Source organism: Leucobacter ruminantium, assembly GCF_017565705.1.
Classification (GTDB): domain Bacteria; phylum Actinomycetota; class Actinomycetes; order Actinomycetales; family Microbacteriaceae; genus Leucobacter; species Leucobacter ruminantium.
In genome coordinates this window covers 57,672-99,315 of sequence record NZ_JAGDYL010000015.1, presented here as the reverse complement: position 1 = coordinate 99,315, position 41,644 = coordinate 57,672, and the positions used below count along the sequence as shown (strand labels likewise).

The following is a 41,644-nucleotide window of genomic DNA, read 5'->3' as shown; positions in this document are numbered from 1 at the left end:
GCGCGAGATACCCATCGCGGCAGCGATATGGGATTGTTTCCAGCCCTGCTGATGACGTTGAATGATCAATCGCCTACCAGCAGGAGTCAGACGGGCGTTACGGTGGGTCACGAGAACCTCCGGGAATGGGTGAAGACGTTAGACATCTCCACTAAGCCCGGAGGTTCTCCTGTTTCACAAGCCCGTCGCTGCTACCAACCTCCTGACCGGGTACACCTAGCCGCTCGGTCGGCGACCCCGCTCAGGCCGTCTGGCCGGTGTGCTTCCCTTCGGCGATCTCCTCGACGAGCTTGGCGTTGAACGCGGGCAGATCGTCGGGCGTTCGGCTCGTGACCAGGCCCTGGTCGACGACGACCTCCTCGTCGACCCACGTCGCTCCCGCGTTGCGCAGGTCGGTGCGGAGGCTCGGGTAGGAGGTGACGGTGCGCCCGCGCAGCACGTCGGCGTCGGCGAGGATCCAGCCGCCGTGGCAGATGGCGCCGACGGGCTTGTGCTGCTCGAAGAAACCCCGCACGAAGGCCACCGCGTGCTCGTCCATGCGGATCCGGTCGCCGTTGCCGACGCCGCCGGGCAGCACGAGGGCGTCGTAGTCGCTCGCCCGCGCGTCCGACGTCGCGCGGGCGACCACCGCCTCGTGGCCGTTCTCGCCGCGGATCGTGCCGGTGTTCGTCGAGACTACCTCCGCCTCGGCGCCGTGCTCGCGCACCGCCGAGAGCGGCTCGCTCAACTCCGAATCCTCGAAGCCGTTCGTCGCGAGGATCGCTACGCGCTTGCCGTTGAGATGAGTCATGGGGGCCTCCTCGGGCTCGTCGTTCAGTGGACGATTCCAGTGAAGCGCGTCGCTCGGGCGAGCGGCACCCCGTTGCGCCGGGCGCGATCGGCCGTTATGGTCGCGCGCCCGCGTCGGTGCAGAGAAAAGGGGGCGAGGGATCCCTGTCGATCCCTCGCCTCCCTCGTCCAGCGGCCGTCGCTACAGCTTGACCACCAGCTCCTTGAGCAGCGCCGCGAGCCTGGGCTCCGCGTCGCGGCCGGCCTCGAGCACCTCCGCGTGGCTCAGCGGAGTCTCCTGGATGCCGGCGGCCAGGTTCGTGATCAGGGAGAACCCGAGGATCTCCATGCCCGCCTCGCGCGCGGCGATCGCCTCGAGCGAGGTCGACATGCCCACGATGTCGCCGCCGATGATGCCCGCGTAGCGCACCTCAGCCGGGGTCTCGTAGTGGGGGCCGGTGAACTGGGTGTAGACGCCCTCGTTCAGCGAGGGATCGACCTCGCGTGCGATCGCGCGCAGCCGCGGCGAGTAGAGGTCGGTGAGGTCGACGAACGTGGCGCCCTCGAGCGGCGAGGCTGCCGTGAGGTTGATGTGATCGCTGATGAGCACGGGGTAGCCCGGCTTGAACGCCGGGTTCACGCCGCCCGCACCGTTCGTGAGCACCATGATCTTCGCGCCCGTCGCGGCCGCCGTGCGCACGCCGTGCACCACGGCCCGCACGCCGCGGCCCTCGTAGAAGTGGGTGCGCGCCCCGATGACGAGGGCGTGGCGGCCGTCGGCGAGACGGATCGAGCGCAGCGTGCCCGAGTGGCCGGGCACGCCCGAGGCGTGGAAGCCGGGCACCTGCTCGGCGGGCACGGTGGCGACGGTCTCGCCGATCACGTCTGCCGCCTTGCCCCAGCCGCTGCCGAGCGTGAGCGCGATGTCGTGGCGCTCCACCCCCGTGAGTTCTGCGATGGCCGCTGCCGCCTCGGCTGCGAGGGCCTTGGGATCCTGCTCAGTCTCTGCTGTCATGCGTAACAGCATAAAGGGATCGCGTGGTGGGGTGAGGAGTCGGAGTGCCCGGTCCGATCCCTCACCTCTCCGTGTCGCGCTTGAGGATGCGGTAGCCGCGGCGGGGGTCGTAACCGTGGATCTCGCGGGTGTCGAGCACCGCCATGAAATCGAGCACCTCAGCCGTGATGACCTGACCGGGCACGAGCACCGGGAATCCCGGCGGGTAGGGGGTCACGAAGCCGCCGGAGACCGGCTCCTCGCCCCGCGCCACGAGCTCGCGCAGCTCCTCGAGCCGCACGTGCTCGACGGCGCCGCGCTTCTGCCCCAGGAAGAAGGGCGTGCGCATATCGCCGTCGGGGAGGCCCGCATCGGATGCGTACTCGGGCGCGAAGCGGCTGAAGTCGGGCATCGGGGGCATCGGCTGCTCGGCATCGGCCGCGGTGAGATCGGGGTCGAGCTGCGCCTGCTCGTCCTCGAAGCGCTCGGCGAGCTTCACGAGCACCTCGATGAGGTAGGCGATCGCGCTGCGCGTGGTGCCGATGTTGGTCATGAACAGCACGGTGTTGCGGCTCGTCTTGTTGACCTGGATGCCGTACCGGTTCATGAGGTGCTCGTGCTTGAAGGTGTCGCCGTCGACGCCCGTGCGGGTGATCTCGATCGTGATGCGGCTCGGGTCGATCACGAACTCGTCGTTCGCCCACGCCTTCCACATGCTCGAGAGCCCGTCGCGCAGCGGCATGGGGCGCCCGACGCCCCGGTACTGCTCGGGGATCAGTTCGGTCGCGGTGAGCACCCGGTAGGTGCGGCGCAGCAGCGGGTGCCGCGACACCGACTGCGCGAGGCTCGTCGCGAGATCGAGCTGGCGCTGCACGAGCTCGAAGCCCTCGAGCTCGACCTGGCGGCGGCCGAGGTCGAGCGAGGCGAGGATCTGGTAGTTCGGCGACGTCGAGGTGTGCGTCATGAACGCCTCGTGGAACGGCTCCTCGGCCTCGCGCACCCAGTCCTGGTCGTAGACGTGGATCATCGATCCCTGCCGGAGCGCCGTCAGGGTCTTGTGGGTCGAGTGCGTCGCATAGACCCTGATGCGGGCGTCGGGGCTCGGGATCAGCTGCTCGCCGAGCCACGCCTCGTCGGCCTTCGGGGTGCCGTCGGCGTTCCAGAGGCGCTGCTGCTGCTCTCGATGGGCGGCCGCGTGCGCCGAGGTCTTGAGACGGGCCTCGAGGTTCTTCGCGGAGGTCATCGCGGTGCGCTGCCTCGTCACGGGGTGGAACGCCGCGAACGCGAACCAGGCCTCATCCCACAGGAACACGAGATCTGGCTTGATCGCGAGGCACTCGGCCATGACCCGCTCCGGGTCGTAGACGATGCCGTCGAAGGTGCAGTTGGTGAGCGTGACCATGCGCACCTCGTCGAGGCGGCCCGCAGCGCGGTAGTCGAGCAGCATCTGCTTGATGCGGTCGAGCGGCACCGCCCCGTAGAAGGCGAAGTCGTTGAGGGGGTAGGCCTCGAGGTAGGCGGGGCGTCCGCCGGTGAGCATCATCGAGTGATGGTGCGACTTGTGGCAGTTGCGGTCCACGAGCACGACGTCGCCCGGGCCGACGAGCGCCTGGTGCACGATCTTGTTCGCGGTCGAAGTGCCATTCGTGACGAAGAAGGTGTGCTTGGCGCCGAAGGCGCGCGCTGCCAGATCCTGCGCCTTCTTGATCGCGCCGGTCGGGGCGAGCAGCGAGTCGAGCCCGCCCGAGGTCGCGCTCGTCTCCGCGAGCAGCAGATTCAGCCCGTAGAAGTCGGCGAGATCCTTGATCCAGCGGGAGTTCACGACCGAACCGCCGCGGGCCACGGGGAGCGCGTGGAACACCCCGACCGGGCGGCGGGCGTGGTACTGGATAGCCGAGAAGAACGGCGTGTCGTAGAGGTGGCCGACCCGTCGCAGCAGGGTGAGGTGCAGCTCGAGCTGGTCCTCCCGGCGGAAGACGCGGCGGAAGCGGCGGGTGAGCACGCCCGCGAGATCCTCGATGTGCGCTCCGGCGACGAGGTAGAGGTCGAGTTCGGGTCGCAGGCTCGCGAGCGTGTCGGCGAGGCCGAGCACGCGCTGCACCGACGCGAGCGAGCTGCGCGATGAGGCGGGGTGGTTGCGCGCGGAGTGACGCGCGAGTTCGATGGTCTCCTGGAGCTCGCGGCTGAGCGGTTGACGCGTGCGATCGCTGAAGCCCGGGCGCACGACGCAGGCGAGGATCTTCGTGTTGGTGAGCACGGCCGCGATCGCGTCCTCGGCCGAGGGGACGACGATGAAGTCATAGATGAAGGCGTCGTCGGCCGAGCGGAGACGCAGGGCCTCGGCGTGCAGGGCGTCTCGGTCGGCCTCGGTCGTCTCGTCGACGACGAGGACCTCGAAGCGCGGGCGGGGATCGGTGTCGTCCTGCCACTCGAGCCGCTCGGCCTCGTCGAGCGTCTCCTCGCGCTGATCGTCGAACACCGAGCTGCCGCGCAACCGCGTCACGACCCGGCCGATGCGGTCGAGCGCGGTGTGGTAGTCGCCCTCCTGCAGCAGTTCGCGGATGCCGCGGACGTAGCGCTGCCCGAAGCCCGCCCAGTACATCTCGATCGTCTCGAGCGCGCGCAGCGATCGGAACGCCTCGCCATCGCTCGAGAGCACCTCGTCGGAGTCGTTGCCGAGGGCGACGCGCTTCACGGCGAAGCGCAGGTACTCCCAGGCGTCGCTGCGCAGACGCCAGGTGCTCGCCGCCATGCCGGGGTCGCGCTCGAGCGAGTCGGCTCCGCGGCCGCGGTTGCGGTTCGGGTTTCCCAGTGCGCGCCCGGGCTGGGGGTTGCGAGCGGATTCGGTCCTCGTCATCGATGGCGTCCTTTCGCGGGCGTACTTGACCAACGATCCTATGCCGTCGCGGATGCCGCATGCGGCAATCGGCGCAGAGGGGTGTCGGAAATCATTTTCAGATTTTTCAGCCGATGAAGGTAAGGATGCCCTAATATGGGAGCGTGCAGAACTTCGATCCCGTCGCCCCCGATCCCGTGGGTGAGCTGACGCTCGCCGCGGGCACGCGCGACGACCTGCCCGCGCTGAGGGCGTGGCTCGCATCCCTCCCCGCGGGCGCCTACGGCCAGGTGCTGATCGAGAGCGACGAGCCCGTCGGATCCCTGCCGACCCCTGAACTCGTGTCGGTGAACCGCGTGCCGCTCGGCCTCGAGCCGGGAGAAGGCCTCTCCCGCGCGGTGCGCGCCTGGTGCGACGAGTGGCTGTGGGTCGATTCCGACGTCGACCGCTCCGTGCAGCTCTGGATGGGGGCGGAGGAGCAGCCGGTCATGCGGGAGTGCTGGGGGCGCATCGACCGCCGCATCTCGCGGCGGCACTATGCTGCAGGCGCCACGCAGGCGATGTCGCAGCACGCGTAGGGATCCCTCGCGAACCGGCCCGCCGCCGATCCGAACCGCGCCCGCCTCGACCTCACTAGACTGAGTGCATGGCGAAAGCATATGAGCGGAAGCATCGGATCGCCGTCATCGGCGGCGGACCCGGCGGTTACGAAGCGGCGCTCGCCGGAGCGCAGCTCGGCGCCGACGTCACCCTGATCGAGCGGACAGGGGTCGGCGGGGCGGCCGTGCTCACCGACGTCGTCCCGTCGAAGAGCCTCATCGCGACCGCCGGAGGAGCGCAGGCTGTGCGCGACTCCGGCCGGCTCGGCGTGCAAGCCTTCGTGCCCGGCGGCGACGGCAAGGCCGTGCGCCCCGAGATCGCCGTCAACCTCGCCGCGGTCAACAAGCGCCTGCTGGCGATGGCCGGGGCGCAGTCGGTCGACATGCACCGCTCGCTCGAAGAGGCCGGCGTGCGCATCGTGCAGGGGGAGGGGCGCCTCGACGGCGACGGCGCAGTGCTCGTCGCGACCGCGGCGGGCGGCACCGACTTCGACCGCATCGAGGCCGACACGATCGTCGTCGCCGTCGGGGCGAGCCCGCGCGAGCTCGAGACGGCGAAGCCCGACGGCAAGCGCATCCTCACCTGGAAGCAGCTCTACAACTTGCCCGCCATCCCCGAGCACCTCGTGGTCGTCGGCTCGGGCGTCACGGGCGCCGAGTTCGCCAACGCCTACCGCACCCTGGGAGCCGAGGTCACCCTCGTCTCCAGCCGCGAGCAGGTGCTGCCGGGTGAGGATCCCGACGCCGCGGCGGTCATCGAGCGCGAGTTCAACCGCCTCGGCATGCGGGTCATGTCGAAGTCGCGTGCCGAATCGGTCGTGCGCACCGACGACGGCGTGCTCGTCACCCTCGCGGACGGACGCACGATCGAGGGATCGCACTGCCTCATGGCCGTGGGCTCGGTGCCGAACACGGCAGGGCTCGGACTCGAGGAGGCGGGCGTCTCGCTCACCGAGAGCGGCCACATCCGCGTGAACAAGGTCGCACGCACCGCCATCCCGTCGATCTACGCCGCGGGCGACTGCACCGACTTCTACCCGCTCGCATCCGTCGCTGCGATGCAGGGCCGCACGGCGATCATGCACGCGCTCGGCGACTTCGTGCGCCCGATCGACCTGCGCAACGTCGCGGCGAACGTCTTCACCTACCCCGAGATCGCGACGGTCGGCTGGACCGAGCGCACCCTCGAGGAGGCCACCGAGCTCGCGCAGCACGTCACCCACACGGTGCCGCTCAGCGTGAACCCGCGCGCCAAGATGATCGGCTTCACCGACGGCTTCGTGAAGCTCTTCGCCTGGAAGGCTTCGGGTACCGTGATCGGCGGCGTGATCGTGTCGCACCGCGCGAGCGAGCTGATCTTCTCGCTCGCGCTCGCCGTCGAGCACCGCCTCACCGTCGACCAGGTGGCCTCGGCCTTCGCGGTCTATCCCTCCATGACGGGCGCCATCACCGACGCGGCCCGAGCGCTTCACCAGCACTGAAAGGTGTTCCACGTGCAACATCGCTCCTCTCGCCGCGCCCTCCTCGGCGGGGCCCTGCTCGCGATCGGCGCCGTGCTCGCCCTCGGCGGCTGCGCGCAGGGCAAGCCCGACGTGGTGCCCTCGGACGAAGACGTCAAGGCCGTCGTGACGGTGCGGGTCACCGACAACGTCTACGAACCGGCCGAGGTGCAGATCACACCCGATCAGGCGGTGCGCTGGGAGTTCCTCGGCCCGGCCGAGCACGACGTCGTGGCCGCTGACGGCAGCTTTGTGAGCGAGCTCGTCACCGAGGGCACCTATACGCACCGCTTCACCGAGGAGGGCGACTACGAGTACGACTGCTCGATCCACCCCGAGATGCGGGGAGTGGTGCACGTCGTCGCGCCGTAGCGCCCCGCCCTCCGGCGCTTAGCGCCCCGAGCCTACTGGGCGAGCACAGGCACGTCCCGCTGGTTGAGCGAGCGAAGCGAGTCGAAACCCGAGGGCAGTTCCTCGATTTCGACTCGCTGGCGCTCGCTAGGCCCGCTGGAAGACGGCCAGCGACTCGAAGTGGTGCGTGTGCGGGAAGATGTCGAACGCCCGCAGCTCCGTGAGCTCGTAGCCGGCCTCGCGCAGCGTCTTCGTGTCGCGGGCGAGCGCAACGGGGTCGCACGCCACGTAGACCACGTTGGCGGGGGAGAGCTCGATCAGCTGACCCATGACGCCGCCGCCCGCGCCCGAGCGCGGCGGGTCGAGCACCACGGTGCCGCGGCGCAGCCGATCCCTCACGGGAGCAGCCGACTTCAGCAGCTCTGCGAGGTGCCGATCGACCTTCGAGGTGAGAGCGAGCGCGCCCACGAGCTCGGACAGGTTCTCTGCGGCGTCGTCGGTGGCCCCGGGCTCCGCCTCGACCGTCGTCACCTTCAGGCCGGGGCCCACGGCCTCGGCCATCGCGGCCGCGAGCAGGCCGGCGCCGCCGTAGAGGTCGAGGTTGCCCGCCGCGGGGTCGAATCGGCCGTCGGCTACGAGGTCGGAGACGGCGTCGCGCACCGCGGTGAAGAGCACGGCGGGCGCCTCGCGGTGCACCTGCCAGAAGCCGCCGGCGCGCACGAGGAAGCCGCGGTCCTCGACGAGCTCGTGCACCGCGTCGCCCGCTCCGGCGCGCTCCTTCTCGCCTGCGAGCGTGAGCAGCATGCGCGGGTCGTCAGCGGCGGGGTCGATGAGGTCGACCGTGGTCACGCCCGGCATCGGCTCGTGGAGGGGAGCGACCTGGTTGATCCCCTCGGTCGCGAGCGGCAGCGAGGCGACGGAGATCACCCGGCGGCTGCGGGCCGCGTAGGGACCCACCGCGCCCGTCTCGGGGTCGACGTGCAGGCGCACGCGGGTGCGGTAGCCGAGCCCGTTGCGCTCCTCGTCGCCCTCGGTGGGTTCGACGAGTTCGGTCAGCAGCTCGCGCATGCTCTCGGGGTCGTCGTCCTCGGGCGCGAGCTCGACGCCGCCGAAGCGCTGCATCGCATCGACGAGCACCTCGCCCTTGAGCGCACGCTGGTGTGCGAGGTCGATGTGCCCGAACTCCGCGCCGCCGGCCCGGTCGTCGAGATCGCGATCGACGGACGCCTCGGCCCAGACGTGCTCGCGGCGGTGGGGCGAGGCGTCGAGCACCTCGACGACCGCCGCGCGCGCGAACGACTTCTTCTTCGCGTCGGTGACGCGGGCGCGCACTCGCTCGCCGGGGATCGCGTCGGCGACGAAGACGACGCGCCCCTCGTGGCGGGCGACGCTCACACCGCCGTGGGCGATGCCGGTGACGTCGAGTTCGACGGTGTCGCCGATGGAGAGGGGGGCGTTCGCGGCTGCAGACATGTGCTCCATTCTCTCACCCCGCGGTCCCGCCCGCGGCTGCGGTTGCGGGGTGGTGCGGCGGATCGGGCGATCCCTCATTCGGATCAGGTACGTCGTTCGGATCGATCCGGGCCTTTCGATCCGAATGAGCTGCCTGATCCGAACGGGCTGCCGGCTCCGAACGGGCCGCCCCACCCGAACGAGCCGCCGACGCCGGGTAGGGTGAGGGCGTGGGACGAAGGCATGAACGGAGCGGGCGAGGGATCCCGGCCCTGCTGCGCTTCGCCGCACTGCTCGTGCCCGTCGCGCCCGTCATTGTCGCCGTCGTGCTGCTCGACCGCGTCGTGGCCGCCATCAGATTCGAGCTCAACCAGGGCGGTCTGGTCTCGTGCAGCGTCGGCATGGGCGGGATCACGGTGTCGTGCGAGACGAGCGCCGCGATCCGCTACGCCGTCGGAGGCGTCATCGCGGCGGCGATCACCGCGTGCGCGGCCCGAGTGCTCGACGCGTCGCGCCCGGCCGCTGTCGGGCGCCTGCGCGACGAGCTGCTCATCGCCGCGCTCGGGCCGTTCGCAGTGCTGCACGCCGGCGCGGGATTCGTGCTCTGCTACTTCGGTCTCTTCTGGGGCGGGGTGCGGTCGTGGACGCCCGACTTCCTGATCGGTCTGCTCACCCCGTACGCGGCCGGCGCGGTGCTCGGCACGTTGGGGTTCTGGGCCGTGCTCAGGCTGCTGCGCGCGCGGCCCGCGGCGGGGAAGGACGAGGGATCGCCGGATCCCTCGCGGAATGCGACCGCGACTGCCCCCGCGACTGCCCCCGCCCCTGCTCCTGCGGCATCGGACGGTCCGACGCCATGACGAAGCCGAGGGGACGCGGGCGGCCGAAGGGCGGCACCGATTCGCGGTCGAGGATTCTCGCCGCCGCCATCGAGGAGTTCGGCGAGCGGGGCTACGAGGGGGCGACCATCCGCTCGATCGCGGCTCGTGCGGGGGTCGACTCCGCCCTCGTGCACCACTACTTCGGCACGAAGGCCGACCTCTTCGCCGACGCGGCCGATGTGCCGCTACGACCCGATGTCGTGGTGCCGATCATCCTCAGCGGGCCGCGCGACGAGGTGGGCGAGCGCATCGTGCGCTACGTGCTCGAGTCGTTCGAGCGCGACGACGTGCGCCGCCGGGGCGTCATGCTGCTGCGCACCGCGGTGGGCGGCAAGGTCGGTTCGCCGCTGATCATCGGGTTCCTCACGCGGGAGCTGCTGCCGCGCGTCGCGCGCCGACTCGACGTGCCCGATGCGGAACTGCGCGCGGAGCTCGTCGCCTCGCAGATCGCGGGCATGCTCATGATCCGCTACGTGCTGGGTGTGAAGCCGATCGCCGACGCACCGATCGACGAGCTGGTGGCCCGGGTCGGGCCGACCATCCAGCGCTACCTCTTCGACTGAGGGCTCGGCCCCGCGCGGGAATTCGGGGACGCATACGGTCGGTATGGCGGCGCGAGACGACCTTTTGCGTCCCCGATTTCGGGATCCAGGCCGATCCCTCGCCCGTGGCGGTCGGCGACGCTGCTCATCGGCCGATCGAATCAGCGCGGTGATTGACATCTCCGGCGCCGCGACTTAAATTCATTGCATGATGAATAAATTGGCGGTCGAGGTCTCGGGCCTCACCGTGCGGAGGGGAAGGCGAACCGTCTTCGACGGGCTCGACCTCGCGATCCGCGCGGGCGAGGTGACCGGGGTGCTCGGCCCCTCGGGCTGCGGCAAGACCACGCTCCTGCGCTCGATCGTCGGTGCGCAGGCCGCGCGCGGCGGACGTGGCGAGGTGCGCGTGCTCGGTCTCCCAGCCGGCAGCCGCGAGCTTCGCACCCGCGTCGCCTACGCCACGCAGGCGGCATCGGTCTACGACGACCTGACGGTGATGCAGAACCTGCGCTTCTTCGCCCGCGCTCTCGGGGCACCCCGCGGCGATGCCGAGCGCGTCGCCGAACTCGTCGGCCTCCGCGACCGCGCCGGGCAGCGGGTCGAGTCGCTGAGCGGAGGGCAGCGAGGCCGCGTCTCGCTCGCCGCGGCGCTGCTCGGCGCCCCCGAGGTGATCGTGCTCGACGAGCCGACGGTGGGTCTCGACCCCGTCCTGCGCGCCGAGCTGTGGGATCTGTTCGAGCGGCTCGCGGGCGAGGGGGCCGCTCTCATCGTGAGCAGCCACGTCATGGACGAGGCGCTGCGCTGCGACCGACTCCTGCTGCTGCGCGACGGCGCGGTCGTCGCCGACACGACTCCTGACGAACTGCTCGAGACCACCGGCGCGCGAGATCCCGAGACCGCCTTCCTCGCGGTGATCGAGTCTGGGAACCGGGCCGGGGAGGCGACTCGCCATCGAGGCCGTCATGAGGGTGAGGGATCGGCGCGATCCCTCGCGGAGGGAGGCGTCTCATGAGCCCGATCCGCACGCTCGCCGTCGCGGGGCGCGTGCTGCGACAGCTCGCCCACGACCCGCGTTCGGTCGTGCTGCTGCTCGTCGCCCCCCGCTCTGCTCGTCGGCCTGTTCTCGTGGCTCTTCAGCGAGCAGGACGGCGTGTTCGACCAACTGGGCGGGCCGATCCTCGCGCTCTTCCCGTTCATCCTCATGTTCGTCGTGACGTCGGTGACGACGCTGCGCGAGCGCCGATCGGGCACCCTCGAGCGCCTCATGACCACCCCGCTCGGCAAGGCCGACTTCATCGTCGGGTACGCGCTCGCCTTCGGGCTCGTCGCCGTCGCGCAGGCAGCGATCACCGTGAGCTACGCGGTGCTCGTGTGCGGGCTCTCGGTCGACGGCGCCGTGTGGCGGCTCGGCCTCGTCGCCGTCTGCGACGCCCTGCTCGGCACGGCGCTGGGTCTGCTCGCGAGCGCGTTCGCGCGCACCGAGTTCCAGGCGGTGCAGTTCATGCCGCTCGTGGTGATCCCTCAGATCCTGGTGGGCGGGCTGCTGATGCCGAGGGATCGAATGCCCGAAGCGCTGCAGGTCGTCTCCGACTGGCTGCCGCTGAGCTATGCGGTCGACGCGGTGAACGCGGTCACCGTCGGCGAGGAGGGGTGGGATCTCTGGCGGCCGCTCGTCGTGATCGTCGGGGTCTCGCTCGTCGCGCTCGCGCTCGCCGCAGCGACGCTCAGGCGCCGCACTCCCTGAGCGGCTCGGGTGCGCTCGGGCACCTCATGTGCGTCGGCTTGCCCGGGCCGCCGCGATCGAAGCGGTGGAGCTGCAGCGACTGCGCGCAGACCGGGCACTTCGGATCGGCGGGCGCCACGTAGGCCGGCTCGTCGCGGTCGCCGAGCTGCGCCGGGCCCTCGAACTGATAGAGGAACCGCTGGATCGCGGCGTAGACGCCGGGGACCCCGTCGTAGGGGGTCTTGTGCCACAGGTGACGCTTCGCTCGTTTTTGTTTGCCCACGAACGAAAGCGTAACACGTTTCGTTAATGCACGAACGAGGTAGGGTGGGAGAGTGGAAGAGACACCGGACGATCTGCTCGAGCTCGACAGGCAGGTGTGCTTCGCACTCGCTGTGGCCAGCCGCAGCGTGATCGGGATCTACCGCTCGATCCTCGAACCCCTCGGCCTCACGCACCCCCAGTACCTCGTGATGCTCGCGCTCTGGGGAGACGCGCCGCTGCGCTTCCGGCAGCTGTCCGAGATGCTCCGCATGGACCCCGCGACGCTCTCTCCGATCGTGAAGCGCATGGAGCAGTACGGCCTCATCGAGCGCGCCGCCGTGGAAGGCGACGAACGCACCTTCACGCTCGCGCCGACAGCGGCGGGAACGGCGCTCCGCGAGGAAGCCCTCGCGGTGCCTCCGGCCGTGATCGAGCGCCTGGGATTGCCGGTCGAACGGCTGATGGCGCTCCGCGACGAGCTCACCGCCGTGATCGAGGCCGTCGACCACGGCCCGGCCGTTCCCGATGCGATCCCTCATTCGGATCGGGCAGCTCGTTCGGATCGATTCGGGCGCTCCGATCCGAACGAGCTCCCACGCCCGAACGACGGCGCAGCGGCCGAATAGGCTGGGAGCATGCGCCTGTACCTCGCCTCCACCTCCCCCGCCCGCCTCTCCGTGCTGCGCGGTGCGGGCATCGAGCCGATCTGCTTCTCGCCCGAGGTCGACGAGGAGGCCGAGGTCGCGGCGCGGGAGGCGGAGCTCGGGCGATCCCTCACCGCCCCCGAGCTCACCGAGTACCTCGGCCGTCTCAAAGCCGAGGATGTGGTGCGCCGCCACGGCCCGGATGGCACGGGCGAGATCGACGGGCTCGTGCTGGGCGGAGACTCGATGTTCCTGCTCGGCGGCGAGATCCTGGGCAAACCGCACCTGCCGGAGGTGGCGCTCGAGCGCTCGAAGCGGCACCGCGGCGAGACGGGGGTGCTGCACTCGGGGCACTGGCTCGTCGACTGCACGGGCGGTGAGGTGCGCGGCGCGGCCGGCGCGGTCGACACCGCGCGCGTGACCCTCGCCGCCGACATCCCCGACGACGAGCTCGCCGCCTACGTCGCGACGGGCGAGCCGCTGGAGCTCGCGGGCGGCTTTGCGATCGACGGGCTCGCCGGCGCCTTCATCGAGCGCATCGAGGGCGCCCCCAGCTGCGTGATCGGGCTGTCGCTGCCCGCGCTGCGCCGGCTCGTGATCGAGCTGGGGCACCCTTACCAGAGCCTCTGGGAGTAGAACCCTCGCCGAGCCGCTGCCGCCTAGGCCCGTTGAGTCTCAGTCCGTCGGCCGGCGGGCGAGGAGCGCGACCGCGAGTGTGGCGATGACGTCGCCGTCGGTGAGATCGACCCCCAGCAGCTCCTCGATGAGCGCGAGGCGCTGATAGAACACCGAGCGCGACAGCCGTGCGCGCTGCGCTGCGAGGGATCGGTTCGTCGGGTGCGCGAGATAGGTGCTGAGCACCCGCAGCAGGTCGCCGCTGTGCCCGGGCCCTGCGCCCTCGTCGTGCTCGACCAGCGGGGCGAGCGTCGCGCTCACGAACTCCTGCATCTCGGGCGTCGCCGACAGCCCGCGCACGAGGTAGGCGAGCGCCTGCCGCTCCGCCTGCTGCACGGTGACCCGGCCGACGCCCGCGACCGGTCGGAGCGTGCCGGCCGCGCGCACCCGCTCGAGCGATGTGATGAGGGATCGCAGGCCGTGCCCGGCCGCGCCGAGGGAGAGGTGGGCCCGCCAGCCCGGTGGCGTGGTCGACGGCAGCAGCATGTCGAGCTCGCGCGAGAGGCGCACCGCCAGAGGGTGCGCGATGTCGGGGGATCCGGGCTGGCTCACCCGCGCGTCCCCCGCGGGGAAGGAGAGCAGGGCGAGCAGCGCGGGCGCCCGGCCCGGCTCGCGCTCGACGTCGAGCGTCTGCTCGGGGGCGAGGATCACCCTGCCCTCGGGTGCGACCGTGCGGCGGAGCGCGGTCTCGAGGATGGCCCGCTCGAGCGACTCGTGCGCGCCGAACTCGCCCCGGCTGCTCAGCACCGCGCCGAGCACGACCCGTCCCTCGATGGGGAGACCGTAGGCCGACAGCTGCACGGCGAGCTCCTCGTCGCGGCGGAACCGGCCTCCGAGCAGCACGTCGAAGAGGTGCTTCGAGCTGAGTCGCAGCCATTGCGTGCCGTCGGGGTCGGCGAGCCTGCCGAGCGCGAGAGCGAATGCCCCGAGCTCCAGCACGGTGCGCCGCCCCGCGGGGTGCGGCGGGCCGGGCAGCGCGGTGAGTGCTCCCCACCGGCGGCCCTGCGCCTCGACGGCGACGCGGTCCCATCCCGGGGCCGGGGGATCCTCGCGGCCGTCGCTCACCCATGCGCTGAGCGCGAGGGGTCCGGCCGTACCGACCCCCGCACCGGACCCATCGCCTCCTGCCGCTTCGTCCGAGGTGCCCGAAGAGCCCGAGGCGCCGGACCACGCGACGACGTTGCCCGCCGAATCCTCGAGCACCACCGGTGCGCCGATGGTCTCGGAGAGGCGCTCGACGACGTAGTCGACCGGGCTGCGGTTGAGCCCGAGTTCGGTCAGCATCGCGTGCACCTCGGAGCGGGCCACCAGGGCCTCGCTCTGGGCCGCGAGCAGGCGCTGGTGGATGCGCTGGGTGATCTGCACGAACCGCACCTCGCGGTGCAGTGCGACGAGCGGCACCCCCGCCGCCTCGCACGCGCGCCGCAGCGGGGCGGGGGCCTCCGGGAAGGTGTCGCCGAGCTCGAACACGAAGGCCGCGGGGTTCGTCGCGACCAGGCCGCGCGCGAGTTCGGCGAGCGCCTCCGGCTCTGTCGGCCAGCCGGCGCCCGTGGTCAGCAGCAGCTCGCCCCCGTCGAGCAGGGGAGCGGCCCCGGTCCCCGCGACGACGTGCGCCCAGCGCAGGCGCCGGTCGAGGTGCTCGGCGCCCACGAGCACCTCGGGCGCGCCCGCCGCGAGCTCGGGCAGGGCGAGCGCCTCGGAGACGGCGATCGTGGCGGATTCCGGGGACTCGGTCGTCATGTAGACAAAGTGTATGGGTCTCGGGCAAATAGCAGAAGGATTGACGGTCGCTTTGCTCCAGTCGCGCTGACACACTTGAGATCTACGGCGGTGAGACATCGAACACACTGCCCGGCGCAACAGGCGCCGGGGTGTGGCTCCCGCAACGCCCCAGCGCAGCACACGATTCAGAGGAGAGAGATCACATGGCGCGAATCCCGCACATCATCGGCGGCGAGAAGATCACCGATGCCGAGCGCACGCAGCCGGTCTACAATCCGGCCACCGGCGAGGAGCAGCACGAGCTCTCGATCGCCTCCGCAGCGACCGTCGAACAGGCCATCGCCGCGGCCAAGGCCGCCCTGCCCGAGTGGCGCGCGACGAGCCTGACCAAGCGCGCCAACGTGTTCTTCAACCTGCGTCAGCTGCTCAAGCAGCGCTCGCCCGAGCTCGCCGCGATCATCACGAGCGAGCACGGCAAGGTGCTCTCGGATGCGGGCGGCGAGATCGCGCGCGGCCTCGAGAACGTCGAGTTCGCGGCGGGCCTCCTGCACCTGCTGAAGGGCGAGCGCGACGAGCAGGTCTCCACCGGCATCGACGTGCACTCGGTGAAGCAGCCCGTCGGCGTCGTCGCGGCGATCACCCCGTTCAACTTCCCGGCCATGGTGCCGCTGTGGATGGTCTGCTCGGCGATCGCCTGCGGCAACACGGTCGTGCTCAAGCCCTCCGAGCGCGATCCCTCCGCCTCCGTCTTCATCGCCGACCTCTTCCGCGAGGCCGGCCTGCCCGACGGCGTGCTCAACGTCGTGCACGGCGACAAGGTCGCGGTCGACACGCTGCTCGACAGCCCCGATGTGAAGGCCGTCTCGTTCGTCGGCTCGACCCCGATCGCCCGCTCGATCTACCAGCGCGCCTCCGCCAACGGCAAGCGCGTGCAGGCCCTCGGCGGCGCGAAGAACCACATGCTCGTCATGCCCGACGCCGACCTCACCGTCACCGCCGATGCCGCGATCTCCGCGGCCTACGGCTCGGCCGGCGAGCGCTGCATGGCCGTCTCCGTGCTCGTCGCCGTCGGCGACATCGCCGATCGCCTGATCCCCGAGCTCAAGAGCCGCATCGCGGCGCTCAAGATCGGCGACGGCACGGATCCCTCGTCCGAGATGGGCCCGCTCATCAGCCGCGAGGCGAAGGAGCGCGTCGAGTCGTACGTCGCCGGAGCCGAGGCCGAGGGCGGCACGGTGCTCGTCGACGGCCGCGAGGCCAGCTTCGAGGGCAACGGTTTCTTCACCGGTGTGAGCCTCATCGACAACGTCAAGACCGACAGCAAGGTCTACCTCGAGGAGATCTTCGGGCCGGTGCTCGCCATCGTGCGCGTCGACAGCTACGAGGAGGGCGTGAAGCTCATCAACGAGCACCAGTACGGCAACGGCACCGCCCTCTTCACCCGCGACGGCGCGACCGCGCGTCAGTTCGAGTTCGAGGTCGAGGCGGGCATGGTCGGCATCAATGTGCCGGTGCCGGTGCCCGTCGGCTCCTTCTCGTTCGGCGGCTGGAAGGATTCGCTGTTCGGCGACGCCCACATCTACGGCCCCGAGTCGATCAACTTCTACACCCGTTCGAAGGTCGTCACCACCCGCTGGCCGAATGCCGACCAGTCGCGCGTCGACCTCGGGTTCCCCAGCTACAACTGATGCGATAGCGTCATCCTGCGCCCAGGCGCAGCCAACGGAATCGCAGGGTCCCTCTCGCACGAGATGAGGGATCCTGCGATTTCGCGCAGGACGACCGATCGGCCCACGAAGAAAAGAATTGAGAGCATGTCTGATTACATCGACCTGAACGGCGCCGAGCAGAGCTTCGGCGACACCGAGGCTCAGCGCGAGGTGCGCGCCAACGACCGCCAGTACGTCTTCCACTCCTGGTCGGCGCAGAACAAGATCGATCCGCTGCCGATTTCCAAGGGCGAGGGCGCGCGGTTCTGGGACTACGACGGCAACGAGTACCTCGACTTCTCGTCGCAGCTCGTGAACCTGAACCTGGGGCACCAGCACCCCGGCCTCGTCAAGGCGATCCAGGAGCAGGCCGGCCGCCTCGCGACCATCCAGCCCTCCATCGCGAACGACGTGCGCGGCGAGCTCGCCAAGCGCATCGTCGAGCACTCCTTCGAGGGTGCCCGCTCGGTGTTCTTCACCAACGGCGGCGCAGACGCCAACGAGTACGCGATCCGCATGGCCCGCCACCACACCGGCCGCCAGAAGGTGCTGGCGCGCTACCGCTCGTACCACGGCTCGACCGCCACCGCGATCACCATGACGGGCGACCCGCGCCGCTGGGCCAACGGCGTGCTCGACGCGAATGTGGTGCACTTCTTCGGCCCGTACCAGTACCGCTCGGAGTTCTTCTCCGAGACCCCCGAGCAGGAGACCGAGCGCGCGCTCGCGCACCTCGAGCACACGATCCAGCTCGAGGGGCCCGACACGATCGCCGCGATCATCCTCGAGACCGTCACCGGCACCAACGGCGTGCTCGTGCCGACCCCCGGCTACCTCGCGGGCGTGCGCGCACTGTGCGACAAGTACGGCATCCTGATGATCTGCGACGAGGTCATGGTCGGTTTCGGCCGCATCGGCGAGTGGTTCGCGTACCAGGCGTTCGACGTGACGCCCGATCTCGTGACCTTCGCGAAGGGCGTCAACTCGGGCTACGTGCCCCTCGGCGGCGTGGTCATCTCCGAGGCGATCCACGACACCTTCGGCGACCGGGCGTTCCCGGGCGGGCTCACCTATTCGGGCCACCCGCTGGCGTGCGCGGCCGGCGTCGCGACCTTCGACATCTTCGAGGACGAGAAGATCCTCGAGCGCGTGCGCGACCTCGGCGAGCGCGTGGTCGAGCCCCGCCTGCGCGAGATGGCGGAGAAGCACCCCTCGGTCGGCGAGGTGCGCGGTCGCGGCCTGTTCTGGGCGATGGAGCTCGTGCTCGATCGCGAGACCCGCGAGCCCCTCGTGCCCTACAACGCCGCGGGCGAGGCCGCCGCGCCGATGAACGCGGTGGTCGCCGCGTGCAAGAACGCGGGCCTGTTCCCGTTCGTGCACTTCAACCGCATGCAGATCGCGCCGCCGCTCATCACGAGCGAGGAGGACCTGATCAAGGGCCTCGACATCATCGACGAGGCGCTCACGGTCGCCGACGGCTACTACACGGGCGCGTAGCCGACCGGAGCTCGGAGACGGCGCAAGGCCCCGATCCCTCATCGCGAGGGATCGGGGCCTTCGCCGTCCCCCGGGCCGGAGCCGACGGGTTCGCGGAATCAGGCCTCGGGATCCGCATCCATCGTGCCGGTCTCGGGGATCCCCGGCTCCGGCGCGTAGCGCAGCAGCACCGCTCCGGCGCTGCCTGAGACGGGCGGGTCGATGAGGCGGAGGTTCGCGGGCGCGGCGCCGTCGGGGAAGACCTTCTTGCCCGTGCCGAGCACGATCGGGTAGACCCAGAGCTTCAGCTCATCGAACAGGCGTTCCGCGAGGAGCGTCTGCACCAGATCCAGGCTGCCGATCACGTGCACCTCGCGGTGCCGCTCGCGCAGGCGCGCGACCTCGTCGGCGAGGGAGTCGCCGATGCGCGTCGTGCCGGTCCACTGCGGTGCGAGCCCCGGGTCGCGCGAGGCGACGTACTTAGGGATCGCATCGAAGATGCGCCCGATCTCGACGTCCTGCTCCGGCCAGTAGGCCGCGAAGATGTCGTAGGTGCGTCGGCCGAGCAGCAGGGCGTCCATGCTCCTGATGCCCTCCATCACGGAGCGGCCGACCATGTCATCCGGGTGCGGAGCCTGCCAGCCCCCGAAGCGGAAGTTATCGCTCGGGTCTTCCTCTGGGCCTCCGGGCGCCTGGGCGACGCCGTCGAGGGTCGTGAAGAGGTCGATGACGATGCGTCCTGCGGTCGTGTTGTCGGTCATGATGACTCCTTTGTCGGTTGCTCCCCTCGACGGGCTCGGGGAGCGGAGCAGGCTCCGGGAGCGGAGGAGGCCCGGGGTCGGGGTGCGGCTCAGAGCGCCGGGAGCGGATCGATGCGGAACATCTCCGCGAACGCGCTCAGCACCGCTGGCTCGCCGCGCACGACGGCCGCGATATCCCGAGCGACCGCCTCCTCCGCAGTGATCTCGCCGCCGATGAGCCGGCGGATCCCGGGCCCGGCGACGATGACGCCCTCGGGGTCGCCGCTCGGAAGGGAACTCCCGACGGGCGGCGCCGGGGGAGCGAGCTGCGCGACGGTCAGGGCCCGATCTCTCACCCGAGCGCGCAGCGCGACGTCTCCGACGTGCAGCTCGAAGTCGATGTCGCGGGCGCGCTCCTCGCGGAACGCGGTGCGCAGCGCCATCGTGAGCGAGTCCGCGGTGACGGCATCGCCCTCCGCGGGATCGCCCATGGTCTGGAAGCCCCAGCGGCCGAGCGCCAGCACGATCGGTTCGAGCGCCCGGCCGTAGGGGGTGAGCTCGTAGACGAGCCCGCAGCGGGCGAGGGGCGCGCGCCGCACGACCCCGCCCTCTTGCAGCTCCTTGAGTCTCGTGCTCAGGACGTTGGTCGGGATGCGCGGCAGCCCCTGCTTGAGGTCGGTGTAGCGGCGCGGGCCGACGAGCAGGTCGCGGACGATGAGCAGTGCCCACCGCTCCCCGATGATCTCGACGGCCCGTGTGACTCCGCAGTACTGGCCGTAGCTGCGCGCGGCCATCGTCAGCTTCCGGGCACGGGATCCGGGCCGGCGCCGTGCTCGTCGACGTAGGCCTCGGGGCCCTGCTCGGCGGCCTGCGGCTCCATGTAGGTGAACTCGATGATGTTGCCGTCGGGGTCGTTGAGGCTGCGCTGGTACATGAAGCCGTAGTCCTTCGCCGTACCCGCCTCGCTGCCGCCGTTGGCGAGGCCCGCCTCGACGGTCGAGTCGACGTGCTCGCGCGAGTCGCGGGTGAAGGCCACCGACATCTGCGCGCTCGTGTGCGGGTCGACGATCTGCTTGTCGGTGAACTGCTTGAAGTGCTCGTGGGTGAGCACCATGAAGAAGGTGTTCTCGTCCCAGACGACGCAGGCCGCGTTCTCATCGGTGAACATCGGGTTGATCTCGCAGCCGAGCGCCGTGTAGAAGGCCTTGCTGCGCTCGAGGTCGGTGGTGGTGATGTTGACGAAGATCATGGGAGGCTCCTTCGACTCGATGGTGATCCGTTGGCATCAAGCTTGCAAAAAGCAAGCGTCCTTGTCAATAGCAAGTTCCTCCCGGTCTGAGTCGCGATCCCTCACCCGCATCAATTTACATAGTTACATTATGCAATCTGTGATAGCGTGTATTGACATGAGCGAGGAGAATGTAAACGAAGCATCGGACATCGATGTGCTTGCGCTCGACCTGACGCGCGTCACCGGGCGGTTCTCGCGGATCGCCGGGCGCATGGCGGGCACGGGGTACTCGCTCATCGCCTGGCGCGTGCTCGCCGAGCTCGAGCAGTCGGGCTCGGCGCGGGTGAGCGAGCTCGCCCTTCAGCAGCGCGTCGCCCAGCCCTCCATGACGGGCCTCGTGCAGCGTCTGGAGGGCGAGGGATGGGTCGAGCGCCGACCCGATCCCGAAGACGGCCGCGCCGCGCTCGTGAGCGTCACCGCGGCCGGCACCGCGGCGCTCGACGAGTATCGGCGCGTCGCCGCCGACCGGGTGCGCCCCCACCTCGCCGAGCTCTCCGAGTTCGACCGCGCCACCCTCGCGCGCGCCGCCGAACTCATGCAGCGGCTCAGCGAGCGGATCGACGACCCGCGGGTCTGATCCCTCACCCCAATCCCTCATCTCCCCGACCGACCACACATCGAAGGAGTCATCACGTCCACCGCAACCGACACCCAACCGGCGACCGGCCCCGTCCGCGTGACGGAACCCGCGAGCCCGGCCCGAAAGCCGTCGATCCTGCGTCAGCCCACCGCCGTGTGGGCGATCGCCTTCGCCTGCGCCATCTCGTTCATGGGCATCGGTCTCGTCGACCCGATCCTCCCGGCGATCAGCCACGAACTCGGAGCGAGTGCCGGCCAGACCATGCTGCTCTTCACGAGCTACCTCTTCATCACGGGCATCGCGATGTTCTTCACGAGCTGGGTCTCCGGACTCATCGGCGTCCGTTGGACGCTCGTGGCGGGCCTCGTGCTGATCGTCGTATTCGCCGCTCTGGCGGGAGGCTCGAGCGCCGTCGGCGAGATCATCGGCTTCCGCGCCGGCTGGGGGCTCGGCAATGCGCTCTTCATCTCGACGGCGCTCGCCGCCATCGTCGGCGCGGCGTCCGGCGGATCCCGCCAGGCGATCGTGCTCTACGAGGCCGCCCTCGGCGTCGGTATGGCCATCGGCCCGCTCGTGGGCGGCGCCCTCGGATCCATCTCGTGGCGCGGCCCCTTCTTCGGCACTGCGGCGCTCATGGCCATCGCGCTCGTCGCGATCCTCGCGCTGCTGCGCGCGCCGAAGCAGACCGCGGCCGAGCGGGCCGCCGCGCGCGCGGAGCGACCCTCGTTCGTCGCGAGCTTCAAGGCGCTTCGCAACCCTGCGCTGCTCGCGCTCGCGGGTGTCGCGTTCTTCTACAACTTCGGCTTCTTCGTGCTGCTCGCCTACAGCCCCTACCCGATGGAGGCGGCGGCCAAGGCGGCCGGCCTCGAGGCGTTCGGCGCGCACGAGCTGGGCCTCGTGTTCTTCGGCTGGGGCCTCGCGCTCGCGATCACCTCGGTGCTCGTCGCGCCCGTGCTCACCCGCCGCTTGGGCCTGCGGCCCGTGCTCTTCGCGATGCTCGGCGGACTCACGGTCTGCCTCGCGCTGCTCGGTGTCTTCGTGAACTCGCTGCCGGGGCTCGTCACGGTCGTCGTGGTGAGCGGCCTGCTGCTCGGGATCATGAACACGGCGCTGACCGAGGCAGTGATGGAGGCGACCGATCTGCCGCGCAACGTCGCCTCGTCCACCTACTCGGCCGTGCGTTTCATCGGCGGCGCGATCGCTCCGGCCGTGGCCGGTCCGCTCGCCGACTGGCTCGGCGCCCCGGCTCCCTACTGGACGGGCGCGGCCTCGCTGGTCGTGTCGATCGTCGTGCTCGCCTGCGTTGGGCACCTGCTGCACCGGGTCGGTGCGCCGCACGAGACTGCTGTCGGCGAGGCCGAGGCGATCGGCGCGGGCGACGCGGCGTAGGGCTTCTCGGGCTTGCGAACGGACGCAACGGGGGTGAGGGATCGCGATCCCTCACCCCCGTCGCATCCTTCCGCTCCGCCTACGCCCCGCCGGTCGCGAGGCGCATGAGGTCGGTGTCGAGCTCGATGCCGAGCTCGGTGCCCCCGGCGCTGCCGAAGGAGTGCTGGTAGGCGCCCCACGCCTCGCCGCGCACCGCCTCGCGGAAACCGCCGTCGATCAGTGCCACGAGTTCCGTCGCCGAGCGCCCGATGCGGTCGCCGAGCTCACGGCTCGTCCAGTCGTCGGGCGACGCGAAGAGCGACGTCGGAACCGTCACCGTGCGCAGGTAGGCGAAGAGCCCGCGCAGCTGGTCGTCGACCACGAGCGCGTGGCGCGCGCTTCCGGCGGTCGCGGCGAGCACTACGGGAGTGCCGATCAGCAGGTCGTTATCGAGCACCTGGAAGAACGAGGTGAAGAGGCCGCTCGCACCGGCCTTGTAGACGGGCGTCGCAGCGATGAGGGCGTCGGCGTCGCGAAGTGCGTCGCTCGCCTCCTGCAGTGCGGGGGAGACGTGCTGCGAGACCAGTGCGGTCGTGACGTCGGCCGCGAGGGATCGCAGGTCGATCGTGCGCACGCGCAGCTCGATGCCGCGCTGCGCCGCGATCTCGGCGGCGCGGCCGGCGACACGATCGGCGAGCATGGTGCTCGTCGAGGGATCGCTCGTGCCGGCGCTCACCACGGCGATGGTGCGGGCGGATTCGTGAGCCGCGGGGGCTCCGTCGAAGGGTGCGTTCATGGTGCGGTCTTCTTTCGTTCGAGTGACCCCGTTCGGGCGGGGTCGTGCTGATGGGGGACGCGCGCGGCTCGCGCCGAGCCTGCGCATCTCAGCCGCGGGCGGCGAGTTTCGTGCAGAGCGCCAGCAGATCCCTCATCTCATCGGGGGTCAGAGCGGCGCCGAGCTCGCGCGCCACGCTCTTCGCGTGCGCCCGCCCGACCTCTCGCTGCAGGCGCGCGCCCTCCTCGGTCAGCGATACCCGCACGGCGCGGGCGTCGTCGGGGTCGGGCTCGCGGGCGACGAGGCCACGGGTGGCGAGCCGGTCGATCATGCGCGAGAGCGCGGGCTGGCTCAGCAGCACGCCGCTCTGCACCTCGCAGATGCGCATGGACTCGGCGCCCCTCGCCGCACCCTTCGCGAGCGTGTAGAGCACGTCGTACTCGCGCATGCCGACCTCGCCCCACATGCCCTCGTCGGCGAAGCGTCCGGTGAGGCCCGCGTGCGCCGTCATCAGCGACTCCCACGCCTCGTTGGCGAGTCGCACGTCGATGCGTTCGGTGGTCATGGTGTCTACTCTTCTCGTCGGGTGCGGCGATGACAAATCGTGGGGCGAGGGATCCTGCCGCGAGGGATCCCTCGCCCGTCATTCGGCTCTCGCCCGTACTTCGGATGGAATCCGGCGGTTCGATCCGAATGAGCGGTCAGATCCGAAATACGGACCGGAATCCGGTCCGCCCGCTCAGTTGCGGTAGGGCGACCCGCCGGTCACGTTGTCGCCGCGGTTCGCGCCGGGGCGCGGCTGGCGGGGCTCTGCGTCGCCGTACTTGTCGCGTACGAGCTGCGCGTGCGTGGGTGCGGAGGCCGGAACCTCCGGATCCCTCATCGCATCGAGCTCGCGGCGCAGCACCGGCACCACCTCGGAGCCGAGCAGGTCGAGCTGCTCGAGCACCGTCTTCGTCGGCAGGCCGGCGTGGTCGATGAGGAACATCTGGCGCTGGTAGTCGCCGAAGGTCTCGCGGAAGGTGAGGGTCTTGTCGATGACCTCCTGCGGGCTGCCGACGGTCAGGGGCGTCTGCTTCATGAAGTCCTCCATGCGCGGCCCGTGGCCGTAGACGGGGGCCTCGTCGAAGTAGGGGCGGAAGCCGTCGATCGCGTCCTGGGAGTTCTTCGCGATGAAGGTCTGCCCGCCGAGGCCGACGATCGCCTGCGACGCCTTGCCGTGCCCGTAGTGCTCGAAGCGCTGGCGGTAGAAGTCGATGAGGCGCAGCGAGTGCTCGGACGGCCAGAAGATGTGGTTCGCGAAGAATCCGTCGCCGTAGTACGCGGCCTGCTCGGCGATCTCGGGGGTGCGGATCGAGCCGTGCCACACGAAGGGCGGCACGTCGTCGAGCGGGCGGGGGGTCGAGGTGAAGCCCTGCAGCGGGGTGCGGAAGTTGCCGTCGTAGTCGACGACGTCCTCGCGCCACAGCCGGTGCAGCAGGTTGTAGTTCTCGAGCGCGAGGGGCAGCGAGCTGCGGATGTCCTTGCCGAACCAGGGGTACACGGGCGCCGTGTTGCCGCGTCCGAGCATGAGGTCCATGCGGCCGTTCGAGAGGTGCTGCAGCATCGCGTACTCCTCGGCGATGCGCACGGGGTCGTTGGTGGTGATGAGCGTCGTGCTGGTGCTCAGCTTGAGGCGCTCCGTCTGGCCCGCGATGTAGGCGAGGAAGGTGGTGGGGCTCGACGAGAAGAAGGGCGGGTTGTGGTGCTCGCCGATCGCGAAGACGTCGAGGCCGACCTCCTCCGCGTGCTTGGCGATGGTCGCGAGGCCACGGATGCGCTCGGCCTCGCTGGGCGTCTCGCCGCTGACCGGGTCGCGGGTGACGTCGCTGACCGAGAAGATCCCGAATTCCATGGGGTGCTCCGTTTCTGTGGTTGCGCCTAATTATATGCGCTTGCATATAAATGAAACGAGGGGGCCGCGGGTTTATTCCCGGGTGTTCCGAAAGGGATCGCGTGTCGTCCGGGCGGGCTTGACGCGTGCCCAACCTCAATTTAGACTGACTAGTCAGTAAGGAAATTCGAATTGCGAGGAACCCACGTGAGCGCAACCCCGGTCATCGACCTGCAGCAGGTCTCCGTGCGCGGCCCCCGCGGGCCGGTCTTCGGCCCGCTGACCGCGCGCAGCGACAGTCCAGTCACCGTCGTTCTCGGCCCGCGCGGCAGCGGCCGCACATCGCTGCTGCTCTGCATCGCGGGTCGCATGAAGCCGGGGGAGGGATCCCTCGCGGTCCTCGGCGAGACCGCACCCTCGGCGATCCGTCGCCGCACGGGCATCGCGGGCTTCGAGGCCGTCGACGCTCTCGAGCCGGCGGTCACCCTCGGCGCCACGCTGCGCGAGCGGCTGGCCTGGGCTCTTCCCTGGTACCGTCGCACGCCGCGCATGACGCCGCAGCTCAGCCGGGAACTGCTCGCGGAAGCCTTCGGCCACCTCGAGCAGCCGGGCCCCGACACCGCGGTGCACGACCTCGGCCCCGCCGACGAGATGCTCGTGCGCATCGCGCTCGCGCTCATCGAGCAGCCCGACATGCTCGTGATCGACGACTTCGACGCGCTCCGCGACCCCGCCGAGCGCGCGACGGTCGCCGGCCGTCTCGAAGCGCTCGCGCGGCGAGGGATCCCTATCGCACTCGCGACCACCGACCCGGGCGATATCGGGCTGCTCGCAGGGGCTGCGGGCGAGCCGGCCGTCATCGAGCTCTAGGGCGTGCTCGGCTGAGACTCCGCCGCGCACGCAAGAACATCAGAAGCAGGAAGAACCACCCATGTCTCTCTTCACCCGCAGCACCGAGCTGAAGCGGTTCCGCGAGGGCGCGCTGCCCAAGATCGCGCTCGTCGTGCTCCTCGTCATCCCGCTCATCTACGGAGCCCTCTACCTCTGGGCGTTCTGGGCGCCGACGGACAACCTGAACAAGCTCCCCGTCGCGATCGTCAATCTCGACGAACCGGCCGAGAAGCCCGATGGCACGATGCTCGCCGCGGGCGACGACGTGGTCGAGCAGCTGCAGGAGGGCGAGGATCTCGCGTGGCGCCCGCTCGGCGCCGACGCAGCGGCCCGGGCCGTCGGCGACGGCGACGTCTACTTCTCGGTGACGATCCCTCGCGACTTCTCGAGCACGCTGGCCGGCCTGCAGGACGACCCGAAGGCGGGCGAGATCGAGGTGGTCTACAACGACAACAACTCCTTCCTCGCCTCGACCCTCGGCAAGCAGGCCATGGTGCAGCTCCGCGATGCCGTCGCCGAGACCGCCACCCAGACCGCGGCCGAGCAGGTGCTCGTCGGCGTCGAGAAGCTGAGCGACGGCACGCGCACGGCGGCCAAGGCCGCGGGGACCCTCGAAACCGGCACCTCGGCCGTCGCCGACGGCAGCGAGAAGCTCACCGCCGGGCTCGGCGAACTCGCGGACGGCACGTCGCAGCTCGCCGCGCAGGCTCCGGCTCTCGTCGAGGGCACTGGCCGGCTCGCGAGCGGTGCGGATCGCGCCCGTGACGGCAGCGCGCAGCTCGCCGAGGGCAGCGGACGGCTGTCGGACGGCGCCACCCAGCTCTCCTCGGGCGCCGCGCAGCTCGACGCGAAGCTCGGCGAGGCGCAGACGGGCTCGACGCGGCTCCGCGAGGGGATGGACCGGCTGGCGGCGCAGGCCCCCACTCTCGCCGGTGGCGTGCAGAGCGCGCTGACCGGCAGCCAGCAGCTCGCGGGCGGTGTCGCCTCCGCCCAGAGCGGTGCCGCATCGCTCTCCGGTGCGCTCGGTCAGGTCGCCGCGCTGGCCGGCGAGAACCCCGACATGACCCTTGCGCAGCTCGATGCCGCGCTCGCCCAGCAGGGGGCCTCGCTCGCGGGGCTCGCGGGCGGCGCCCAGCAGCTCTCCGATGGCCTGACGACCGCGAGCAGTGGAGCGCAGACCCTCTCGGACGGGCTCTCCCGGCTGAACGACGGCTTGGCTGGGCTGCCTGCTCAGGCCGCCGAGGCACAGAGCGGTGCCGCGAACCTCGAGCAGGGCCTTGCCGCACTCAAGGGCGGCTCCGCGACCCTCGCATCGAAGTCGGGAGAACTCGCGGGCGGTGCGCAGACGCTGTCCTCGAAGACCGGTGAGCTGGCGGCGGGGGCGCAGCAGCTCTCCGACGGCGCGAACGAACTCGCCTCGAAGACTCCCGCGCTCGCCGCGGGAGCGCAGAAGCTCGACGCCGGAGCGCAGCAGGCGAGCGAGAGGTCGGGCGAGCTGGCCGCGGGGGCGGGCAAGGTGAGCGAGGGATCCTCCACCTTCGCCTCGAAGCTCGCCGACGGCGCAGCCGAGGCCCCGAGCTTCGAGCGGGGCCAGACCGCGAAGATCTCCGAGACGATGGCGGCGCCGGTGCAGCTCGCCGAGCACACCGAGAACGAGGTGCAGGGCTTCGGGGAGGGCTTCGCGCCCTTCTTCATCGCGCTCGCCTCGTTCGTGGGGGCGCTCATCACCTGGCTGATCCTGCGGCCCCTGCCGCACAGGCCCCTCGCCTCGAACGTCTCGGGCTTCCGCACGGTGCTCACCGGGTTCTGGCCGGCGGCGCTCATCGGCGTCGGGCAGGTGGCCATCATGATGGCGGTGCTCGTGTTCGGGATCGGCATGCGCCCGGCGCACTGGATGGGCATGGCCGCGTTCATGCTGCTCGTGACACTCGCGTTCCTGGCCCTGCAGCAGATGTTCATCGCGCTGCTCGGCACCGCCACCGGTCGCGTCGTGAGCCTCGTGCTGCTCATGCTGATGCTGTCGTCGTCGGGCGGCACCTACCCCGTCGAGACGACGCCCGCGTTCTTCCAGGCGCTGCACCCCTTCATGCCGGCGTCCTACGTCGTCGAGGGCTTGCGTCAGCTCATCGGCGGAGGGATCGACGCCCGCTTCTGGGGGGCGCTGCTCGTGATGGCGGGTGTGCTCGTGGGGTCTCTCGCGATCAGTGCGGTGGCGGCCCGCAGGCAGAAGGTGTGGACGGTGAAGCGCCTGCACCCGAGCCTTGCCATCTGATCAGCCGGGCGGGCTGTCCCGCCGGCCCGGCGAGCGGAGCTCGTCGAAACCACCTCGTCTCGCGGCAATGATGCAGTAGTGGCGGCGCAAGCACGTCGATGAGCCCCACTACTGCGTCATTGCGGGCACGGAGGCGCCGGTACGAGAGGATAGGACCATGGCACGGGTCAACACGAAGCAGCGCATCACGGACGCGGCGGTGCGCGTCGCCGCCCGGCACGGCATCAGCGGAGCCTCGATGGACCAGATCGCCGAGCTGGCCGGCGTCGCGAAGGGCAGCCTCTACTACAACTTCGCCTCGAAGGATGCGATCTTCGAAGAGGTGATGCGCAGCGGTTTCGAGACGCTCGCGGCAGCCATCGACGGGGCTCGCGAGGGATCGGCCGGCGACCCCTCGCGGATGCCCAGGGCCGTGGCGCGCGCGACCCTCGAGACCCTGCGCGGCAACCTCGACCTCGCGAAGCTGATGGCAGCCGAGGTGTTCCGCACCGACCGGCCGTGGGCAGGCGGAATGGAGCTCGCCCGTTCGTCGGTGGTCGTGCGCTATCGCGACGTGCTGCGCGACGCGGAGGCCGCGCGGGCCGACGCCGCAGCGGGCGACGAGATCACCGAGATCGCGGGCGCGGCCTTCTTCGGCGCGCTCGCCGGGGCCTGCCTCGACTGGCTGCTGTTCCGCCCCGAGCAACCGATCGACCGCGTGCTCGACCAGGTGCTGCGAGCCTTCTAGGGGCCTCGCCGCTTCGACGGTCGGGGCGTGGACGAGAGAGGTCAGGGACCGACCGCCGATCCCTGACCCGCCTCGCGGAGGCTACTCGGCCTCGGAGAGCAGCGCCTGGATGCGGCGCACGCCCTCGAGGAGCGCCTCGTCGCCGAGCGCGTAGCTGAAGCGCAGGTAGCCGCTCGGTCCGAAGGCCTCGCCGGGTACCGCCGCGACCTCGGCTTCCGAGAGGATGAGGTCGGCGAGATCGAGCGAGGTGGTCGGCGTCACGCCGCGGTAGGTCTTGTCGAGGGCGGCGGTGACGTCGACGTAGGCGTAGAACGCGCCCTCGGGCGTGGGGCAGTTGAAACCGGGCACAGCGTTCAGCTCGGCGACGATGAGCTTGCGGCGGCGGTCGAACGCCTGGCGCATCTCCTCGATCGGCTCCTGCGAACCGGTGAGCGCTGCTACGCCTGCGCGCTGGGCGATGTTGTTGATGTTCGAAGTGAGGTGCGACTGGAGGTTCGCCGCGCCCTTGATGATGTCGGCCGGGCCGATCATCCAGCCGAGACGCCAGCCGGTCATCGCGTAGGTCTTCGCGACGCCGTTCACGAGGATCGTGCGGTCGCGGAGGGCGGGGACGGCCTCGACGATCGAGGTGGCGCGCACGCCGTCGTAGGTCAAGTTCTGGTAGATCTCGTCGGAGATGACCCAGAGGCCCTTCTCCTGGGCCCACTCGCCGATCGCGCGGGTCTCCTCCGGTGAGTACACGGCGCCGGTAGGGTTCGACGGAGAGACGAACAGCAGCACCTTGGTGCGCTCCGTGAGCGCGGCGTCGAGCTGCTCGACAGTCACCTTGTACCCCTGATCGGCACCCGCGAAGACCTCGACGGGCACGCCGTCTGCGAGCTGGATCGCCTCGGGGTAGGTGGTCCAGTACGGAGTGGGCACGATGACCTCGTCGCCCGGATCGAGCAGCACCTGGAAGGACTGGTAGACGGCCTGCTTGCCGCCGTTCGTGACGATCACCTGCGAGGCCGGGACATCCCAGCCCGAGTCGCGGGCGGTCTTGGCCGCGATCGCCTCGCGCAGCTCGGGAAGACCGGCCGCGGCGGTGTACCGGAAGTTCTTGGGATCGTCGAGTGCGGCGCGCGCCGCATCGACGATGTGAGCGGGCGTCGCGAAGTCGGGCTCACCCGCGGCGTAGCTGATGACGGGGCGGCCCTCGGCCTGCAGGGCTTTCGCCTTCGCATCGACCTTGAGGGTCGCGGATTCTGCGATGGCGGCGATCTTCTTCGAAAGGCGGGGAGTCTCAGTCACCCTCCAAGCGTATGCCAAGACGGGGGCGGGCTCGCAGAGCATATTTCCAGCCGGACCCCGCTGCGGCCGGCCCGGCGCGCCGCCCCGGTTCGACAAGCGGAGCGGGATCGCGTAGAGTGTTCCTCGGTGATTGACTTTCGCCAGAATTTTCTGTGCCCGTAAGAGCCTCTCGGCTCGGCGGGATCAGGGGTTCTGCGGCGGTGGATTCCATAGGGCGGTGGCGCAATTGGTAGCGCAGCGGTCTCCAAAACCGCAGGTTGCAGGTTCGAGTCCTGTCCGCCCTGCCACGTTCCTGTTCGGCGCTCCCCGGCGTCGGGCGGGGTGATGAAAGGACGTGCGAGTGAGCAGCAGTGAGGTCGAGGAGAGCGGCGGCGGGCTTGTCGAGCGCGCCAAGGCGGATCGTGCTGCCAAGCGCAGCTGGTTCGGTCGGATCATCCTCTTCATCCAGCAGGTGTTCGCCGAGCTGAAGAAGGTCGTCACCCCGACTCGCAAGGAACTGATCAACTTCACCATCGTGGTGATCGCCTTCGTCGTCATCATGATGGCCCTGGTGTGGGTGCTCGATCAGGCGTTCGGCTGGTTCACGGTCTTCGTCTTCGGCACTCCGCTCAGCTGACCGCGGTCGGCGAGCGAGCCCCGATCTTACGAACCCCGAACGCACAGTGAGGCAATACACATGACGAGCGAGAACAGCAACAACCCCGAGGCCGATCTCGACGCCGCGCTCGACGCGCTGGCGCAGTCGGTCGATCCCGTTGCCGACGCCGCCGTCACCGACGCGCTCGACATCGACAGCGCGGAAGAGGCCGAGGCCGCCGCGAACGCCATCGTCGACGCGGAGGCCGAGGAGGAGGCCGTCGAGGGCGAGACCTCGGAGGATCCCTACAAGGCCTTCAAGAAAGACCTGCGCCGCCGCCCGGGCAAGTGGTTCGTGATCCACACCTACGCCGGCTACGAGCGCAAGGTGAAGTCCAACCTCTGGAACCGTCGCGAGACCATGGGTGCCGTGGATGACATCTACGAGATCCAGGTGCCGATGGAAGAGGTCATGGAGGTCAAGAACGGCCAGCGCAAGATGGTCACCCGCGTGCGCATCCCGGGCTACGTGCTCGTGCGCATGAACCTCAACGAGCTCACCTGGGGCGTCGTGCGCCACACGCCCGGTGTCACCGGCTTCGTGGGCAACGCCAACGATCCCGTGCCGCTGCGCCTCAACGAGGCGTTCGAGATGCTCAAGAGCACCGTCGAGCTCGAGCCCGCCGCCACCGCGAAGGGCAAGGCGGCCGCGAACGCCGCGGCCCAGGGCAACGTCGAGATCGACTTCGAGATCGGCGAGACGATCACCATCAAGTCGGGCTCGTTCGAGGGTCTGCCTGGCACCATCAGCGAGATCAACCCCGCTGCAGGCAAGCTGACCGTGCTCGTCTCGCTGTTCGAGCGCGAGACCCCCGTCGAGCTGTCGTTCGATCAGGTCACCAAGGTCGTCTGAGGCTGCCGGGGCTCCGCCCCGCACCGAGGCTTCCGAAACGCCCCGCCTGCTCTCCGGAGCAGCGGGGCGTTTCGCCGTGCGGGGCTTCGGTCGTACCTTCCGCCCTGATCGCTGCCGCGCGTCCTAGGCGAGGGGGTGGGGCGCCATACCCGTGCTGCCGGCTTGGTCGGCTCCGCTGTGACCGGAGCCGAGCCCGTCATCGTATTCGTCCTCCTCGGGGCGCGGATCGCGGGCGTCGGCGTAGGAGAACGCCAGCGCCGCGATGGCGGTCGCGAAGGCGATGATGCCGAGCGGGTTGCACAGCGCGATCGACATCTCGGTCGAGAGCGCCGAGCCCGTCCAGAGCCCCATGATCGACGCCAGACCTCCGGGGGCCAGGTCGGGCACCGTGAGGCCGAAGCCGAGCGCACAGACCCAGGACAGCACGAGCGACACGACCGTGGCGCGTCCGATGCGGCGGTCGCGATCCCTCGTCACCCGCAAGCGATGCCCCAGCCACAGCTGCAGGGCCGAGTAGGTGAGGGCGATCGTCGGCAGGTACCAGAGGGTGAGGGATCCGCCGATACCGAACGCCCATCGACCGAGCGCCATCCATAGCGCAAGCACCACTCCGATCACACCCACGATGCGGCCGTTCACCCGTTCTCCTCTGCTCTGCGTAAGCCGTACTGCCGCCGCGATCTGCGCGACACGCGAGGCCTTCCACGTCTAGCCAAGCAGATTTCGCATCTCGATGCGAAAGGTGCTATTCTCTAACGGTTGCCACGGCAAGGAACCTGTTCCGAAGCGGTGGCTTCGCCCCGATAGCTCAGTGGTAGAGCACTTCCATGGTAAGGAAGGGGTCCGCAGTTCAATCCTGCGTCGGGGCTCTGACTCTCTGGGTTCTGTGAGCCACGGTGTGGCTGAGTAGCTCAGCTGGTTAGAGCGCACGACTCATAATCGTGAGGTCGCGGGATCGAGCCCCGCCTCAGCTACGGAGAGTCACGAAGAACCCCCGGCCGAGGCCGGGGGTTCTCTCGTTCTCTCCACCTGTTGAGCGAGCCTCGGGTTGAGCGAGCGAATCGAGTCGAGACCGAGCGAGTAGAAACCGAGGCGGGTCCGGGTTCCCTCCGGCCCATCGCTCAGTAGTGCGCGGGTGGGTCGCTGCCCGGGAACGACTCCTTGCCCCACTCGTCGACGAGCTCGTCCTCGTGCTCGTGCGAGACGTGATCGGTGCCCGGCTTCTCGGCGACGTCGGTCGGCTTCTCCGGTTCCTGCTCGGTGGCATCGCCGGAGGCCGATCCCTCGCGCTCCGCCTCGTCCGAGGTGTCGGATGTCGTCTGATTCTGCGGATCGACGGTCATGAGGGCCTCCTCTGCTCGTGGCGTACCGTTTCACCCGTGACGCGGCACCTGCACCGCCGGGCGGCGCGTCACGGGTGATTCCATGATGCGCCCCGAAGCGCTCCCGCACCAGGGCCTGGACTCGCCGGACCCTCTCGCATAGGGTGCCGTTGCTCTCCGCGGGCGCGGCGGGCGATCCCGCCGTGCCCGCGCGACTACGCCTTCTGCGCGGCGGGCTGCGTCAGCAGCGTCCCGGTCTCGGTGAACTCGCGCTCGATCTCCTCGTCGCGTCGGTAGGTCGCAAGACTCACGACCACTGCGACGACGGTGGCGACCACGAACGCAGGCAGCAGCTCGTACAGGCCGGTGTCGAGCGCCTTCCACACGAACACGGTCACCGATCCCGCGACCATCGCAGCCAGCGCGCCCCAGTTGGTGAGCTTGCGCCAGTAGAGGCTGAGCAGCACGACGGGCCCGAACGCTGCGCCGAATCCCGCCCACGCGAAGGCGACGAGCCCGAGGATCGAATCGTTCGGGCTGATCGACAGCAGCGCAGCGATGATCGCGATGAGCAGCACGCCGCAGCGCCCGAGCACCACGAGCGTCTTCTGGCTGGGCTGTTCCTTCTTCAGACCGCGGTAGATGTCCTCGACGAGCGCCGAGGAGCACACGATCAGCTGGCTCGACAGGGTGCTCATGATCGCGGCGAGTACGGCGGCGAGCACCAGACCGGAGATCAGCGGGTGCAGCAGAGTCTGCGAGAGCAGCAGCACGACGACCTCGGGATCCGACGGCGCTCCGCCGAACTTCTCGAAGTAGGCGATGCCGATGAGGCCCGCGCTCACGGCGCCGAGCAGCGACAGGAACTGCCAGCTCGTGCCGATGCGGCGCGCGCTCGCCGCATCGCGGGAGCTGCGCAGCGCCATGAAGCGCACGATGATGTGCGGCTGGCCGAAGTAGCCGAGGCCCCAGGCCAGGCCAGACAGAATGGCGAGGATCAGCGCTCCGCCCGCGAGGCTGCCGTCGCCGAGGAGGGACAGCGCGGCGGGGTTGACGTCGGTGATCAGCTCGCCGGTCTCGGAGAAGCTGCCGATGTTGATGATCGCGATGACGGGCACGAGGATCAGTGCGACTACCATCATGAGGCCCTGCACGACGTCGGTGAGCGACGCCCCGAGGAAGCCGCCGAACAGGGTGTAGCTGAGCGTGACCGCGGTGACGATGAGCATGCCGACGAGGTAGTCGCCGTCGAAGGCGCTCTCGAAGAACTTGCCGCCCGCGACCATGCCGGAGGAAGCATAGAGCGTGAAGAACACGAGGATGATGATGCTGGAGGCCGTGCGCAGGATCCGCGTACGATCGCGCAGCCGGTTCTCGAAGAAGCTCGGGATCGTGATCGAGTTGCGCGAGACCTCGCTGTAGGCGCGCAGCCGGGGCGCGACGAGGCGCCAGTTGAGGTACGAGCCGATGAGCAGCCCGATCGCGATCCATGCCTCGACCAGGCCGGTCGCGTACATCGCTCCGGGAAGACCCATGATGAGCCAGCCCGACATGTCCGATGCGCCCGCGCTGAGCGCCGCGACCCAGGGAGGCAGGCCGCGGCCGCCGAGCATGTAGTCCTCGTGGTCGGTGGTCTTGCGGGAGGCGTGCCAGCCGATGTAGATCATCGCGGCGAAGTAGAGCCCGAGAGCGATGTAGAGCCAGACTTGGTTGGACATCGTCGTCCTTTCTATGGGGTGGTGGGAGGAGCTTCACGGGCGGAACCGGAGACGGGTACCACCCTTGCACATTTCGGCGCGGTGCCGTCGTACACCCTGCGGAGCACGCGCCGAGGTCGAACCTAGATGAGTCCCTCCGAGAGGTGGTGCGGCGTGCCGAAGCGGTGCGCCGTGATGGATACGGCCTGCTCGTGCAGGTGGGGGAGCATCTCGACGCGCCCGGCCGAGACGACCTCGCCGCCGTAGACCGCGATGTCGGGCTTGCCGTTCGCGGTCTCGTGCACGGCTGCGACCTCGGTCTCGCGACTGTCGCCGGCGATCACGCGGATGCGCGCTCCGGCGTGCGGGCCGTCCTGTGCGGCGAGGGATCGCACGCGATCGGCCCACGCGGCCGCGTCCTCGAAGTGCACGTCGACGTCCTCGGCCGCGAGCGCCTCGAGGATCGGCCGCGGCAGCGCGACGGGCGTGCTCACGATGGGGGAGGAGCCGGCGGCAAGACCCGCGGCTATCGCGCGCACGGCCCGGTGCACGGGCGCGTCTGCGGCGATGCGCACGACGACCGGTACCGGCAGGTAGCGCAGCAGGTTGCGCTCCACGCCGAGCCCGGAAGCGTCGCGGGCGATCCCGAACTCGTCGTCCCAGGCGTGCGCGTCGCTGCCGAGCGCGGCGCGCAGCCAGTCGAGCTCGGCACCCGCGACGCCGGCCTGCTGGGCCGCCTGCAACAGGCGCGCGGCCCGGGGGCGCGGTGCGCGCAGCTCGGCCGCCACCGGCGCGTCGGCCCAATCGCCGAGGCCGTGCAGGTAGTTGGGCCCGCCCGCCTTGGTGCCCGCGCCGATCGCCGACTTCTTCCAACCGCCGAACGACTGGCGGCGCACGATGGCGCCCGTGATGCCGCGGTTGACGTAGAGGTTGCCCGCCTGGATGCGGTCCAGCCAGAGCGCGAGGTCGTCGCGGTCGAGCGAGTGCAGGCCGCTCGTGAGGCCGTAGTCGATCTCGTTCACCATGTCGATCGCCTCGTCGAGGGTCTCCGCGGTCATGATGCCGAGGATCGGCCCGAAGTACTCAGTGAGGTGATACTCGGAGCCGCGCTGCACGCCGTCGCGCACGCCGGGGCTCCAGAGCTTCGTCGCGCCCTCGCGGTCGACGGCCAGCGGGCTGTCGCTCTCGAGGGGCCGCGGCTCGATGAGCCATTCCTCGCTCGGTCCGAGCGTGGTGAGGCCGCGCAGCAGCTTGCCGCTCGGAGCGGTGATGATGGTGCCCATCTGGGTATCGAGGTGCTCGGGCGTGCCGACCTTGAGGGATCGTACGGCGTCGAGCAGCTGGCCGCGGAAGCGCCGCGAGGTCGCGACGGAACCGACGAGGATGACGAGCGAGGCGGCGGAGCACTTCTGACCGGCGTGCCCGAATGCCGACTGCGCGACGTCGCGCGCCGCGAGGTCGAGGTCGGCGTTGGGGGTGACGATGATGGCGTTCTTGCCGCTCGTCTCGGCGAGGATCGGGAGGTCGCGGCGCAGCTCGCGGAACGACACGGCGGTCTCGTAGGCGCCGGTGAGGATGAGCCGGTCGATGCGCGGGTCGGCGACGAGCTTCGAGCCGAGCCCGCGGTCGGAGAACTGCACGAGCTGCAGCACCTCTCGCGGCACCCCGGCCTCCCACAGCGCCTCGACCATCACGGCGCCCGAGCGGGCGGAGTTCGAGGCGGGCTTGATGATGACGGAGGATCCGGCCGCGAGCGCCGAAAGAGCGCCGCCCGCGGGGATCGCCACGGGGAAGTTCCACGGCGGGATCACGGCGGTGAGCTTCACGGGGCGGTATTCGGCGCCGTCGACCCGCTCGAGCTGCTGGCCGAGCATCGCGTAGTAGTTCGCGAAGTCGACGGCCTCTGAGACCTCGGGGTCGCCCTGGTCGAGCGTCTTGCCGCACTCGGACCCCATGACCTCGAGCAGTTCGGCCCTGCGCGATTCGAGCACCTCGCCGGCGCGATACAGGATGCGCGCGCGCTCGTCGGCGCCGAGCGCCTGCCACACGTCGGCGGCGACGATGCCGCGCTCGATCGCCTCGTCGACCTGCTCCTCGGAGTCGAGGCGCGACGAGGCCACGAGCTCGACGCCGAGCCGCGAGTCGACCATGCGCTCCGCGATCCCTCGCCCCCATTCCCGGTTGCCCGGCAGATCGGGATCGGTGTCAGGGGTGTTCTCGAACTCCCCGCGACGGCCGGCCTCGACCTTTGACTCGATACGCGCCGCGGATCCGACCTCGTCGTAGCGCCGACGGTCCTGGCGCCGGTTCGGGGCGGGCACCTCGTAGGTCTCGACCGAACCGTCGCCCGTGATGGCAGAGAGATCTTCGAGCGACGCGAGGAAGCGCTGCTGCTCGCGCTCGAACAGCGTCCGATCGTCGTTCAGCTCGAACACGGCCGACATGAAGTTCTCCTGGCTCGCGCCCTCCTCGAGGCGGCGGATCAGGTAGGCGATCGCGACGTCGAACTCCTCGGGGTGCACGACGGGCGTGTAGAGGAGCAGGGATCCGACCTCGCGCTTCACGGCCTCGGCCTGCCCCGTCGCCATGCCGAGCAGCATCTCGAACTCGACTCCCTGCTGCGCACCGCGGGCCTTCGCGAGCAGCCAGGCGAGGGCGACATCGAAGAGGTTGTGACCCGCCACCCCGATGCGCACGTTCTTCACGCGCTCCGGTGTGAGTGCGTAGTCGATGACGGCCTTGTAGCTCGTGTCCGACGCCTGCTTCGACCCCCAGGTGGCGACGGGCCAACCGTGGATCGCGGCGTCCACGTGCTCCATGGGCAGGTTCGCGCCCTTGACGATGCGCACCTTGACGGGGGCGCCGCCCCGCCCGACACGGGCGGCCGACCACTCCTGCAGATCCATCATCGCGGCGAGCGCGTCGGGGAGGTAGGCCTGCAGCACGATGCCGGCCTCGAGGCCGGTGAACTCGGGTCGGTCGAGGATGCGCTTGAACACCGCGATCGTGAGATCGAGATCCTTGTACTCCTCCATGTCGAGGTTGATGAACTTCTGCGGGCTCGCGGCAGCGGCGCGCTCGAAGAGCGGCACGAGCTGCTGCTCGATGTGGGCGACGGCTTCGTCGAAGGCCCAGTGGTTGTGCGGGGCGACGGTCGAGGAGACCTTGATCGAGACGTAGTCGACGTCGTCGCGGGCGAGCAGCTTGTGCGTCCCGGCCAGTCGTCGCTCCGCCTCGAACTCGCCGAGGATGGCCTCGCCGAGCAGGTTGATGTTGAGGCGCACCCCGTCGCGCTTGATCTTCGCGATCGCGGGGCCGAGCTTCGCGTCGCTCGCGTCGATGATGAGGTGGCTGACCATCTCGCGCAGCACCCGGCGGGCGATCGGCACGACGACGCCGGGAAGCGGCTTCGAGACGGCGCCGCCGATGCCGATCGCGCCCCGCATGGGTGCGGGCAGGAACTTCGGGGTGAGGGGGGTGAGCTCGCGCAGCTTCTTCGCCGCGGCCCCGAGGTCTTCGGGGCGCACGACGCCGTCGACGAAGCCGACGGTGAAGTCGAGGCCGTGCGGGTCGCGCAGCACGCCTGCGAGGCGGGCGGCTGCGGCGTCGACCGGGAACTCCGCGGCTTCCCGGAGCCAGCGGCGCACGAGTTCGACGGCCTGGTCTGCGAGGTCTTGCGGGCGAACGGCGTTGGTGCTCACGGGAGGCCTTTCTGGGTGACGTCGGTGTCGGCGAGGTGCCGCGAAGATGATGAGCCCAGTGTGCGCCGGGGAAAGAATGAAGTAAAGCAACGCTTTTTGCAGAATAAGATGAAGAAGAACTGAAGTTTTGGATCCCTGTCGAGAGGAGGGCGCGGCATGCTCGAGATGAAGCGCCTCCGCCTGCTCTGGGAACTGCATGCCCGCGGCACCGTCGCAGCGGTCGCCGAGGCCCTCAACTACAGCCCGTCCGCGGTGTCGCAGCAGCTCGGCATCCTCGAACGCGAGGCCGGCGTGCCGCTGCTGCGCAAGACGGGGCGCACGCTCGAACTCACCGCGGCGGGCGAAGCGCTCGTCGCCGAGGCCGAGAAACTGCTCGCCGGGCTCGAGCGGGCCGAGTCGGCACTGCACCGGGCGCGTTCGGAGGTGGGCGGAACCATCCGCCTCGCCGTCTTCCAGACCGCGATGCTCTCCCTCGTGCCCGGAGCGCTGAGCCGCCTGCGCGAGCGCTACCCCGGCCTGCGCGTCGAGGTGGTGCAGGGCGAGCCCGGCGCCGCGCTGCGCGAGACGTGGGCGCGCGGCTTCGACCTCGTCGTCGCCGAGCAGTACCCGGGGCACTCGACCGAGCACTTCCCGGGGCTCGATCGCGTGCCGCTCGCTAGGGATCCCATCCGCCTCGCGCTCCCGCCGCTCGGCGCGGGCGACGCGCGCTTCGACCGCGTCGCGGGGCTCGCCGATCTCGCGGAGCTGCCGTGGGTCATGGAACCGCCCGGTGCGGCGACGAGGCACTGGTCGGAGCAGGCCTGCCGCAGCGCCGGCTTCGAACCCGACGTGCGCTTCGAGACCGCCGACCTGCAGGCGCACGTACGACTCATCGAGACCGGCAACGCGGCGGCGCTGCTGCCCGGCCTCGTGCGTACCGGGGAGCGGCTGCGCATCGTCGACCTGCCCGGCCGCCCGCACCGCAGCATCTTCACCGCCGCGCGGGCCTCCCGCGGCGCGCATCCGGCGCTCGCCGCGGTGCGCGATGCGCTCGCCGCATCGGCCGCGGAACTGCGCCTCGACTGAGAGAATCCGAGTCCCGCCCTCAGGGTTCCCGGCGTATTGTGGTGCTGTCGGCGGTCGCCGGCATCCTCCCGAGGAAGGGGCGCGGAATGCGGATCATCAGCTACAACCTGAGGAAGAACCGGGCCGTGTGCGAGCTGGAGGCGCTCGCGGAGACCCACCAGGCCGATGTGCTGTGCCTGCAGGAGGCGGAGGCCGTCGCCCTGCCCGCGCACCTCGGTCACCTGAACCTGGTGCACGCGACTGAGCGCAACCGGCTGGGCCTCGCGATGTACGTGCGCGACGAACGCTTCGGAACCCGCTCCGCGCACACCTTCCAGCTGAAGCGATCCCTGCACGACCGCATCGCCGCTCCGGCGCACGAGCGCCTGCTCGGGGCCCGGCTGCACGACTTCGAGACCGGGCGCGACCTGGTGATCGCGTCATTCCATGCGGCCCCGCTGACGGCGCTCAACTCGCTGCGCCGCCACCAGATCCACGCCGCGCTCGGCGAGCTGCGGCAGCTCGGGCCCGGCCTGCCCGCGCTCATGGTCGGCGATTACAACTACCCTGTGTTCAAGGGGCGCCTCGACCTCGAGATGAGGGATCACGGCTACGAGCTGAGCCTGAGCGACAAGCGCACCTACACCCGCTACAAGATGTTCCGCGGGCACTTCGACTTCGCGACCTCGTCGGGCCTCGACATCGAGAGCGTGCGCACGCTCGACCGCGGGCTCTCGGACCACCTGCCGATCATGGTGTCGGCGACGATGCGCAAGGACACGCTGCAGCCGGTCCCCGCCTGAGCGCCGCGACTGCCCGCTCGCCCGCTCGCAGCGGCGACTACGCCCCATTCGTGCGACTGCACCCGAACCGAACGGGTGCAGTCGCACGGAACGGGCGTGCTCGCAGCGGGGGCAGGGGTATTACGCTCCGTGCGCGGCGAGGAACGCCGGGATCTCGGCGACCGATCCGAGCAGCGCGGTGAAGGGCTCCCCGGCGAAGGCCGCGCGGTCGAGCTTGCCCGAGAGCACCCCGATCGTGATCGCGGCGCCTGCGTGCGCTCCCGCCCGTACGTCGACAGCCGTGTCGCCGGCCACCAGCACCTCCGCGACGTCGAGAACGCCCGTGCGCTCCATCGCCCGGTGGATCATGTAGGGCGCCGGCCGCCCCTGCGCGACCTCGTCTCCGCAGACGAGCGCGTCGAGCTGCAGGGATCCCTCGCCCTCCCCGCCCCCGACGACCCAGCCGAGCCGATCGAGGATGCCGGTGGCCACATCGACCGAGAAGCCGGTCGTGAGCGCGACCTTGACGCCGGAGGCGCGCAGCTCGGCGATCGTCTCGGGCGCACCCGCGATCGGCGTGGGCGGATGGGCCGTGTAGATCTCGTCGAGGAGCGCGAGGAAGCGATCGAAGGCGCGGTCGACCGTGTCCGCGGCCAGCGTGGGATCGCCTCCGCCGAGTTCGATGAGCGCCGTGATGGCGGCGCGCTTCTCGGTGCCCATCCAGGCCTGGAGGTCCGCGGGGGAGACGGTCGCGCCGGTCTCCTCGACCGCGAGGCGCAGAGCCTCGTAGACGCCGCCCCCGTCGTCGACGGTGGTACCTGCCATGTCGAATACGGCGAGAGTGATCATGGGGTGGGTTCTCCTCGGAGGTTCAGGCGGTGGCTTGACGGGTGAGCGGCACGCGGTGGGCCGCGGTGTTCTCGACGACGAAGCTCGTCATGTCGGGCAGGTAGCGGTCGTCCGCGGTCTCGATGACATGCCCGTATGCGTCGAAGGCGAGTCGGCGCACGCGCAGCAGCGGCGTGCCCTGCGGAATGTGCAGTTGCTCGACCTCGAGGGGGTGCGCGGCGATCGCGTCGATGACGTGCCGGGCGCGCACCGGGAGCGAGCCCGTCTCGCGCAGCGCCTGGTAGATGCTGCCGCCGTCGAGGTCGGCGGTGAGCAGGCGGCGCCCGATCTCGTAGGGGAAGATCGAGCGTTCGAGCATGGCGGGCTTCTCGTCGAGCAGGCGCACCCGGATGATCTCGATGATGGGCGCGTCGGGGGAGACTCGCAGTTCGCGGGCGACCTCCTCGGTGGCCGGGCGCCTGCCCGCCTCGATCACGCGCTGACCCGGGGTGAAGCCGAGTCCGCGCGCCCACTCGGTGAACGACATGAAGGTGTCGAACGACTGCGCGGGCACGGTGCGGTGCACGCGCGGAGGGGCGCCGCGGCCGCCGACGATCATGCCCTCCGAGCGGAGCGCCGCGAGAGCCTGGCGCACGGGGCCGCGGGAGGTGCCGAACTCGGCGACCAGCGACTTCTCGCTGGGCACGCGTTCCCCCTGCTGCCATTCGCCGGTGCGAATGCGGCGCACCATCTCGTCGTACAGCTGCGCGTGGAGGGGCGAGTGCTCGGTCATGCCGACAGCCTATAAGTTGTCTTGACTAGTCGGGAGGGATCCCGGGTGA

General features: G+C 70.2%; 39 protein-coding genes, 3 tRNA genes and 1 pseudogene. 23 read left to right on the top strand and 20 right to left on the bottom strand.

Features of this window, described 5'->3' with window-relative positions:
* The 4 genes and pseudogenes from J4H91_RS15585 to J4H91_RS09825 all read right to left on the bottom strand — a co-directional run.
* Positions 1-111: pseudogene (locus tag J4H91_RS15585) on the bottom strand (leucine zipper domain-containing protein); the annotation flags it as partial.
* Between the two features lie 130 nt (positions 112-241).
* Positions 242-790 (bottom strand): type 1 glutamine amidotransferase domain-containing protein, encoded by a 549-nt coding sequence (locus J4H91_RS09835; RefSeq protein ID WP_208046088.1) that lies wholly within the window; start codon positions 788-790, stop codon positions 242-244.
* 180 nt (positions 791-970) lie between these two features.
* On the bottom strand, positions 971-1,783 hold the full coding sequence (locus tag J4H91_RS09830) for a purine-nucleoside phosphorylase (protein WP_208046087.1): 813 nt from the start codon (positions 1,781-1,783) through the stop codon (positions 971-973).
* Positions 1,784-1,844: 61 nt separating this feature from the next.
* Entirely contained in the window at positions 1,845-4,619 is a 2,775-nt protein-coding gene (locus J4H91_RS09825) for an aminotransferase class I/II-fold pyridoxal phosphate-dependent enzyme (RefSeq protein ID WP_208046086.1), read from the bottom strand.
* A gap of 143 nt (positions 4,620-4,762) precedes the next feature.
* Between J4H91_RS09825 and J4H91_RS09820 the strand changes: the two genes are divergently transcribed.
* The 3 genes from J4H91_RS09820 to J4H91_RS09810 all read left to right on the top strand — a co-directional run bounded on the left by J4H91_RS09820 (position 4,763) and on the right by J4H91_RS09810 (position 7,068).
* Positions 4,763-5,176, top strand: a complete 414-nt coding sequence (locus tag J4H91_RS09820) for an SIP domain-containing protein (RefSeq protein WP_208046085.1) — start codon at positions 4,763-4,765, stop codon at positions 5,174-5,176.
* Between the two features lie 68 nt (positions 5,177-5,244).
* Entirely contained in the window at positions 5,245-6,678 is a 1,434-nt protein-coding gene (locus J4H91_RS09815; protein WP_208046084.1) for an NAD(P)H-quinone dehydrogenase, read from the top strand.
* 12 nt (positions 6,679-6,690) lie between these two features.
* Complete coding sequence (locus tag J4H91_RS09810) at positions 6,691-7,068, top strand: cupredoxin domain-containing protein (RefSeq protein WP_341783509.1); 378 nt, start codon at positions 6,691-6,693, stop codon at positions 7,066-7,068.
* Between the two features lie 126 nt (positions 7,069-7,194).
* Here the strand turns inward: J4H91_RS09810 and J4H91_RS09805 are convergent, their stop codons facing one another.
* On the bottom strand, positions 7,195-8,520 hold the full coding sequence (locus tag J4H91_RS09805; protein WP_424960838.1) for a class I SAM-dependent RNA methyltransferase: 1,326 nt from the start codon (positions 8,518-8,520) through the stop codon (positions 7,195-7,197).
* 209 nt (positions 8,521-8,729) lie between these two features.
* Here J4H91_RS09805 and J4H91_RS09800 point away from each other — a divergent pair, with 209 nt between their 5' ends.
* The 4 genes from J4H91_RS09800 (at position 8,730) to J4H91_RS09785 (ending at position 11,663) form a co-directional block, all read left to right on the top strand.
* Entirely contained in the window at positions 8,730-9,356 is a 627-nt protein-coding gene (locus J4H91_RS09800) for a hypothetical protein (RefSeq protein WP_208046081.1), read from the top strand.
* Positions 9,353-9,940 (top strand): TetR/AcrR family transcriptional regulator, encoded by a 588-nt coding sequence (locus J4H91_RS09795; RefSeq protein ID WP_208046080.1) that lies wholly within the window; start codon positions 9,353-9,355, stop codon positions 9,938-9,940. The genes J4H91_RS09800 and J4H91_RS09795 overlap by 4 nt, the downstream gene beginning before the upstream one ends.
* 187 nt (positions 9,941-10,127) lie before the next feature.
* Positions 10,128-10,931, top strand: coding sequence for an ABC transporter ATP-binding protein (locus J4H91_RS09790; protein WP_208046079.1), 804 nt, complete (start codon positions 10,128-10,130; stop codon positions 10,929-10,931).
* A 138-nt stretch (positions 10,932-11,069) separates the two neighbouring features.
* Entirely contained in the window at positions 11,070-11,663 is a 594-nt protein-coding gene (locus J4H91_RS09785; RefSeq protein ID WP_341783508.1) for an ABC transporter permease, read from the top strand.
* Here the strand turns inward: J4H91_RS09785 and J4H91_RS09780 are convergent.
* Positions 11,644-11,925, bottom strand: a complete 282-nt coding sequence (locus tag J4H91_RS09780) for a hypothetical protein (RefSeq protein WP_208046078.1) — start codon at positions 11,923-11,925, stop codon at positions 11,644-11,646. The two genes, J4H91_RS09785 and J4H91_RS09780, sit on opposite strands and share 20 nt — an antisense overlap.
* A gap of 52 nt (positions 11,926-11,977) precedes the next feature.
* On the opposite strand from J4H91_RS09780, the gene J4H91_RS09775 reads away from it, so the two are divergent.
* A complete protein-coding gene (locus J4H91_RS09775; protein ID WP_208046077.1) occupies positions 11,978-12,532 on the top strand; it encodes a MarR family transcriptional regulator in 555 nt (184 codons plus the stop codon).
* A gap of 9 nt (positions 12,533-12,541) precedes the next feature.
* Positions 12,542-13,186 carry a Maf family protein gene (locus tag J4H91_RS09770; RefSeq protein ID WP_208046076.1) on the top strand — a complete coding sequence of 215 codons (645 nt, stop codon included), beginning with the start codon at positions 12,542-12,544 and terminating at the stop codon, positions 13,184-13,186.
* Between the two features lie 39 nt (positions 13,187-13,225).
* Here the strand turns inward: J4H91_RS09770 and J4H91_RS09765 are convergent, their stop codons facing one another.
* Positions 13,226-14,965: a PucR family transcriptional regulator gene (locus J4H91_RS09765; RefSeq protein ID WP_208046075.1), complete on the bottom strand. Its 1,740-nt coding sequence runs from the start codon at positions 14,963-14,965 to the stop codon at positions 13,226-13,228.
* Between the two features lie 185 nt (positions 14,966-15,150).
* Between J4H91_RS09765 and J4H91_RS09760 the strand changes: the two genes are divergently transcribed.
* Positions 15,151-16,635 (top strand): CoA-acylating methylmalonate-semialdehyde dehydrogenase, encoded by a 1,485-nt coding sequence (locus tag J4H91_RS09760; protein ID WP_208046074.1) that lies wholly within the window; start codon positions 15,151-15,153, stop codon positions 16,633-16,635.
* Positions 16,636-16,761: 126 nt separating this feature from the next.
* A complete protein-coding gene (locus J4H91_RS09755; protein WP_208046073.1) occupies positions 16,762-18,153 on the top strand; it encodes an aspartate aminotransferase family protein in 1,392 nt (463 codons plus the stop codon).
* A gap of 98 nt (positions 18,154-18,251) precedes the next feature.
* Here the strand turns inward: J4H91_RS09755 and J4H91_RS09750 are convergent, their stop codons facing one another.
* From J4H91_RS09750 to J4H91_RS09740, 3 genes are all read right to left on the bottom strand, one after another.
* A complete protein-coding gene (locus tag J4H91_RS09750; protein ID WP_208046072.1) occupies positions 18,252-18,893 on the bottom strand; it encodes a dihydrofolate reductase family protein in 642 nt (213 codons plus the stop codon).
* A gap of 89 nt (positions 18,894-18,982) precedes the next feature.
* Entirely contained in the window at positions 18,983-19,666 is a 684-nt protein-coding gene (locus tag J4H91_RS09745; protein ID WP_208046071.1) for a winged helix-turn-helix transcriptional regulator, read from the bottom strand.
* A 2-nt stretch (positions 19,667-19,668) separates the two neighbouring features.
* The gene (locus tag J4H91_RS09740; protein WP_208046070.1) at positions 19,669-20,121 is read right to left on the bottom strand and encodes a VOC family protein; all 453 of its coding nucleotides are present in this window, start codon (positions 20,119-20,121) and stop codon (positions 19,669-19,671) included.
* Positions 20,122-20,278: 157 nt separating this feature from the next.
* Here J4H91_RS09740 and J4H91_RS09735 point away from each other — a divergent pair, with 157 nt between their 5' ends.
* Positions 20,279-20,740, top strand: a complete 462-nt coding sequence (locus J4H91_RS09735) for a MarR family winged helix-turn-helix transcriptional regulator (RefSeq protein WP_208046069.1) — start codon at positions 20,279-20,281, stop codon at positions 20,738-20,740.
* Positions 20,741-20,839: 99 nt separating this feature from the next.
* Entirely contained in the window at positions 20,840-22,132 is a 1,293-nt protein-coding gene (locus tag J4H91_RS09730; protein ID WP_341783507.1) for an MFS transporter, read from the top strand.
* A gap of 79 nt (positions 22,133-22,211) precedes the next feature.
* Here the strand turns inward: J4H91_RS09730 and J4H91_RS09725 are convergent, their stop codons facing one another.
* From J4H91_RS09725 to J4H91_RS09715, 3 genes are all read right to left on the bottom strand, one after another.
* Positions 22,212-22,907, bottom strand: a complete 696-nt coding sequence (locus J4H91_RS09725; RefSeq protein WP_208046068.1) for a CE1759 family FMN reductase — start codon at positions 22,905-22,907, stop codon at positions 22,212-22,214.
* An 88-nt stretch (positions 22,908-22,995) separates the two neighbouring features.
* Positions 22,996-23,451, bottom strand: a complete 456-nt coding sequence (locus J4H91_RS09720) for a MarR family winged helix-turn-helix transcriptional regulator (protein WP_208046067.1) — start codon at positions 23,449-23,451, stop codon at positions 22,996-22,998.
* Between the two features lie 174 nt (positions 23,452-23,625).
* A complete protein-coding gene (locus J4H91_RS09715) occupies positions 23,626-24,780 on the bottom strand; it encodes an LLM class flavin-dependent oxidoreductase (protein WP_208046066.1) in 1,155 nt (384 codons plus the stop codon).
* Between the two features lie 186 nt (positions 24,781-24,966).
* Here J4H91_RS09715 and J4H91_RS09710 point away from each other — a divergent pair, with 186 nt between their 5' ends.
* The 3 genes from J4H91_RS09710 (at position 24,967) to J4H91_RS09700 (ending at position 28,649) form a co-directional block, all read left to right on the top strand.
* Positions 24,967-25,629, top strand: coding sequence for an ATP-binding cassette domain-containing protein (locus tag J4H91_RS09710; RefSeq protein ID WP_341783506.1), 663 nt, complete (start codon positions 24,967-24,969; stop codon positions 25,627-25,629).
* Between the two features lie 61 nt (positions 25,630-25,690).
* Positions 25,691-27,922 (top strand): YhgE/Pip family protein, encoded by a 2,232-nt coding sequence (locus J4H91_RS09705; RefSeq protein ID WP_208046064.1) that lies wholly within the window; start codon positions 25,691-25,693, stop codon positions 27,920-27,922.
* 157 nt (positions 27,923-28,079) lie between these two features.
* On the top strand, positions 28,080-28,649 hold the full coding sequence (locus J4H91_RS09700) for a TetR/AcrR family transcriptional regulator (RefSeq protein ID WP_208046063.1): 570 nt from the start codon (positions 28,080-28,082) through the stop codon (positions 28,647-28,649).
* 81 nt (positions 28,650-28,730) lie between these two features.
* Here the strand turns inward: J4H91_RS09700 and J4H91_RS09695 are convergent, their stop codons facing one another.
* The gene (locus J4H91_RS09695) at positions 28,731-29,939 is read right to left on the bottom strand and encodes a pyridoxal phosphate-dependent aminotransferase (RefSeq protein WP_341783505.1); all 1,209 of its coding nucleotides are present in this window, start codon (positions 29,937-29,939) and stop codon (positions 28,731-28,733) included.
* A 211-nt stretch (positions 29,940-30,150) separates the two neighbouring features.
* Here J4H91_RS09695 and J4H91_RS09690 point away from each other — a divergent pair.
* The 3 genes from J4H91_RS09690 (at position 30,151) to nusG (ending at position 31,428) form a co-directional block, all read left to right on the top strand.
* Positions 30,151-30,226, top strand: a tRNA-Trp gene (locus J4H91_RS09690).
* 53 nt (positions 30,227-30,279) lie between these two features.
* Positions 30,280-30,555: a preprotein translocase subunit SecE gene (gene secE, locus J4H91_RS09685; RefSeq protein WP_208046061.1), complete on the top strand. Its 276-nt coding sequence runs from the start codon at positions 30,280-30,282 to the stop codon at positions 30,553-30,555.
* Between the two features lie 60 nt (positions 30,556-30,615).
* Positions 30,616-31,428, top strand: coding sequence for a transcription termination/antitermination protein NusG (nusG, locus tag J4H91_RS09680; RefSeq protein WP_208046060.1), 813 nt, complete (start codon positions 30,616-30,618; stop codon positions 31,426-31,428).
* A gap of 123 nt (positions 31,429-31,551) precedes the next feature.
* On the opposite strand, the gene J4H91_RS09675 is transcribed toward nusG, so the two are convergent.
* Entirely contained in the window at positions 31,552-32,067 is a 516-nt protein-coding gene (locus J4H91_RS09675) for a hypothetical protein (RefSeq protein ID WP_208046059.1), read from the bottom strand.
* A gap of 158 nt (positions 32,068-32,225) precedes the next feature.
* Between J4H91_RS09675 and J4H91_RS09670 the strand changes: the two genes are divergently transcribed.
* Positions 32,226-32,297 (top strand) — tRNA-Thr (locus J4H91_RS09670).
* A 31-nt stretch (positions 32,298-32,328) separates the two neighbouring features.
* Positions 32,329-32,402, top strand: a tRNA-Met gene (locus J4H91_RS09665).
* Positions 32,403-32,549: 147 nt separating this feature from the next.
* Here the strand turns inward: J4H91_RS09665 and J4H91_RS09660 are convergent.
* The 3 genes from J4H91_RS09660 to J4H91_RS09650 form a co-directional block, all read right to left on the bottom strand.
* Positions 32,550-32,771 (bottom strand): hypothetical protein, encoded by a 222-nt coding sequence (locus J4H91_RS09660; protein ID WP_208046093.1) that lies wholly within the window; start codon positions 32,769-32,771, stop codon positions 32,550-32,552.
* Positions 32,772-32,965: 194 nt separating this feature from the next.
* Positions 32,966-34,468, bottom strand: coding sequence for a sodium/proline symporter PutP (gene putP / locus J4H91_RS09655; RefSeq protein ID WP_208046058.1), 1,503 nt, complete (start codon positions 34,466-34,468; stop codon positions 32,966-32,968).
* Between the two features lie 122 nt (positions 34,469-34,590).
* Positions 34,591-38,148 carry a proline dehydrogenase family protein gene (locus J4H91_RS09650; RefSeq protein WP_341783504.1) on the bottom strand — a complete coding sequence of 1,186 codons (3,558 nt, stop codon included), beginning with the start codon at positions 38,146-38,148 and terminating at the stop codon, positions 34,591-34,593.
* Positions 38,149-38,304: 156 nt separating this feature from the next.
* On the opposite strand from J4H91_RS09650, the gene J4H91_RS09645 reads away from it, so the two are divergent.
* Entirely contained in the window at positions 38,305-39,213 is a 909-nt protein-coding gene (locus J4H91_RS09645; RefSeq protein WP_208046057.1) for a LysR substrate-binding domain-containing protein, read from the top strand.
* Positions 39,214-39,299: 86 nt separating this feature from the next.
* Complete coding sequence (locus tag J4H91_RS09640; RefSeq protein WP_208046056.1) at positions 39,300-39,995, top strand: endonuclease/exonuclease/phosphatase family protein; 696 nt, start codon at positions 39,300-39,302, stop codon at positions 39,993-39,995.
* Positions 39,996-40,115: 120 nt separating this feature from the next.
* Here the strand turns inward: J4H91_RS09640 and J4H91_RS09635 are convergent, their stop codons facing one another.
* The gene (locus tag J4H91_RS09635; RefSeq protein ID WP_208046055.1) at positions 40,116-40,823 is read right to left on the bottom strand and encodes a phosphonatase-like hydrolase; all 708 of its coding nucleotides are present in this window, start codon (positions 40,821-40,823) and stop codon (positions 40,116-40,118) included.
* Positions 40,824-40,845: 22 nt separating this feature from the next.
* The gene (locus J4H91_RS09630; protein ID WP_208046054.1) at positions 40,846-41,595 is read right to left on the bottom strand and encodes a GntR family transcriptional regulator; all 750 of its coding nucleotides are present in this window, start codon (positions 41,593-41,595) and stop codon (positions 40,846-40,848) included.
* Positions 41,596-41,644 lie beyond the last annotated feature (49 nt).

What these genes read in the sequence shown, in the direction of transcription:
- J4H91_RS09755 (WP_208046073.1), top strand. Translation starts at nt 16,762, where the DNA reads ATGTCTGATTACATCGACCTGAACGGCGCCGAGCAGAGCTTCGGCGAC.
- putP (WP_208046058.1), bottom strand. Translation starts at nt 34,468, where the DNA reads ATGTCCAACCAAGTCTGGCTCTACATCGCTCTCGGGCTCTACTTCGCC.
- J4H91_RS09720 (WP_208046067.1), bottom strand. Translation starts at nt 23,451, where the DNA reads ATGACCACCGAACGCATCGACGTGCGACTCGCCAACGAGGCGTGGGAG.
- J4H91_RS09765 (WP_208046075.1), bottom strand. Translation starts at nt 14,965, where the DNA reads ATGACGACCGAGTCCCCGGAATCCGCCACGATCGCCGTCTCCGAGGCG.
- J4H91_RS09715 (WP_208046066.1), bottom strand. Translation starts at nt 24,780, where the DNA reads ATGGAATTCGGGATCTTCTCGGTCAGCGACGTCACCCGCGACCCGGTC.
- J4H91_RS09795 (WP_208046080.1), top strand. Translation starts at nt 9,353, where the DNA reads ATGACGAAGCCGAGGGGACGCGGGCGGCCGAAGGGCGGCACCGATTCG.
- J4H91_RS09725 (WP_208046068.1), bottom strand. Translation starts at nt 22,907, where the DNA reads ATGAACGCACCCTTCGACGGAGCCCCCGCGGCTCACGAATCCGCCCGC.
- J4H91_RS09705 (WP_208046064.1), top strand. Translation starts at nt 25,691, where the DNA reads ATGTCTCTCTTCACCCGCAGCACCGAGCTGAAGCGGTTCCGCGAGGGC.
- J4H91_RS09630 (WP_208046054.1), bottom strand. Translation starts at nt 41,595, where the DNA reads ATGACCGAGCACTCGCCCCTCCACGCGCAGCTGTACGACGAGATGGTG.
- J4H91_RS09790 (WP_208046079.1), top strand. Translation starts at nt 10,128, where the DNA reads ATGATGAATAAATTGGCGGTCGAGGTCTCGGGCCTCACCGTGCGGAGG.
- J4H91_RS09815 (WP_208046084.1), top strand. Translation starts at nt 5,245, where the DNA reads ATGGCGAAAGCATATGAGCGGAAGCATCGGATCGCCGTCATCGGCGGC.
- J4H91_RS09835 (WP_208046088.1), bottom strand. Translation starts at nt 790, where the DNA reads ATGACTCATCTCAACGGCAAGCGCGTAGCGATCCTCGCGACGAACGGC.
- J4H91_RS09760 (WP_208046074.1), top strand. Translation starts at nt 15,151, where the DNA reads ATGGCGCGAATCCCGCACATCATCGGCGGCGAGAAGATCACCGATGCC.
- J4H91_RS09825 (WP_208046086.1), bottom strand. Translation starts at nt 4,619, where the DNA reads ATGACGAGGACCGAATCCGCTCGCAACCCCCAGCCCGGGCGCGCACTG.
- J4H91_RS09745 (WP_208046071.1), bottom strand. Translation starts at nt 19,666, where the DNA reads ATGGCCGCGCGCAGCTACGGCCAGTACTGCGGAGTCACACGGGCCGTC.
- J4H91_RS09830 (WP_208046087.1), bottom strand. Translation starts at nt 1,783, where the DNA reads ATGACAGCAGAGACTGAGCAGGATCCCAAGGCCCTCGCAGCCGAGGCG.
- J4H91_RS09635 (WP_208046055.1), bottom strand. Translation starts at nt 40,823, where the DNA reads ATGATCACTCTCGCCGTATTCGACATGGCAGGTACCACCGTCGACGAC.
- J4H91_RS09750 (WP_208046072.1), bottom strand. Translation starts at nt 18,893, where the DNA reads ATGACCGACAACACGACCGCAGGACGCATCGTCATCGACCTCTTCACG.
- J4H91_RS09645 (WP_208046057.1), top strand. Translation starts at nt 38,305, where the DNA reads ATGCTCGAGATGAAGCGCCTCCGCCTGCTCTGGGAACTGCATGCCCGC.
- J4H91_RS09805 (WP_424960838.1), bottom strand. Translation starts at nt 8,520, where the DNA reads ATGTCTGCAGCCGCGAACGCCCCCCTCTCCATCGGCGACACCGTCGAA.
- J4H91_RS09770 (WP_208046076.1), top strand. Translation starts at nt 12,542, where the DNA reads ATGCGCCTGTACCTCGCCTCCACCTCCCCCGCCCGCCTCTCCGTGCTG.
- nusG (WP_208046060.1), top strand. Translation starts at nt 30,616, where the DNA reads ATGACGAGCGAGAACAGCAACAACCCCGAGGCCGATCTCGACGCCGCG.
- J4H91_RS09735 (WP_208046069.1), top strand. Translation starts at nt 20,279, where the DNA reads ATGAGCGAGGAGAATGTAAACGAAGCATCGGACATCGATGTGCTTGCG.
- J4H91_RS09660 (WP_208046093.1), bottom strand. Translation starts at nt 32,771, where the DNA reads ATGACCGTCGATCCGCAGAATCAGACGACATCCGACACCTCGGACGAG.
- J4H91_RS09700 (WP_208046063.1), top strand. Translation starts at nt 28,080, where the DNA reads ATGGCACGGGTCAACACGAAGCAGCGCATCACGGACGCGGCGGTGCGC.
- J4H91_RS09740 (WP_208046070.1), bottom strand. Translation starts at nt 20,121, where the DNA reads ATGATCTTCGTCAACATCACCACCACCGACCTCGAGCGCAGCAAGGCC.
- J4H91_RS09640 (WP_208046056.1), top strand. Translation starts at nt 39,300, where the DNA reads ATGCGGATCATCAGCTACAACCTGAGGAAGAACCGGGCCGTGTGCGAG.